This is a genomic window from Neorhizobium sp. P12A, assembly GCF_008365395.1.
GTDB lineage: Bacteria > Pseudomonadota > Alphaproteobacteria > Rhizobiales > Rhizobiaceae > Rhizobium.
Window position 1 is genome coordinate 1 of sequence record NZ_QOVX01000016.1, and the last position, 57,671, is coordinate 57,671.

The window sequence follows — 57,671 nt, forward strand, 5'->3', positions numbered from 1 at the left end:
TTGTCGATGGCTTTTTCATCGGGGCCGGAGCGCGGCAGGTAAGTACATCCCGACAACAACATCGCAGCAAAGGCAATGCAGCCGATCGGCTTCAAAATGTTTTTGTTCATATACCGCCCACTCAATGATCCCCGAAGGGCACTTGTCCCTCGGACGCAGCAATTATCAGAGTTGCCTGAAGAATTCGAGAAGGTTTTCCCAAAGCAAACTCAAGAGAATCCTCAACTGTTGCACCGCAGCAACACTAAGGGAAAAAGAATTAAATTGCAAAAGTCACAAGTATGTCGAGTTGGCAATGAATATCGCCGAAAAAATATCGTTTTTAACAGACCATTTTTGGCCCGATGCTCATTTTTCAGACCCACGCACCGTTTTTGACCACGTATTTTGTTATATTAGGGATATTTAAATTAGTTTATTCTCCCCCTTCCTGGAGAGGGCATTATTGCTGAAGTCATCTCGGTCGAGAGCAATTGATTCCGAAGTAACGCCCGAGAGAGACAAGCAAACTCAGAAAAAACGATACGACGATGTATTGCGTCGGTTGGTCACGACAGCGATCGAAAGGTCACTCGCCGGAATTCGTGACACGTGATTCAGGGTGCAATCTGCGCTGGATCGCCTAAGCTCGCTCGGCGAGCAGCTGGGGCGATGACGAGTTCTCACCGAGCCCCATGCCATCTTCAGCTGCTATCAAGGCCTATCGAATGGAGTCTATTGGACCATGGATAATCTTCTGAATATTCCCGTAAGGCGGCCCGACGGCCAGGAGACGACGCTCAGCGAATACCGTGGACGCGTCATGCTGGTCGTCAACGTGGCGTCGAAATGCGGGCTGACGGTGCAATATGAAGGGCTGGAAAAGCTCTATGAAGACAAGCGCGATCAGGGTCTGGTTATTCTTGCCTTTCCCGCCAATGACTTCAAAGGCCAGGAACCGGGCACCGACGAAGAAATCGTCGATTTCTGCACCAGCACCTATGACGTGCAGTTTCCGATCTTTTCGAAGATCTCGGTCAAGGGCAGCGACAAGCATCCGCTCTATCATGCATTGACGCAGACCATGCCCACGGCCACGGGGGAAGGCCCGATGCGGCAGCGGCTGAAAGACCACGGTATCGATACCGGCGCATCCAGCGAGATCCTTTGGAATTTCGAGAAATTCCTGATCGGCCGGGATGGCAGCGTCGCAGCACGCTTCGCCCCCGACGTGACGGCTGAAGATCCGCGGCTGATTGCCGGCATCGATGCGGAATTGGCGCGGGCCATCTGACACGATGCGGGCTCCTTGCCCGCATCGCCAAATGCTCACCTCGCTTACATACCCGGGTCGCCGAAGTATTATCGGCGGCTCATTCGCTGCCTTCGAGCCACTTCACCTGCTCCGGTGTCAGCTTGATATCCAGCGCCGACAGGCTGTCTTCCAGTTCGGCGATCGTGCGTGGGCCGATCAGCGGAATGACAGGGAACGGCTGTGCGACGACATAGGCGAGCGCGACGTGAATGGGGCTTCGGCCAAGTTTCTCGGCCAGCTCGATCGCCCTTTCCCGGCGCGCGAAATTCCGATCCGAATACCAGACGCGCACCAACTCCTCGTCATCGAGCTTGTCGCGACCGGCGCGGTCCGTGAAGAAGCCTCGACCCTGGCTCGACCATGCGAAGTTGGGCATCTGGTTGGCATTGAGCCACGCCTTCCAGCTATCGTCGGAAGCCGCAACGCAACCGGCCCAGATCGGATCGAGCATTTCTGCAAGCGCGAAATTGTTGGACAGCGCTCCCGGAGCCGCCTTTCCATTCTTCGCAGCATAGGCGATTGCCTCGTCCATGCGCTCGTGCGTCCAGTTCGATCCGCCGACAGGGCCGCGAATGCGCCCTGCCCTTACCTCCGCATCCATGGCGTCGACGAATTCGCCAACCGGGACGTCGGTGTTGTCGCGATGCATGAAATAGATGTCGACATAGTCCGTCTTCAGGCGGTTCAGCGACTGATCAAGCTGCTTTGCGATCATATCGGGATAGCAGAGCGGCGAATGAACGCCCTTGCCGATCAGCACGATTTCTTCACGCGGCACCGCGCGGCTGGTGTGCCAATCGCCGAAGATGCTCTCCGTCTTGCCGGCGCCATAGACGTAAGCAGTGTCGAAGAGATTGCCGCCGGCCTCGTAGAAGGCATCGAGCGTCAGGGACGCCGATGCGAAATTCGGGAAGAATTCGAAGCCGAGGGCGACCATCGACGCCGGCTTGGAAACGCCCGGAATCTGGCGCATCGGAACGGATTTTCCGAGCGAAACCTTCGCGCCGGCAAGATTTACCGTCCGCCGTGTCGCCTTCTCAACCTCGTATTCAAGGCCGACGGAGGCGCGCCATTGATCGAGCACACGCAGGTTGCCGATCGAATCCGCCCAGCTCATGCCGGGAGACGTGAACTCCGTCCGACCGGCCCTTATCGCATCGCCTGCCGCATCGACCTCGAAGGAATAGAGCCAGCCTTTTTCCTCGACGTCGATCGTTTGCGGCTCGCTGTTCGGCTTGATCACCTCGATCTTGCCGGTACCGCCCTTGTGGCCGGAAGCAAACCAGAAGTCCTTCACCTCCAGGCGTCCTTCCGAGCCGATGATGCGAAGCGTGTTGTCCTGGTTCGCCATGATCGAGCAGGAGACCTCGGCAATGATGCCGTTCGGAAATTTGAGGGCGGCGGACGCCCATTCGTCGACGCCCGTCTGGCCGAGATGCGCAACGCCCGAAACCTTTTCCGGCTCAAGGAACGGCTTGCCGTCGACCGCACCGGCAATCAGCCGCGCCATCGACACCGGATAGCCGCCGACATCAAGAATGCCGCCGCCGGCCGTGTCATTGGCGAAAAGCCGATGTTCCGGCCGCACGCTCCCCATGTTGAAGCCGAAGGAGGAGCGGATGATGCGCACCTGCCCGATGATGCCGCTTCGAACCAGCTCGATCAGCTTTGCGGTCTGGGGGTGGACACGATACATGAACGCCTCGCCGGCAAAGACGCCGGCTTTTTTGGCTTCGTGGTAGATCGCAGTTGCGTCGTAGGCCGAAAGCGCGATCGGCTTTTCGACCAGAATGTGCTTGCCGGCTCGCGCCGCCTTGATCGCCCATTCCGCATGGCCCGTATGGGGCGTTGCGATGTAGATCGCCTCCACTTCGCTGTCGGCGAGCAAGGCGTCGTAGCCATTGACGATACGGGCGCCTGGAAAACCCTCGGCTAGGCCAGGCTTTTGCGGATTGCGCGTTGCAATCGCAACCAGCTTGCCGGTGCGCGAATGCGCTATGCCATCAGCAAATGTCTTGGCAATCGTTCCCGGCCCGATGATGCCCCAGCGAATGGGATTGGTTGAACGCATGGGAGGTTCCTTTCATGATTCTATCGGTTCTGAAATGAAGGCGTTAGCGTAGGCGGTTGCCCGCGCTGTCGAAGAGGAAGGAGCGGCGGGCGGCGAGCGCGACGGTCAGCGTGTCCCGGTTGGAGGCGTTGCGGGATTCCTCCCGCTCGATGACGATCTGCTCGCCTCCGGCGATGTTGGCGTAAATGTAGCTGGTGCTGCCGAGATGCTCGGCGACATCGACGGCGACCGTCAGGTCGACGTCGCCCTTTCCAGCGTCGAGAAAATGCTCCGGGCGAACGCCGAGCACGACCTTGTCGCCGATCTTGGGGGCGGCTCCCTCCAGCGGTATCGTCAGGCGGACATCGCGTTGGCTTGCCAGGGCGATCACGACGCCGTTCGCGTTGACCTCGACGACGTCTGCCGCGATGAAATTCATCTTCGGCGAGCCGACGAAACCGGCAACGAACTGATTGGCCGGATTGTCATAGAGATCGAGCGGCGCGCCGATCTGCTCGATATTGCCGCTTCTGAGCACCACGATCTTGTCGGCAAGCGTCATCGCCTCCGTCTGATCGTGCGTCACGTAGATCATCGTCGTGCCGAGCGTCTTGTGCAGTTTCGATATTTCGACACGCATCTGGACGCGCAATTCGGCGTCGAGATTGGACAGTGGTTCATCGAAGAGGAAGACCTTGGGCTCGCGCACGATGGCGCGGCCGATCGCGACACGCTGGCGCTGGCCGCCCGACAGCTGTTTCGGCCGCCGGTTCATCAGTTCCTTGATCTGGAGAATATCCGAGACGTGGCGTACGCGACGATCCGTGTCCGCCTTGGGATTGCCGTTCATGCGAAGGCCGAAGCTCAGATTTTGCTCGACAGTCAGATGCGGATAGAGCGCATAGGATTGGAACACCATGGCGATGCCGCGATCAGCCGGCTCCACATCGTTGACGGTCTTGCCGTCGATCTTAATCTCGCCGCCGGAGATATCTTCGAGCCCCGCAATCATGCGCAAAAGCGTGGATTTCCCGCAGCCGGAAGGGCCGACGAAGACAACGAATTCGCCGTCCGCGACCTCCAGGCTGGCGCCATGGATGATCTCGAATGCGCCATAGCGCTTGACGACATTCTTCAGTGACAGTCCTGCCATCAGGCGTTCTCCAAATTATTTGATTGCGCCGGCCGCGATGCCGGCGATGAAGTGGCGTTGCAGGAGGACGAAAACCACGAGGATCGGGGCCGTGAGCATGACGGCACCCGCCATGATCCCGCCCCAGGAAACCTTGGTGAGCCCGATCAGTGTTCCGAGCGCCACCGGCGCCGTCATCATCCCGGGCTTCGAGTTGATCAGCAGCGGCCAGAGATAGTTGTTCCAGGACACCAGGAAGAGGATGATGGCGAGTGCTGCCATGGTCGGTCGGGCAAGCGGCAGGGCAATGCGCAGGAAGATCTGCCATTCCTTGACGCCTTCGACGCGAGCGGCATCGAAAAGCTCACCCGGCATCATCGAGAAGGCCTGGCGCATGAAGAGCACGCCGAGTGAATTGAAGAGCGGTGGGACAATGAGCGCGATCCAGGTATTGGCGAGATGGAACTGCCGCGCAACCATGATGAACTGCGGAATGACCACGACGAAATAAGGAAGCGTGATCGTTCCAAGGATGATGGCAAGGACGATGGACTGGCCATAAAAGCGATAGCGCGCTAGGGCCCAGCCCGCCATCGAGGTCAGCAACACCGAGAGCACCGTGTAGATGACCGCCACGACGATCGATATCGTCAGCGCGCCGACGAAATCGGTATCGGCTTGCAGGTTCGCCACATTCGCGAAGAAATTCGTCGATGGAACGAGCACGATGTCAGGGCTGAAGATGCCGTTGTCGGGCATGGTCGAGAAGACGAACATCATCCAGAGCGGAAACAGCCAGATGATGGCAAGCGGCGTCAGCGCCGCGTGCAGCGCGATCGAGCGCATCAGAGTGGATCGGGACTTGGATTTCATTTCGGTTCGCGCCCCAGCCAGAGATTGAGAAGAGAGATCGCGACCGCCAGCGCCGTCATCGTATAGGCGATGGCGGAGGCATAGCCGAAGTTCAGCGAATAGAAGCCCTGGCGGTAAAGCAGCAGACCCAGCGTTTCCGTGCCGCCGCCGGGACCGCCGCGATTGGTGATCAGGAAGGGCTCGGTGAAGAGCTGCATCGTGCCGATGACGGAGAGAACCACGCAGAAGAGGATGATCGGCTTCAGCAACGGCAGCGTGATGTAGAAGAACTGCTTGACCTTGCTGACGCGATCGAGTGTTGCCGCCTCGTAGACGTCTTCCGGAATGGATTGCAGGCCTGACAGGATAATGATGGCGTTATAGCCCGACCAACGCCAGGTCACCGCGATGATCAGCAGCGCCATGGCGGCAGGGGTCTCGGCAAACCAGGAGACAGGTCCGATGCCGACGCCGCCGAGCAGCTTGTTGATGATGCCGAAATCGATGTTGAACATCAGCCGGAAGACGGCGGCATAAGCCACTTCACCGACGACAACAGGCGCGAAGAATGCGAAGCGGAAAATCGCCCGCGCTTTCAGGAGCGGCGAGTTCAGAAGAACGGCCATGACGGTCGCGATCGCGATCATGACCGGGACCTGGATGACAAGGATGATCAGCGTGTTCTGCAGCGCGTTGTAGAAGGCGGGATCTTCGAAGAGACGGCCCCAATTTGCCGAGATGCTGAACTTCCACGGATTGATGCGCGTGTTCTGAAACGAGATCAAAAACGAATTGATGATCGGCCAGACCCAGAAGGTGGCGAAAATCAAAAGATAGGGCGCAAGGAACGTATAGGCGCTCCTGTTCTGCAGCCGCATGAACGTCTCCTCCTATTTCCCATGAATGCGCGGCCCGAAGGCCACCCCTTGCTCTCCCACCGGCGTCAAGGGGGAACCGGGCGCCATCACGCGCCCGGTCCATTCATTCACTGGGCGATCGGCAGGCCCGTGGCGGAAGCGATCTGCTTGGCAGCATCGTCGAGCGCGGTCTTGGCATCCGGATAGCCGCCGGCGAAGAACTTCGTCTGTGCGGTCTTCAGGATGGAATCGGCATCGGTCTGGAAGGCCGTGCCGCGGCTTGGATGGATGTTCGGCAGCGTCGAGAGAATATCGGCCCAGACCTTCTGGTTGCCCCAGTAGGGCTGCGGCTGGTCGACGAAGGGATCCTTGACGGCGCTGAGCAGCGACGGCACGAGGCCGAAGGACTTCAGCATGGCCACCTGACCCTCGTTGGTGCCGAGCGCATATTGCAGGTATTTCCAGGCGGCTTCCTTGTTCTTCGAGTTGCTGGCGATGGCGAGCGAAGAACCGCCGAGATTGGCCGCGTGCGCGCCGTCAGCCGTCATGCTGGGCATCAGGTAGACCCCCCATTTGCCGGCGAGATCAGGCGAATTCGAGCGGACCGAACCTTCGTACCAGCCGCCATACAGCTGGCTCGCAACCTTCCCTGCGGTGTTGGACTGGATCTTTTCTTCCCAGTTCGCTGCCGTCAACGTGCCGGCATCCTTCATCTCCTTCACCTTCTGAAGGGCGGCAACGCAGGCGGGCTGATTGATGGTGATGTTCTGGCCGTCGGTCGAGAAATAGCCGCAGCCCTGCTCGTTCGACAGCATGCGGAACCATTCGCTGTCGCCGTTAAAATCGGCTTGGGACATGACGACGCCGGGATTGGCAGCGGAAATCTTCTTTCCGGCCGCGATGAAATCATCCCAGGTCTTGATCGTCGCCGGATCGACGCCGGCCTTTTCATAAAAGTCGCGGCGGTAGAAAACGGCAACAGGACCGGAATCCCAAGGCATCGCATAGGCAACGTCACCGATCTCCAGCTCGGTGCGCTTGAAGTCCGGGAATTGCTTCTGGATATCGGCGTTGTAGCCGAGATCCTTCAGATTGGTGAAGCAGTCGGGGAAGCGGTTCCAGAAAATCTCGGCCTCGAAATTCTCGACCGTGACGATGTCGGGCAGGCCGTCGCCGCCGGCCGCGCATGCGGCCAGCATCTTGTCGAAGACCTGCTGGTTGCCGAGATCCTGCACGTCGACCTTGATATCAGGATATTGCTTGTTGAAGCCCTCCAGCGTCGATTTCAGCGCCGACGCAGCGACATTCCAGCTCCAGATCGTCAGATTTGCCTGCTGCGCGAACGCGGAGCCTGAGACACACAGTGCGACGAGCGTCGTCGCACCAAGAAGTTTGAAGCGCATTGAAAATCCTCCCTTTTCAATTGCCGTCCCTTAGCGAACCCGCGTAGACTATCTGCAAGGGAGCGGCTGTCTCCTAAAAAGGGAACATCGAGTTGGCGGAAAGTAAGGTCTCGCAGAGAGCTATCTATCAACCGGGCGCGAGCAGCATCGAAGGCCTTCCAACGGCGCTGCAAATGTTTCACGCCCACCCGCCGGTCATGGTCATGCCCCACTGGCACGCGCAGGTCGAGGTCAACTATCTCATCGAGGGCACGGTGCATTACCAGATGAATGGCCACGAACTGCGTCTCAACGCGGGCGACATGTGCCTTTTCTGGGGTGGCCAGCCGCATCAGATGGATGAATCCTCCGACGATTCGCTCTATGCCGGCGCCCATCTGCCACTCGTCTATTTTTTCCGCCTGCGCCTGCCCGACAGCATTTCCAGCCGGCTGATGAGAGGCGAGACGCTGGTGACCTCAGCCACCGATGCCGCGGACAATGAAAACTTTGCGCGCTGGTTTCGCTATGTCCGCTCAAACGATCCTGCCAAGGGGAAACATGCGGTCGACGAGTTGCTGCTTCGCCTGGAACGGATCGCCTTCGAGCCCTATACGATGCTGCCGGACATGAGCAACAGCAGGCTCAGGGATCAGCCGCAACCTCATGCTTCCCGCAGCATCGCGCGGATCTGCGATTTCATCGCGGCCAATTTTCTCCAGGACATCGATTCGATCGATATCGCGCGGGCAGCGGATCTGCATCCGAAGTACGCAATGAACCTCTTCAAGAAATCGACCGGAATGACGCTCAACAAATATGTCAACCTGCTCAGGCTATCCCATGCCCAGGCACTTCTCATGGGTGACGATGTGAACGTGCTGCAGGTTGCGATGGACAGCGGCTTCGGCTCGATCAGCGCCTTCAACAAATCCTTCCGTCACATCGCCGGCATGTCGCCTTCGGATTTCCGCCGTGATATCCGTATCGTCACGACCATGCCGACGATATTGTCCTGATTTCACCTTTCATCCTTGCGCGCGCCCTAGGGCACATCTTTTGACGGGAGTTGCCCCATGCGACGTTTTTCCGCCTGCATCGATTGGCTGTTTGCAGAGGATAACGATGCATTTGCCGACCGTATCCGCAAAGCACGGGAGATGGGGCTCGACGCCGTCGAATTCTGGCGCTGGACCAACAAGGATCTCGATGCGGTTGAGGCAGCAGTCGCGGAAGGCGGCATTGCCGTTACCGGTATCGTGGCGGAGCCCATGATCGCGCTGACCAACCCGGCCAATCGCGAGGCATGGCTGGAGGGGTTGCGGCAGTCGATCTCGGTCGCTCAACGCCTTGGCGCGAAGGTCCTTATTGCCCAGGCGGGGGACGATCAACCCGGCCTATCGCGCGAGGAGCAGAGAGAGGCGCTGGTTACCGCCTTGCGCGACGCAGCCGATATTCTTAAAGGCTCCGGCATCCGCCTCGGAGTCGAGCCTCTCAACACGAAGATCGATCACGTCGGCTATTTCCTGTCGTCGACGGAAGAAGGGCTCGACATCGTCGATGAGGTAGGCCGTCCGGAAATCGGCATCGTCTACGATATCTACCATTCTGCCGTCATGGACGAGCGCACCGAGGAGGTTGTTGCAGGGCGCGTCTATCGCATCGTCCACGTCCACATCGCCGATCATCCGGGTCGCCACGAGCCGGGAACCGGTAACATCGATCTCGCCGATCGACTGAACTGGCTTTTCGCCCACGGCTATGACGGCCGGATCGGCCTCGAATACCAGCCGACGAAATCCGGCTCGACGCCGATCCTCGATGTGATCGCCTCACTACAGGGCTAAAGATGCACGGCGGGACTGGATTTTGACAGTCAAAGATGGCTGTCAAAATCCACATGGCTATGCAGGACGCGCACTACGTCAAAGACGCCCTCCGTCATTGTGTAGAAAATGACGTGGGAGCCGACCTGATAACGACGGTAACCCGGACGGACCTCATCGGCTGACCGGCCTATCCTCGGATCGGCGGCGATGATCTGGATCGCCGACCAGATGCCACGAAGATAGATTTCCGCCTGCGCCAGATTCCAGCGTTCGGCCGTGTAATCCCAAAACCCCTCCAGGTCACGCTGTGCGCGAGGGGAAACGATGTCGTTCGTCACGGCTTAGGCACGCCCTCGTCGCGCTTGCGCGCGATAAAGGCCTCGAAATCAAACTCCGTCGAGGGGCCGCTATTCTCCCCTTCGATCAAGGCAGCGCGTAACGTCGCAAGTTTGGCTTCGCGCTCTTCCAGCAGGCGCAGCCCTGCGCGGACGACGTCGGTCGCCGAGCTGTAACGGCCCTGCTCCACCTGGTCGGCTACAAAGCTGGTAAAATGATCACCTAGGCTGACGGACGTGTTCTTGTTCATGGCGCACCTCTTCCGCGACTGTACCAAACTTTGGTATTTGCTTCAACGGATGATGCCCCGTCAGGTAGACTTCCACTAGCCGATAGCCCGTTCCTGTACGCGGCCTTCGGTCGTCGCATCGAAGACATGGACCTTTGCCGGATCGATCGCCAGCCCGATCACATCACCGGCGTGGATATTGCCGCGTCCGGTTTCGACGATCGTCAGTTCAGGCACTGTGTCTGCAGTAATGAAGGTCGAGGACCCCGTCGATTCGACGAATGCAACCCGGACGTCGAATGTCCCCTGCCCCGGCGCCACGATCGCCATGTGTTCGGGTCGCATGCCGGCAAGAACCGTCTGGCCGGGCTGCAGCGTCCGGGCGAGCGGCTGCACCTTGCGCTCTTTGCCGAAATCGAGGAGCAGGCTTGTCCCGCCGTCTGCGACGACTGAAGGCACGAAGTTCATGGCCGGAGAGCCGATGAAGCCTGCCACGAACTTGTTGGCCGGCCGGTCGTAGAGTTCCAGCGGCGCGCCCTGCTGCTCGATGACGCCATCGCGCATGACGACCACATGGTCGGCCATGGTCATCGCCTCGATCTGGTCGTGCGTCACATAGACCGACGTCGCATGCAGCCGTTCGTGCAGCGCACGGATTTCCTTGCGCATCGAAACGCGCAGCGCGGCATCGAGATTGGACAGCGGCTCGTCGAATAGGAAGGCCTTGGGGTTTCGAATAATGGCGCGCCCCATGGCGACGCGCTGACGCTGGCCGCCAGAGAGATGCCGGGGATAGCGATCCAGCAGGCCCGCCAAGCCGGCGATCCTGGCAACCTCCTCTGCCTTGCGCTTCGCCTCAGGCTTCGGGACCTTCCGCATCCGCAGCGAGTAGGTGAGGTTCTGCTCGACTGTCATATGCGGGTAGAGCGCGTAGGACTGGAACACCATGGCAATATCGCGCATGCGTGGAGGGACGTCGTTCATCACCTCGCCGGCAATCTTCAGCGTGCCGCCAGTAATTTTTTCCAGCCCGGCAAGAGAGCGCAGCAGAGTGGACTTGCCGCATCCGGACGGACCGACCAGCGCCACGAATGTGCCCTTGGCAATCGAAAGGTTGATATTCTTGAGGGCGTGGTAAGCACCGTAATGCTTCTCGATTCCGGAGAGTTCGATCTGGATATCCTGGTTCATGCCGAAAACCTTGCTGGTCCCAGACCGGGACCGATGAAGTGGCCATGGGTGAAAAATATCGTCACTTGACTGCTCCGGCGGCAATGCCGCGCGTCAGCGTGCGCTGGAAGATCAGGAAGAAGATCACAGTCGGTATGATGCCCAGGAAAGCCGCCGAGGCCTGCAGTACCGGGTCCGACATGTTCTGGCCGCGGGTGAGGCCCATGGCGACCGAGACCGTCTGATTGTTGTTGGAGACCAGCATGACAAGCGGAATCAGGAATTCGTTCCAGGTCCAGATGAAGAGGAACGTTCCCAAGACCATAAGCGTTGGCCGCAGGACCGGGACGACTACCAACCACAGCGTCTTCCAGTGGGTCGAGCCATCCATCTCGGCGGCTTCGAGGATTTCCTTGGGGAATGTGCTCAGCACGGTCGAGAGCAGGTAAGTCCCGAAAGCGCTTTGCAGGACCGCGAAAATAATGATGACGGAAAGCTGCGTGTCGTAGAGGCCGGTCGCTTTCGCCATGTAGTAAAGCGGGTAGATGATCGATTCCTGCGGGACCATGATACCGAGGAGGAAAACCACCAGAATCAAGCGCGAGCCCGGCACCTTGCCGATTCCAATCGCATAGGCATTGAACAGGCTGATCAATACCCCCAGCACCGAAACACCAAGGCTGATCATCACGCTGTTGATGAGCTTGCGGCTGAAATCAGATGCCGTCCAGAATTTTTCAACCGCCGTGAGATCGATCGACCGGGGCATGGAAAGCGGTCCGCCGACGGCATATTCGGCGCTCGCCTTGACGGCATTGATCAGCGCAAGAAAAAACGGAAAAAGCGTGAAGGCAAGGAGCAGGATAAGGATGGCCAACACCACCCATCGCATGGGATCGCGGCGAATGCGATGAGCTGCCGCCGTCGCCCGGACCTTGGTCGTACCGTCGCTGAGAACTGAATCGGCCATATTCTACTCCTTCGGCTCGCGCTGGCTCTGGAAGCGCAGAAAAATCATCGCCAGAACGATTGTCAGGGTCGTCTGCACGACCGCAATCGCTGCCGCATAGCCGACGCGCTGTGTGGTGAAGAAGTGATAGTAGGTCAGGTAGGAAGGCACGAGCGTGGCGTTGTCAGGCCCGCCGGCGGTGATGACAAAGATTGGCGCAAAGACCTTGAGCGCTGCGATCAGCGTGGTCAGCACAACGACAAAAATCTCAGGCGCCAGCAGCGGAATGGTGATCGTCAACAGCCGGCTCCACCAGCTTGCACCGTCAAGCTCGGCAGCCTCGTAGAGAGAAGGATCGATGCGCGAAAGACCGGCCATGAACACCACCAGACAATAGCCGACCTGTATCCAGACAATGACGAGCGAGACTGAAGCAAGCGCGTAAGTCGCATCGCCGATCCAGTTCTGGGCGAGATTGCCGAGGCCGATGGCCTTCAGGGTGATATTGACGACGCCGACGGGATTGAGAATCCACCCCCAGAGCACACCCGCGACCGTCACGGGCAGAATCTGCGGCAGATAAAAACCAGCCCTGAAAAAGCTCGAGACCCATTCCCCGAACTCGTCCCTGACATAGTCGAATAGCAGCGCGGCCAGCACCAGGCCGATGCAAACGGGTATGACCGTCATCGAGACGATGAACAGCAGCGTGTGATACATCGATCCCCAAAATTGATCGTCCGTCAACAGGCGCTGATAGTTCTGCAAGCCGACCGGTCGCGGGGTTCCAACGCCCTTCCATGCCGTGAAGCTCAGCCCCAGATTGGCAAGCTGCGGTATGAGCACGATCAGAACAAAGCCGATCACTCCTGGGATCAGATAAAGACTATAGCTTAGTGAACTGTCGCCCGATCGCTGACTGGATAATGCCATATCATTCTTCCTTCAGCCTTCCATGGGGGCTGCGCGTAGACGCGCAGCCCAGCGGCTTGAGATGGCGCTACTGATTTTCCTGCGCGTCGTCGTAGGCCTTCTTGATCTGTTCGACGAACTGCTCCGCGGTCACACTACCCTGGAAGAGGCCGGTGTCTTTCTGATTGAGCACGTCATAGTAGCCGGGGACAGGCCAGTCAGGGTAGAAACCAAGGCCGCTCTTGTCAGAGATTTGCTTGAAAACCGCAGCGGCGTTCTTGCCGATGGGATTGGTGATCGCGGAAGGATCAGCGGCGATCGGAACACCGCCGGCATTGGCGAGTGCGGCCTGGTACTTCGGCGACAGGGTCAGGCTGATCCATTCGGCGGCAAGATCAGGATTCTTGCTCGCCTTGGGAACGACCCAGAGATTGCCCGTCGAACCGACCGAATATTTCGGCGTTGGAATGACGAACTGACCCCATTTGAAGTCCTTGATGGTCGAGGCGAAGGTGCCGAGATTCCATGTGCCCGACACATACATCGGCGCCTTGCCGGAGGTGAAGAGCAGAGCCGCGTCCGGGTCCTTCATGCCCGTCGAGTCCTTGCTGATGTAGCCCTTGCTCACCCAGTCCACGAGTGTTTGAGCTGCATAGAGATAGGGCGCGCCGTCGAGCGGAGCCTTCAAACCCTGATAATTCTGGATCCACGCGTCATCGGCCTTGGTATAGGCGAGAGAGGCAAGCAAATGCTGGCCACTGGTGTCGATGGCGCCAAGCGCCAGAGGCGTGAGACCTTTCTGCTTGAAGGCTTCCATGGCCGCGACCCACTCTTCGAGCGTCGTCGGCGGCTTAAGGCCCGCTTTTTCGAACATGTCGATGTTGTAAAAGCACGACACATATTCGCCGTAGACAGGGATGCCCCAGACGGGGCCGGAGCCATAGATACCCTTTTCGTCATAGTGGCTGAGGACAAGATTGCCTTTATTCAGGATCTTGCCCCAGCCTTCCTTCTTCACATAGTCGTCCAGACTGGTCAGCAATCCCTGGCTTGCAACCAAGCCAGCCGTCGCATTGCCCTTGTTGTATTCGAGAACGTCGGGCGCCTGATCGGAATTGAGGATCATGCCGCCGGACGCCTGCAACTGCTGAAAGGTCTTCTGCTCGAAGCTGACAGTGACATCCGGATGTTTTGTTTTGAACTCGTCGAGCGCCTCTTTCCAGACAATGCCCTGGGCCGTCGTCGGCTCCTCAAACCACCAGATCTTGAAGGTTTTCTGTTGGGCATGGGCGACGGTGGACATTAGCATCGAAACGCCGACGACCAACGCGAGTCTTGATATCGCTTTCATACTTTCCTCCCAAAAAGGCGGCCGCGCCGCAAAAAGCTTTAATGTTCGCGCGCCGCGCCGAGCCTCCTCGCCCGAACGCGGCACGATAGGTCACTCAATCCGGGTCGGCAACAAAATCCCCGCCCCGGGCATGCTTCAAATGGTTGAGTGCGTGGACTTGGCCGGTCATCTCAAGCGCATCGCGATAAACCGGATCATGCCAGCCTTCGATATCGATCGAACCGGACCAGCCGGCCATGCGAAGTTCGGAAATGACATCCGTCCAGTTGGTGTCGCCGAAGCCCGGCGTGCGCATAAGAACGAACTTTTCCTTGCCGAAGATGCCGTGCTCCTTGATGACGTCCCAACGGATTGTCGCGTCCTTGCCGTGGACGTGAAAAATCTTCGATGTCCATTTGCGGATCTGCGGCAGCGGATCGATCAGGTAGACCATCTGGTGGCAGGGTTCCCATTCGAGGCCGAGATTGTCGTCAGGCGTCTCGTTGAACATCAGTTCCCAGGCATCGGGATTGTGGGCGATGTTCCAATCGCCGGTCGCCCAGTTGCCGTCCATGGCGCAGTTTTCGAAGGCGATCTTGATGCCCTTGTCGGCAGCGCGCTTGGCAAGCTCGCTCCAGATCTGCTTGTAGCGCGGCAGGCTGTCGGTCAGCGGCTTGTTGCGCACGCGGCCGGTGAAGCCGGCAACGCAGGTCGCGCCGAAATGATGGGCGTTGTCGATGCAGTCCTTCCAGCCCTGCAGCGTCTGGAGGTCCATTGCGGTTTCTTCAAGCGGATTGCCGAACATGCCGAGCGTCGAAATGGTGATGTCGCGATTGCCCATGGCATCGACGCAACGCTTGCCGAGTTCGGCAAGGTTCTGGCCGTTGGTCGTCTGCCAGAAGAAGGGCTCGAAGCTTTCGAAGCCGAGGTCTGCGATCTTGGAGATGCGCGCGGCGGCATCTTCGCTGCTCGCCTTGACCATGGTGCCGATACGGATGGCTTTTGCGGGGTTTGTCATATCGTCTAGTCCCTATGCTGAAATCTCTATGCGCTTGCGGGTCTTGGCGCTTTCGATAGCGCCGAGCACCATGGCGAGGCTGCGAATATTGTCGCGGCTCTCCGTCTCCGGCCGCTTGCCGGTCCGGATCGCGTCGATAAAGGAGGCAATGACGCTGGCATGACCATGCGTTTCCTCGTCATGCTCGGGGCCTGGAACCTCGATCGGCGTGAAACCGGGCAGCAGGCCGGGCTCGTTGCCGGCAACGGCTGCCTCGAAGGTTTCCTCGCCGTCCCAGGTCAACATGCCCTTGGATCCGGTGATGCGCCACTGGCTCTCCCAGCTCGTGCGCTTGCCTTCGGCACACCAGGAGCCGCGATAGGTGAAGACGACATCGTCGGCGAATTCGAAGATCGCGTCGGCGGAGGCACCATGCTTGTACCAGGAACCGACAGGGTTCTTTTCGACGCAATAGACGGCAAGCGGCGCCTTGTTGGCGACGAAACGGGCCGCATCAAAGGTGTGGATCGCCATGTCGAGCAGCAGGACATTGTCCATTTCCTCGCGGAAACCGCCAAAATGCGGACCAAGGAAGAAGTCGCAATGAATGCCGGTCAGCTCGCCGATAACACCACTTTCGACGAAGCGGCGCAGGCGGCGAATGCCTGAAATGAAACGGCGATTCTGGATGATGGCGTGAACCTTGCCGGCTTCCGCGGCAAGATCGATAAGGGCAGCGCCCTCGGCAAGCGAGGTCGCCATCGGCTTTTCGCTCAAGACATGGCAGCCGGCCTTCAGCGCCGTGGAGACGACATTGTAGCGGGCCGCGGGAACGACGATATCGAAGACGAGATTAGCCTTGGTCGCGGCAATGACCTCGGCAAGGTCGGAGCCGATCACGGCGCCCTCGAGACCGAACTCCTTGGCGAGGCTTTCCGCCGTCGCCCGGTTCAGGTCGACCAGACCGACAATGCTGATCGATTGAGCGAGATCGGGGTTGGACGCGATGGCTCGCAACCAACCTTTGGACATAGCTCCGCAACCGCACAGAATGGCACTAAATTTCACGATTTCCTCCTGAGGATGATGCCAACTCCTCGTGACATGCATCCCGTAAACGTTTACGATACTATGCGGAAAGAATTTCCTGTGTCAATGAGGAGAAGTAGGGAAATTGGAAAGCGGAGGAAAACGGGCGCCGATGAAGGGCATTCGCCAGCTTGCGGAGCATCTCGACATATCGATCGGCACCGTGTCGCGGGCGCTGAACGGCAAGCCTGATGTCAACGAGGAGACGCGCAGACGAGTCCTGGCGGCGGCCGAAGAATTGGGCTACGTCGCCAACCAGTCCGGCCGCAGTCTGCGGCAGGGCACGACAAACGTCATCGGCCTGATGATCGAATCCTCGAAGGAAACGGTAGAAAACAGCGACAACTTCTTTCTCGGCCTGACCGGCGGGTTGCAGAGCGTGCTTGCCCGCCATCAGCTCGACCTCATCATGCTCCCCTGCCCCAGCGACGAGGATCCGCACGAATATCTGAAACGCATGGTCGCCCGTCGGGTCGTCGACGCGATGATTATCTCGGCCACACAGCGCACCGACAAACGTATCGATCTCTTGTCGAAAGCGAAAATTCCCTTCGTCACGCTCGGGCGGAGCCTTTCCGGCAGCAACTATCCCTGGATCGACCTCGACTTTGATGGCGTCGCGAACTCCGCCGTCGATCGGCTTGTCGCTCAGGGCCATCGACGGATTGCGATTTCGGCTCCGTCAAACGACATCAACCTTGGCTTCATCTTCCTGGACGGTTACCGAAGCGCGCTTAAACGCCACGGCATTCCCTTTGACCCCTCCCTCGTGATCCGGGTCAAATCGAGCGAACAAGGCGGATACCAGGCAGGTCACGAGCTTCTGTTGCTGAAAGAGCGACCCACCGCCGTCATTCTCATCTATGAGCTTATGGCAATCGGCCTTTATCGCAGGCTGATGGAAGCCGGCGTCATTCCCGGTCGCAATCTTGCCGTCATCGGCTTTCGCGAAGAACCCCGCGCAAAATTCCTGCAGCCGGCGCTGACCTGCTTTCGCATGTCGTTGCGCGATCTTGGCATCGATCTTGCCGAAACCCTGCTCGCCGCCATGCCGGCCTACAGCCATTTCTATCCCGATGGCGCCCGTAGCAAGATTTGGCCGCTGGAACTCGTGCCTGGCGAAAGCGATGCTTTCCGCCTTTGAACGGAGATGGCAGCCTTATTCGGCGCGCAGCGGCGGCCCGAGGAATTCGACGCCCCAGCGTTTACCGAAATCATTCAACAACGCCCTGTCCGGGACGCCGTCGCGCATCACATCGCCGAGCTGCGTGAAGAATGCCGTCGCATCCAATCCGGGCAGGATCAGAATGAACTGCTGCGCCGGAGCGTCTGTCACATTGACGAAGGCGTGCGCAGCACCGCTAGGGGCCGTGACCACATCGCCTGCGTCAGCATAAAAGCGGCGCCCATCGACTTCGAACAGATAGCGTCCTGTCAGCACGCGAAACACTTCCGTCTCGGCATGACGATGCAGCGGCGGCCCAAAGCCGGGAGCATTTGTCGTCTCGATAACGGTCAGCGCCGCATCGGATGCATCTGGCGGAAGTCTGACGCGAAGATCGAGGCCGATCGCAGGAATGTGTAAGGCATCCTCCTGCTTTGAATGCCAGGGGCTGAAAGCCATTGAAATCTCCCGATGATCGCTGCCCGGCGCGCGTTTGCGCGGCGCGGGTTCCTTATGAACATATCAACACAGGGAAGGTCGCGACAAGACAGATAGGAGCTGTGCATCCGGGTCGATTGCCCATCTTCCATCAAGTGGCATATGTACAAGCTCGAAGCATTCGAAATCTCCCGCCCGCCGAACCTCTCAAGCGGACTGGAAAATACCCAAATTCCCCTGCCTCGCGCGACAGGGTTCAACAGTTGGATGAGCTGACATGATTGATTTAAGGGATGTGAAAATCGGCGTTATCGGCCTCGGCTATGTGGGTCTGCCGCTGGCCGTCTACGTGGCGCGCTATTTCCCTGTCGTGGGTTTCGACATCAACACCCAGCGAATTCTGGAATTGAGGAACGGCGACGACCGGACCCGGGAAGTGACCGGCGAGGAATTTGCCGCGGCTGAAAAGCTGACCTTCTCCGCCGATATCGAAGACCTCAGACCCTGCAATTTCTACATCGTGACGGTTCCAACCCCGATCAACAATGCCTTGCAGCCCGATCTGACGGCGCTGCACAAGGCGTCGGCGACGGTCGGAAAGGTCATCGGCCGCGGCGACATCGTCGTTTACGAATCGACTGTTTATCCGGGGGCGACAGAAGAGGTCTGCGTCCCTATCATCGAAGGCGCCTCGGGTTTGGTCTTCAACCAGGATTTCTTTGCCGGCTATTCTCCGGAGCGGATCAATCCCGGCGACGCCAACCACAGGCTCCCAAATATCATGAAGGTGACTTCAGGCTCGACGCCTGAGGCAGCCGAGCTGATAGATGCCGTCTATGCCACGGTCATATCCGCCGGAACGCATAGGGCGAGCTCCATTCGCGTTGCCGAGGCTGCGAAAGTCATCGAAAATATCCAGCGGGACGTCAATATCGCCCTCGTCAACGAGCTTGCGCAGCTCTTCAAAGAGATGGGCATCGAGAGCCGTGAAGTGCTCGCCGCCGCAGGCACGAAATGGAATTTCCATCGCTATTCGCCGGGCCTTGTCGGGGGACACTGCATTGGCGTCGATCCCTACTACCTGACGCACAAGGCCCAGACGATCGGCTTTCACCCGGAGATGATTCTCGCCGGACGTCGCATCAACGACCACATGGCACAATGGGTGGCCTTCGACATCGTCAAGCTCATGCTCTCGCGCAAGCTGGAGGTCGGGAAGTCCCGCATCCTTGTCATGGGCTTCACCTTCAAGGAGAACTGCCCTGACATCCGCAACACCAAGGTCGCCGACCTGGTGCGCGAGCTTGCGCATATGGCGAATGAAGTCGTCGTCTATGATCCGTTCGCAAACAGCCATGAAGTCGAAGCCGAATATGGCATCAGGATCGAGAACGAGTTGCCGGCGGGTGAATTTGAAGCCGTGGCACTTGCAGTTCGCCACGACGTGATCTCCGAGATGGGCGAAGAGAAAATCCGGTCCTTCCTCGTCCCTCACGGCGTCATCTACGATCTGAAGGCAATTCTTCCGGTCGAGGGCAGCGATGCGCGCCTTTAGCGCGCAAAGCCGCCGCAAGCTGCTCCGGTTACGCCGGGAGCAGAGGGCTATTGCCACGTCGTTCATCGTCTTATAATAAACTTGACTTTCTGAAGAAGGTTTAAGCCGCGATCGATGCGGCGGGACGAAGACGACATGACTTTTCAGCCGAGGATGCAAAACAAGATCGAGGGTTTTTCCGTTATTGGGGGGCTTCATCGCAGAGAGTGGAACGGGATCGTCGCGGATGTCTGGAACGTCAATTGCGCCGCCTATGCCGGCGGCTACTACGTCGCCAACGATCCGCGCCTGTTCATCCTGCTCGATTCCCGTGGCGCAGGGCGCAGCAGCGTAAAACTGTCGCCGCGCTCCAAGGGCATGATCCAGGACCGCGAACGGCAGAGGATTTCCTATATTCCGGCGGGAACGGAAGTCTGGGCGGATCTTGTCGACATCGATTTCGTCCGCCATCTCGACATTCACTTCGATGTCGAAACCATCCGTCGACGGCTGATGGACGATATTGATCCGGCCCGTCTGAGCAGCCCGAAGCTGCTGTTTTCCGATCCCCGTTTCATGGCGCTTGCCGAACTGATCGCGACCGAGTGCGAAAACCCGCAGCCGCTGCATGACCTCTATGGCGACGGTCTCTGCCTGTCGCTGCTCATCGATATTCTCGGCCTGCTGCAATCGGCGCCACGCAAGCGCAGCAAGCTTGCTTCCTGCCAATTGCGGCGCGCCACCGATTTCATCGAGGAAAACTGCATGCGCAGCATTCGCCTTGAGGAACTGGCGTCGCTGACCGGGCTCTCGCAATCGCATTTCAGCCATGCCTTCAAGGCCTCCACCGGACTGCCGCCGCATCAATGGCAGATGCGGGCGCGGCTGGAGCGAGCCAAGCAATTGCTTCTGAACGACAACACGCCGCTGACGGTCATAGCGGCGGAAACCGGATTTGCCGATCAGGCGCATTTTACGCGAGTCTTTCGCAAGAATGTCGGGATCACCCCGGCCAGCTGGAAAAAGAGCCAGATGGCATGAGTGCAACAGTTTTGGAGCAATTGCCGGGGGTCACCGACAATTGCCCAAAAACATTCAAAACGCCCTGATCGAGACAAGCCCTAATCTTAAATATGAGTTAAACGCTCACCTTATTGGATTGTTGAACGCCGCACTCCTCAGAGAAGCGTGGCGACGAGCGTTGGGGTGACTTTGGAAATGCAGAATCGAAACGGTAGAGCATCGATGCGGATCGCTCTGGAAGCGGGCGTGGCCATCGCCGCATTGATCTTCGCGGCACCTGTCACGGCGCAGGAGCAACCGACGCAATTGAAGCCGCTGATTGTTCAGGGCAGCCAGGGCGGAAAGGCAGGCCAGACAACCGATGCCACCGTCGAAAAGGACGGCACGGCGCCGGTCAGGGGCTACGTCGCCAAGAAGACCACGGCGGGATCGAAGGCGGACATCGCCGTGAAAGACCTGCCGCAATCCGTCTCCATCATCGGCCGCGACGAAATGGAAGACCGCGGCATCACCAACAAGGTCGACGAAACCCTGCGCTATACGCCGGGCGTCTTCACGCAGCCCTTCGGCGACGACGGCGACACCGACTGGTTCTACATTCGCGGCTTCGATGCAACGCAGAACGGCGTCTTTCTCGACGGCTTGACGCTTCACAGCTACGCCTTCGGCGGCTTCCAGATCGACCCCTTCGCGCTCGAGCGCGTCGAGGCTCTCAAGGGGCCTTCCTCCGTTACCTATGGCGGCTCCAACCCTGGCGGCCTGATCAACATGGTCCGCAAGCAGCCGACGGACGAGCCCTCCTACTATACCGAGATCGGCATCAACAATATTGGCAACGCCTTTGCCGGCTTCGACTTTTCCGACAAGCTCAGCGCGGACGGCGTCTATAGCTATCGCCTGACCGGCAAGATCGCCGGAGGTGACACTTACAGCGACTACACGCACGATTTGCGCGGCTTCATCATGCCGCAGCTGACGATCTCGCCGGACGATTCCACCAAGCTGACCGTCTATAGCTATATCAGCGGTCTCGACGAGATCCACAGCGGCAACGGCTTCTTCCCCTATGTCGGCACCGTTGTCGCGGCCCCGTTCGGCAAAATCGACCGCAAGGCCTTCTATGGCGAGCCGGATGACGACAAGCTCAGATACAACCAGCAGCTCTACGGCTATTCCTGCAGCCACGATTTCGACAATGGCTGGACCTTTACGTCGGATACGCGATACGGCCACCTGAACAAGAGCGAGCACGGGCCATATCTGAACGGATATACCAACGGCGATCCTCTCGACCCGTCCTATAGCGACCCCGACTTCCTGATGAACCGCATCGGCTTCTACGAGCGTTCGGTAGTCGATACGCTGTCGACCGACAACCGCCTGCAGACGGATTTCGATACAGGCCCGGTCAGCCACAACTTCATGGTCGGGGCCGACTATTCGCTCTACCGGCTGGATGAAATCCAGGCCGTTCCGCAATGGCCTGCTGCCGATACCCCGATCAGCGCGACGCATCCGGTCTACGGCCTGCCGCAGCCGCCAAACGTTCCCTATCTCAACCAGGTCATTACCCAGCAGCAGCTCGGCATCTACGCTCAGGATCAGATGCGCTTCGGCGACGGATGGCTGGTGACCCTCAACGGCCGCTACGACTTTGTCAACACCGACATGGATTCCAAGCTTAGCGGCGTCTCCGGTTACGACTACAACGACCATGCCGCCAGTGGGCGCGCCGGTCTTGCTTACGACTTCGGCAACGGCGTAACGCCCTATGTCAGCGTCAGCACCTTCTTCCTGCCGCTCGTCGGGAATTCCGAAAGCGGTGCGCCGCTCGTGCCTGAAAAGGGCCAGCAATATGAAGCCGGCATCAAGTATGAGCCGACCTTCATCGACGGCCTCTTCACCGCCTCGATCTTCCAGATCGACCGCAAGAACGTCGCCCTGACCGACCCTGCCACCTTCCTGCAGCGCCAGCTCGGAGAGGTGCGTTCGCGCGGTGTCGAGTTGGAAGGCAAGGTCAATCTCGACGACAACTGGAAGTTGCTCGGCTCCTATTCCTATACGGATCTGACGGTGACCGAGGACCAGGACTCGTCCATCGTCGGCAACTCGCCCTACCTCGTCCCCAACTCGACCGCTTCGCTATGGCTGCAATATGCGGTCAACGACGGTCCGCTCGAAGGCCTGAGCGTCGGCGGTGGCGTTCGCTATCAGGGCAAGTCGTGGGCGGACCAAGCCAATACGCTGCGCGTTCCTTCCGCCACCCTCTTCGACGCCGGCATCAAATACGAGAAGAAGGGCTGGGGCGCTTCGCTCAACGTCTCGAACATTTTCGACAAGGAATATGTCTCGGGTTGCCAGACCGCCAACGATTGCGCCTACGGCGAGGCGCGCATGATCACCTTCAAGCTCAGCACGAAGTGGTAACTTGAGAAAAATAGTATACTTTTAATTTCGACTGTGACAAAGGGTGGGAGAGGCCGCTGTCTCTCCCATCCGCAATCAAAGGCAGACTGAAGCAGTGTCTTCCAATCTTATCGAACTGACCGGCATCGGCTATCTCGCCGGCACGAAGCGCATCCTCTCCGGGATCGATCTCAAGCTCGAGGCTGGCAGGATATACGGACTGGTCGGGCCGAACGGCTCCGGCAAGAGCACGCTTCTGAAGATCATTGCCCGGCGGATCGCGCCGACGGAGGGTACGATTACGCTCGGCTCCAAGTCGCTCGCCGCCTGGGCCAACCGCGAATTTGCTAGAAACATCGCCTATATGCCGCAATTCACTCCGGCGGCGGACGGCATGACGGTTCGCGAACTGGTGGCGCTGGGGCGCTTCCCCTGGCACGGCACGCTTGGCCGCTTCAGCAGCGCCGACAGGGCGGCGGTCGCCGAGGCGATCGAACGCACGGAACTCCTCGATTTTGCCGATCGCAGCGTCGCCAACATGTCGGGCGGCGAACGGCAGCGCGCCTGGATCGCCATGATGCTGGCGCAGGATGCCCGCTGCCTGCTGCTCGACGAGCCGACCTCCGCGCTCGATCTCGCCCACCAGGCTTCGGTCTTGTCGCTCGTCCATTCGCTGAGCCAAGAGCGCGGGCTGACGGTCGTCATCGTTCTTCACGACCTCAACCTGGCGGCGCGCTACTGCGACCGCATCATCGCGCTGAACCGCGGCACGATCACGGCCGAGGGAGAGCCGGATGCGATCATGACCGCGGACAAACTTCGCGAGATCTTCGGCGTCGGCATGGGGGTCTTCCCACATCCGGTTCGCAACGAGCCAGTGAGCTACCTGCTGTGATACCTTTGATCGACAGGCCCCTCTCCCGCCGGCGATTTCTGGCTCTGGCGTCCACGCTTGCGGTATCCGGTACGTTCGAGGCGAAAGCGGCCGACGCCAATCTCCGCGTTGCGACCTTCGATTGGGCGATCCTCGAAACTTTGCTGGCACTCGGTGCCAATCTCGTTGCCGGCACCGAACTGCTGCAGTTCCGCGATGTCGCCGTCACGCCTGCCGTCCCTTCATCCGTTGCAGATCTCGGCCTGCGCGGCACGCCGAATTTCGAGGCCCTGCGCGATGCGAGGCCGGATCTGGTCTTCAATTCGAACTTTTACGCCTGGGCAGATGATCGCATCCGCCTTATCGCGCCTGTCGAGAGCCACAGCGTCTACATTGCCGGCAAGAGCCCCTATGAGCTTGCGGAACAGATGACCCTGGCGATCGGCGACAGGCTCGGTCTTGCATCCGGCCGAGCATTGGTCGACGGTCTCCGCGACAAGCTGACAGTCTATCGGAGCCGGTTCGCAAAAGGCGATCACCGCCCGATCCTGCCGATCAATCTCGGCGATGCGCGCCATTTCCGGGCCTTCGGCTCCGACAGCATGTTTGGCGAAGTGTTTGCGCGCACGGGGCTGGCCAATGCCTGGCCTGATCTCACCAGCTATTCGGCCACAGCGCCTGTCGGCATCGAGCGGCTGGCGAGCATGACTGACGCCTGGATCGTGCTCATTCCGCCGCATCCCGCCGATGCCTATGCCGAGCTGCAGGCAAGCGCCTTCTGGAACGCTCTGCCGCCTGTTCGTGACGGACGGGTGCTGGTGCTCGGCTCGATCAATCCCTATGGCGCGCTGCCGGCCGCAATGCGCTTTGCCGATCTGCTTGCGGAGGGGCTGAGCCATGCATGGAACAGTTAGCCGGCTCCGCGTCCCCGCCGGATCTTCGCTGATACGGGCGGGGCTTGCGCTTCTGACGCTATGCGTCCTTGCCCTCGGCGCCACTATCGCCCTGCGTCCGCAATTGCCCGGCGGCGGCACTGACATCGCGACACTCGACAACATTCTGCTCTGGGACAGCCTTCTGCCCCGCGGGGCAATCGCGCTGATCGCCGGCGGCGCGATTGGCCTATCAGGCGTGCTGCTACAACGGGTCTTGCGCAATCCGATCGCCGACGCCTCGACACTCGGCATTGCCGCAGGCGCGCAATTGGCGCTCACGGTTTCGATCGGTTTCTTTCCTGTTCTGCTCGGTTTCTCGCGCGAACTCGTGGCCTTTGCCGGTGGGCTGATCGTTCTCGGGCTCGTCATCGCATTGAGCTGGCGCCGCGGGCTCGAGCCGATCACGGTCGCCCTATCGGGCATGGTGATGACCCTCATCGCAGCCGCATTGAGCGTAACCATTGTCCTCGCGCGCGGCGAATACGCCATGTCGATCTACATCTGGGGCGCCGGCGCCCTCAACCAGCAGAGCTGGAGCGGCGTCATCGCGCTCGCCCCACAGCTTGCGATCGGGCTCGCTGCCGCCGGCCTGCTACTGAGGCCACTCGCTATCATGGGGCTCGACGACGGAGGCGCGAGGAGCCTGGGTGTTGCCCTGCACTCTACCCGCTTTGCGATCCTGGCGCTTGCCGTCTGGCTTGCAGCGGCGGTCACCGCCGAAGTCGGCATCATCGGCTTCCTCGGATTTGCGGCACCGACCATTGCACGACTGGCCGGCGCCCGAAGAACCGAGCAATTGTTGATAGCAGCGCCAATCACCGGCGCTGGCTTGCTGCTGTTGACGGATTGCGCCGTCCAGCTGCTATCTCCCGGCTTTGCCGATCTTGCCCCGGCCGGCGCTGCGACAGCGCTGCTCGGCGGTCCGCTGTTGATCTTCTTATTGCCGCGCTTGCATTCGGCGATGGCGGTGCAAAATTCGGCTGCACCCTCCCGGCGGCGACCTTTGCGATCCCCGGGGCGAATCCTCGTCCTCATGCTTCTCGCGGCATTTGCCCTCTTCCTCCTGTCGCTTGCAGTGGGCCGCACGTCGGCTGGGTGGCAGATCGCCATGGGGCAGCCGCTGACCGACCTCCTGCCGTTTCGCCTGCCCCGCACGGTGGTTGCGGCCGCTGCCGGCGCGATGCTGGCGGCCGCGGGCTTCCTCCTGCAGCGACTGACGGGTAATCCGCTGGCCAGCCCCGAGGTCCTGGGCGTCAGCTCAGGCGGTGGTGTTGGATTGACGGCCGCGCTGTTTCTGTTTGCCTTTCCTTCCCCGACGATCATGCTGATCGCCATGGCGCTCGGGGCGCTTGTCGCAGTTCTCGCAATCCTGGCGATCAGCGCCCGCAGCGGCTTCGGACCGGAGCGGCTGCTGATGGCGGGCGTCGCGATCGGGGCGCTGTCGATGGCCATAGTCACGATCGTACTCTCCCGGGGCGACATGCGCGGCTATATCCTGCTCACCTGGATGTCCGGCTCAACCGACCGCGTCGGCCGTTACGAGGCCTGGACCGCTGTCGTTGCAGCGCTGGTGTTGATCGCGCCGCTCCCCATCCTGAGCCGCTGGCTTTCCATCCTCCCGCTCGGGGGCTCTGCCGCCAGGGCGATCGGGCTTGGTGCCGTAAGCAGCCGCCTGGTGCTGGCCATTCTGGCTGCGCTGCTCACCGCGATCCCGTCATTCCTCATCGGGCCGCTCAGTCTGACGGGACTGATCGCGCCGCATCTGGCGCGCCTCATCGGCTTTCATCGCCCGCAGCATCAGCTGGCCGCAAGCCTGCTTCTCGGCGGCATCCTGCTTGTTATCGCCGACTGGTTGTCGCGTGTGGCGATCTACCCCTACCAAATTCCAGTCGGCCTGTTTGCCGCACTGATCGGCGGGCCGTACCTCATCTGGCACCTCACACGCAAGGAGCCGTCGCAATGACCATCGGATTTACTGCATCCGGCTTCGCAACCCACCCGAATTGCGAGCGCGTGCTGGACCATATCTGCGGCCGCCTCGGCGACCACGTGACGGTGACGAAATCGACGACCGGCGCCCAGCTGGAAACGGCGATCGGCTCCATCAACATGGCGATCTCATCCGGCCGGATCTTCGTCGATATCCGATGCCCGACCGCAGCTATGCTCTTTACCATCAGGAGCATGATGGCCGAACAGTTGTATAGCGCCGCCAACGAGGAGCCTCTCGAACTCCACTGGGCGGATGGCCCGCAGGCCTCCCGCATCCCGGATTTCCGCGAGGTCGCGGTCGTCGGCGCGCGCATGGTGACGCCGCATATGCGCCGGATCACGGTAGCGACTCACGACGCGCAGCATTTCAGCGATGGTGGCCTGCATGTTCGCCTGCTGATCCCGCCGACGGGTCGCGAACCGGTCTGGCCTCATACCGAACCGGATGGCCGCATCCACTGGCCGAAGGGCGAGGATGCGCTCACCGTTCGCGCCTATACGATCCGCAACATCGATCTTGTCCGCGGCCATCTCGATATCGATTTCGTCATCCACGAAGGCGACAATGTGCCAGGCGCGTCCTGGGCCCTGAATGCCAGGGCAGGCGACCGGGTGGGGCTCATGGGACCTGGAGGTGGCGGCGCTCCCGACGCGCAAGACATCTTCCTTGCAGGCGACGAGACGGCGCTTCCCGCCATCGCCCGCATCATGGCCACGGCCCCCTCAACCGCCAATCTCCGGATACTCCTTGAGGTCGAGGATGAGGCCGAGGAGCAGGAACTCGCCTGCAGGGCGACAAGTACCGTGACATGGGTTCACCGCAACGGCCGCCCGGCGGGCACGACGGGGGTCCTTGCGGACGCCGTCAGACAGATCGTCCGCAGCGCCGATGCGCCCGGTTATGTCTGGGTCGCCTGCGAACAATCGGAGGCGCGTTCCATCCGCAATTTCATGCGCAACGAAAGCGGCTATGACCGCAACAGCTTCAGCATTGCCGCCTATTGGCAACGTGACCCAAGCTAAAAAGGCCAGCGCTGAGAAAGCGCCGGCCGGGAACCCTTCGTCCCTTTTTAATTTCTGCCTCTGCTGCTATTCGTCTGTGACAGAGAAGGACCGGGGATCAGATCGATGAACGACAACGTCATCAAATTTCAGAAGCGAAAGCCGCCGAAGAAGCAGCGCCCGCTGATGCGCAAGATGATCATCATCGTGACAGTCATTGCCGTTTTTGCCCTCGCGTGGCTCTATTTCAAGCTGGTCGGCTGACCGGCCCTGCGCTTGGCGCGTTCGTGGAAGATCGAACCGATGAAATCCAGGCTCGTGCGGGCAGCAAGCAGCGCGGTGACGCCTGAGGGATCATAGGGCGGCGACACCTCGACAAAATCGACGCCGACGACATCGAAGCGCGTGGCAACCTCCCGAAGCAGGTCCTTGGCCTCGTAATAGGTGAAGCCGCCGTGACTGATCGTTGCGGTACCCGGCGCGATCGATGGATCGAAGCTGTCGATATCAATCGAGACATAGACGCGTTCACCATCCGGGATGTGAGCCAAGGCGGCCTTTGCGCCAATCGAGCGGAATTTGCGTAACGGTACGATGTTGGTGCCGTAGGCCTTCGCAGCCTCGTAGTCCTTCTTGCTGACGGAGGCCATATTGTGCGGCCCGAGCGTGGTGATGCCCTTCACATGCGCCATTTCGGACGCGCGGCGCATCGGGCTGCCATGACCCCAGCTGATCCCATTGCGCTCGTCGATGAAGTCGAAATGGGCATCTAGATGAACAATATGAATCGGCTTCTCGTTCGAATAGGCCGCGACCGTCGCCATTGTGATGGCGTGATCCCCACCCAGGATGTAGGGCATGACCTTGGCGTCAAGCAAGGCGCGAACGGCCTGTTCGGCATTGGCAAGGCTGCGTTTGGTATCGGCATAGATCACGTCGCTATCGCCGGCGTCGACGATCTTCACTTCGTCGGCGATGAGATAGGTGACCTCGTCCTCGAAATCGAAAACACCTTCCGGGCCGAAGCCATGAAACATCGAGACTTCGCGGATGGAGCGAGGTCCGAAGCGCGTGCCGACGCGGTAGCTGGAGGCCGTGTCGATCGGAATGCCGAGGATGGCGACGTCGGCGCCATCCAGCTTGTCCCAATCCTCGCAGGCGGGCTGGCCGGCGAAAGTGGCAAGGCCGACGAAAGGGAGATCCATGCGATCAGGCGTGTTGCGGCTTTTCAGGGAGTTCGACATCAGAGTTTCCTTTCCGGGCGCGGGGCCTTGGCCACCGGCGGATTGATCCAACTTCAGCAGATTTCGTCGGTAACGCCTTCGCGCTCATAGGCACGGCGCACGGCGGGGAGCGCCGTCATCCGGTCGAGAAGCTTGGCGACATGCGGACGGCTACGCGGCGGGTTGGCCATGGGGCGAGCCCAGCGCGCCAGCATCACGAGGTAGAAATCGACCGCGCTGAGCTTGTTCCCGAGCACGAAGGGACCGTTTGCCCCGAGATGGTCTTCAATCACATCGAGGAAATTGCTCGCGCGCGCCTCGGCGCCGCGCCGGATGACGTCTATGGCAGCGGCATCGTCACCGCTGACACGTTCCGGATACTGCCAGACCATCAACTCTTCCTGCAGGGAGTTGGTCAGGAAAATGAGCCACTGATAGAATTTGGCGCGATCCGGCGTGCCGAATTTCGGCGCAAGACCGGCCTGCGGGTGTTTGTCGACAAGATGAAGAACGATGGCAGCGGCTTCGTTGACTATAAGATCTCCATCTTCCAGAGCGGGAATGCGACCATTCGGGTTTATCTCCAGATATTCCGGCGATTTCTGCGCATTTTTTGCTCGATCGACGAACATCAATTCATATGATTCCCCAATTTCTTCGAGAATCATATGCGGTGCCGCGTTTGCATTTTCGGGGTAATAGTACAGTTTATACATGATCTACCTCTCTCTTCGTTTTCGACTTGAGAAAGAATAGATCTTTGCTACCTTGGCCACAATTTCGTTCAGCCAGCATATCTGGCCAAAGGACCGGCAGATTTGGCCGTGTTCGACCTGAGAAGGGATCTTGAACGGTGAACGCGCAGCATCGGCCAAGGCGCATCGTGATCGTCGTGCCGCCCAATGCCCAATCGCTGGATGTTTCCGGGCCGTTCGATGCCTTTCTGGAGGCCAATCGACAGTCGCCGGGCGAGGCGGCGCTCTACGATGTGCGACTGCTGTCGACGACGCCGGAGCGGGTCGTAAAGGCGGGCGGGATGTCTCTTGTCACCGATGGATCCATCTTCGATCCGGATTTTTCCGCCGACACACTTTTGGTCGCGGGCACGCCGGACTACGCACAGGCCTATTCGAGCGACCAACTGCATACATGGCTCCGGCGGCGCGTGCCGCAGACGCGCCGCCATGGATCCGTATGCACCGGCGCGTTTTTTCTTGCTGCCGCGGGGTTGCTCGATGACCTGAATGCCACGACCCACTGGCAGCATGCCGCTGAACTGGCGGAGCGGTTCCCCGCAATCAAGGTCGTGCCCGACCAGATATTCGTGGAGGACGGCGCGCTCTATACATCCGCGGGGGTCACGGCGGGTATCGACTTGGCATTGAAGCTTATCGAGGATGACCATGGGCGCGAGCTGGCGCTGATGGTGGCGCGCCGGCTGGTCGTCTTTCTGAAACGGCCGGGCGGGCAGTCACAATTCAGCGCCCATCTGGCAGCGCAGGTCGCGACCGAGGGCAGAATACAGACTGTACAGCATTGGGCGCTCGACCATCTCTCGCTTGATCTCAGCCTGAATGTGCTTGCCGAGCGGGCGGCGATGAGCGTCCGCAACTTCACGCGGGTCTTTCAAGGCGAAACCGGAACCACGCCTGCGGATTTCGTGGAACTCGCACGCGTCGATGCGGCTCGTCGGCTGCTCGAAGATACGGATACGCCTCTGCAGCGGGTTGCCTCCCGCTGCGGTTTCTCAAGTCCCGAAACAATGCGGCGCGCGTTCAGAAAACGCCTCGGCACCGGCCCGCACGAATATCGCGAGCGGTTCCGAGGGTGACGCCGGCTTAGCTATTATCTCCCTTCAACGCAGCGATGATTGCGTCGGTAACCTCAGCCGTGTTCGCGCTGCCGCCCAAATCCGGGCTCAGATGCTCACGGCGACTTGTGACGACCTCGATTGCGTTCATGAGCGTCCGGGCAGCTTGCGGTTCGCCGAGATGCTCGAGCATCAGGCTTGCCGTCCAGAACGAGCCGAGCGGATTGGCAATACCCTTCCCCATGATGTCGAAGGCCGAACCGTGGATGGGCTCGAACATCGATGGCCGGTGCCGCGAAGGATCGATATTGGCTGTCGAGCCGATGCCGAGCGAGCCGCCGAGCGCCGCTGCGAGATCCGACAGGATGTCGGCATGGAGGTTCGTTGCAAGCACGGTATCGATGCTTCCGGGCTTGTTGACCATGCGCTGCGTCATCGCATCGACCAGCATCCAGTCGACCGTGAGATCCGGATAGTCGCGGATCACTTCGCGCACCACCTCGTCCCACAGCACCATGCCATGGCGCTGCGCGTTCGATTTGGTGACCACGGTAAGCAGCTTGCGCGGGCGCCCCGATGCCAGATCGCAGGCGAAGCGTGCGATGCGCTCGATCCCGGTTCTGGTGAAGACGGCGACGTCCATGCCGACTTCGATCGGAAGACCACGATGCGCCCGCCCGCCAACGCCGGCATATTCGCCCTCGCTGTTTTCACGGACAATGACCCAGTCGATCTGCTGGCCGAGTTCCGGCCGCAGTGGACCGACAAGGCCCGGCAGCAGGCGCGTCGGGCGAACGTTGGCAAACTGATCGAAGCCCTGGCAGATCGCCAGACGCAGACCCCAAAGGGTAATGTCATCGGGCAGGTTCGGATCGCCCACCGCGCCGAAATAGATCGCGTCGGCACCGGCGATCTGGGCAAGCCCGTCTTCCGGCATCATCCGGCCATTGCGCCGATAGTAATCCGAACCCCAGTCGAAACGCTTGAACGCAAACGACAAGTCGGGCTGCACCGTCGCCAGCGCCTCCAGGACGCGAACGCCGGCTTCCACGACCTCCGTTCCGATCCCGTCCCCGCCGATGACGGCAATATTATGTGCGGACATGTTCGATTTCCTCCTGAAAGCGTGAGCGCCCTGTCTCTTTAGCCCGATCTCAGCCGATCTTTGCAACAAGGCCCATAAGCCGCTCGATGGATGGCTGCCGCTCGAGTTCATGAACGAGCGTGATCACCTCTTCCGCGGCATCGCGCTTCAACCCGGCATGGCCGGCATTCTCGCGAAACTTCTCGGCGACTTCATCGTAGCTCATCGGGTTTGCCGGGCTTCCCTTGCCGAAATCGGCTTCGCCATGGATGACGCGGCCATCGTTCAGAGTGATGTCGATGATCGTGGTCATCTTGTGGTAGCCGGCCTTTTCAGCCTTCTCGTCGACGACGAAATCGACCTTTTCGATCATCGCCTTGACGTCGGGGCGCTGTGTGGTGGCGTCGGTAAATTCACCGAGGCCGGCGCGACCGTCCAGCAGCAGGATCGCCATGCAGAATTCCATCGAGAATTTCGCCTGCAGTTCATCCTGCGGGCGATGATGGATCAGCGCGTTCGGCATATTGGAATTCGTTCCGACGCGAACATGCTTCACGTCAGCGGCCTTGATTCCATATTCGCGAATGAGGCGCGCCATCTCGGTCATGCCGGGATGCGTCAGCGAGCCCGACGGATGCGGCTTGATCGAAATGCCGGGGTTCGAGAAGGTCCAGGGACTCCCGAGGCGATGGTAGATGGCGTCGATATCGTAGCCGCCGCCGGCGGCATTGAAGAAGCCGCGCGGCGCCTCGAGGATCTTGTCCGTCGCCGTCCAGCCATGCGAGGCGAACTGCGCTGCGGCAACGCCGCTTTCGGAGGAGCGGCCGGCATGGAACGGCTTCGTCATCGTGCCGAAATTCTCGCGAAGGCCAGCGGACTGGCTGCCGGCGATGGACAGGGCGCGCGCAGTTGCTTCGGCGTCGAGCTTCATCAGCGCGGAGGCAGCAGCCGCTGCGGCGAAGGTTCCGCAGGTTGCCGTCGCATGGAAACCGGTCTGGTAGTGGCGCGGAGCTATCGCTTCGGCAATCTTGCACTCCACCTCGACGCCGAGATGGTAGGCGAGCATGACGTCTGCGCCCGACGCCTTGGCCATTTCGCCCATTGCCAGTGCCGCCGGCAGCGCCGGGGCAGTCGGATGGGTCAAGAGACCATAGACGCGGTCCGCTGCCACGGCGAGCTGGGTGTCGTCGTAGTCGTCGGCGTGAATTCCGACGCCGTTGGCAAAGGCGGCGAAGCGCGGTGCGACCTTGCGGTTCATCCCGATCACGGTCGCGACACCGCTTTGAAGGCCCAGTTCATCGAGATGGCGAAGGACGATCGCGCCGCTATGGGCCACCGCACCCGAAAGCGCGAGCCCGATACCATCGAGGATGTGCTTCTTCCCAAGCTCAACGACATCCTCTGGCAGATCCTTGACCTTGGCATCGGCAACGAAGGCAGCAACGTATTTCGTAAGGCCCTTATCCACCGTCTTGTCCATGAGCTTATTCCTCCATCATTGCGCGGCCGCCGGTTCATCGGCTCTCGACAGGAATAAAGAAGGAGCAACGGTTAACTGTCAACAATTTTTTGTCGACAAAAGACAATGCTCGTTCGTCCCGACATGTCGATTTCGATTTTGGGGCTGATGGAGCTGTAAGCGATGGGCGCCGCGCCGGCACCGGCTTACCAGAATCACTGCGCCGGAGCCATGAAAAGCTCCGGCGTGCGTCGTGCGTGCGGTACCTGTCCGATGTTGAGGATCAGCTCGCCATATAAAGCGAAATGATCGTCGCGATCTGATCCTGGCTCAAGGACTTCATCTGCGTATCCATCAGGGTATCCAGCTGGTCCCGCGACAGATGCGTAATGTCGCCAGTGGACAGGCCCGTCAGACCGGCCGAACTGAAGGATGCGATATCCTGAGTGGAGAAGCCCGCCAGCTGATCTGTGGTCAGCGCCGCCACCTGCGTTGACGATAGGCCGCCGACCTGGTCTGACGTCAGAGCCTGGGCCTGCGCCGTCGTCAGCGATGCGATGGCCGCCGTGCTCAGACCCGAGATGGCACCCGTGCCCATGGCAGCGATATCTGACGTAGTGAACTGCGCAAGGTCGTCCGTGCTGAGAGCCAAAAGCTGCACAGTGGTCAGGGCGCCGATCTGCGTCGTTGACAGTGCTGCGATCTGACCCGTGCTCATATGGATAACCTGACCGAAGCTCAATCCGCTGATCTGGCCCGTCGACAGAGCCGCAATCTCGTCGTCAGAAAGGGACTCGATAACCGCATCGGACAGCCCTCTTATGGATGACGGGTTGATCGACTGGAGTTCCTTGGTCGAGAATCCCTTCACATCATCCGTCGATAGACCCGCCAGGCCCGCCGCGCTCAGGGCGGCGATCTGACTGGTGGAAAGCGCATTGATCTGATCTGCGCTCAACGCTGCGACCTGATCGCTGCTCAGGCCGGCAATGACCGACGTGCCCAAGCCGGCGATCTGGGAGGCGGAAAGTGACGTGATGAATTCCGTAGGCAGCCCCGTTATGGCATTGGAGTTGAGTGCTGCAAGTCTTGTGCTGGAGAAGCTGTTCAAGTCCTGCGCCGACAGTCCCTCCACGCCAAGCGAAGTCAGCGCGTTAAGCTGCTTGGTGGAAAACGATCCGATCTGATCGACACTCAAGGCCGCGACCTGATCGCTGCCCAGGCCGCCGATGCCGTTTGTGCTCAAGGCAGCGATCTGACTGTTCGACAGAGCTTCGATATCCGCCGTATTCAGTGCCGCGACCTGGGCGCCGCCGAGAGCGGCGATCTGGGCTGTCGTCAGGGCGCCCACCTGATCCGTACTCAAAGCGGCGATCTGCACACTCGTCAGGCCGGAAATGCCCGCCGTGCCAAGACCGGCGATCTGGTCAGGCGAAAGTGCGGCAAGCGTGTCCGTGGACAGGCCCGATATCGCTTTGGAACTGATCGCGGCGATATCGGCAGCGGAGAAGGCCGCGAGATCGTCGGTTCCCAGCGCCGCGATCTGACCAGAGTTGAGCGCGGCGACCTGGGCTGTCGTCAGGGCTTCGACCTGATCGGTGCTCAAGACGGCGATCTGATTGGTTGTGAGGCCGGAAATGCCTGATGTGCCGAGGGCGGCGATCTGCGCTTGCGAAAGAGCCGCAATCGTGTCCGTGGACAGGCCGGAGATCGCATTGGAGTTGATGGCTGCGATATCGCTCGGCGAGAAAACCCCGAGATCATCGGTTCCCAGAGCAGCGATCTGCGTGGAGTTCAACGCGCCGACCTGGGCGTTCGTCAGGGCTTCGACCTGTTCGGTGGTCAGCGCACCAACCTGGTCCGTCGTCAGGCCTGCTATGCCATTCGTGCCCATGGCGGCGATCTGGCTGGCCGAAAGAGCCGCTATTTCGTCTGTTCCAAGTGCTGCAACCTGCTTGGAGCCGAATGCGCCGACCTGAGCGTTCGTCAAATCTCCGATCTGCGCGGTGCCCAATGCGGCGACCTGATCGGTGGAAAGGCCGGCGATGGCGGCTGTCGACAAGGCGCCGATCTCATCATCGGTCAAGGAGGCTATGCTATCGGTGGACAGGCCCGATATCGCGCTTGAGTTGATCGCCGCGATATCCTGCAACGAGAAGGCCGCGATGTCGTCCGAGCCCAAGGCGGAAATCTGCGTCGAGGTGAGAGCGGCGACCTGCGCCGTCGTCAGCGCTGCGATCTGGTCGGAGTTCAACTCGGCCATCTGGTCGGTGGAAAGCCCGGCAATGGCACCCGTGCTGAAGGCGGCAATCTGATCGGTCGAAAGCGCCGCGATGTCGACCGCTCCCAAGCCCGAAACCTGTTTGGAGGTCAGCGTGTGAACCTGGGCCGTCGACAAGGCTTCGATCTGAGCCGGCTTCAAGGCGGCAATCTGCGCGCTCGACAGGCCGGCAATGCCAGCTGCGCTGAGTGCGGCGATCTGATCCGTCGTGAAGGCGGCCAGCGCATCCGTCGACAAGCCTGCTACGGCGCTTGAGCTGAGCGCGGCAATATCCTTTGTCGAAAGGGCTGCGACGCCCTCCGGGCTGAGGGATGCAAGCTGCTTGGACGTCAACGCGGCAAGCTGGGCTGGCGTCAAGGCTCCGGTCTGTTGCGTGCTCATGGCAGCAACCTGCGCAGCCGTCAGGCCCGACGCAGCGTTCACGCTCAAGGCGGCAATCTGCGCTGTCGAGAGGGCCGCGACGTCGTTCGTGCTCAGGGCGCCGATCTGCGCCGAATTCATCGCCGCGACCTGCTTGGTAGACAAGGCGCCGATCTGATTGCTGCTCAATACCGCCGCCTGCTTGGCGGAAAGGCCCGAGATGGCGGCTGCGCTAAGGGCCCCGATCTGAGCCGACGAGAGGCCCGCTATGATATCCGTGGAGAGCCCGGATATGGCGTTCGAACCGATAGCCGCGAGGTCCTGCGTCGAGAACATTGCCACATCGTCCGCACCCAAGGCCGCAAGCTGCGTAGAGCTCAGGGCGCCCACCTCGGCAGACGTCAGCGCCTGGATCTGGCTGGCGCTGAAGGCCGCAATCTGTTTGGTCGAAAGACCCGCAATGGCCGATGTGCTGAAGGCGGCAATCTGGTTCGTCGACAGGACAGCGACCGCGTCCGTCGACAGACCCGAAACGGCGTTCGGATTAAGCGCTGCAATATCGGCCGTTGAGAGCGCGGCAACGTCGTCTGTGCTGAGGGCCGAAAGCTGTTTGGAACCGAGTGCGCCGAGCTGGGCTGCAGTCAAGGCCCCGACCTGGTCAGTGCTCAGGGCCGCGATCTGGGTGGTTGTCAGGCCAGCTATCCCGGCTGTGCTGAGAGCGGCGATCTGTGCCGTCGTGAGAGCGGCGATCGTATCCGTAGACAAGCCCGCTACGGCGCTTGCGTTGAGTGCCGCAATATCCTTCGTCGAAAGCGCTGCGATGACATCCGTTCCGAGCACCGCAAGCTGCTTCGAGTTAAGTGCGCCGAGCTGGGCTGCCGTCAGGGCGTCCGCCTGCTGAGTGCTTAGAGCACCAACCTGCGCTGTCGTCATGCCCGAAACGGCACCCGCGCTCAGGGCGGCAATCTGCGCCGTCGACAGGGCCGCGACGTCGTCCGTGCTCAAGGCGGCGATCTGTGCCGAACTCAGCGCCGCAACCTGCTTGGTCGACAGCATGTCGATCTGACCGGTGCTCAGGACAGCAGCCTGCTTCGTGGACAGGCCCGAGATGGCGGCCGCGCTAAGGGCGGCGATCTGGTCCGACGAGAGGCCTGCTATGATATCAGTGGAAAGCCCGGATATGGCGTTGGACCCGATCGCCGCGAGATCCTGCGTCGAGAGCAGTGCCACATCGTCCGCATCCAAGGCGGAGAGCTGTGTCGAACTGAGGGCGCCCACCTCGGCAGGCGTGAGCGCCTGAATCTGGCTGCTATCGAGGGCGGCAATCTGTTTGGTCGAGAAGCCCACGATGGCGGACGTGCTGAAGGCGACGATCTGGCCAGTCGACAGGACCGCGATCGCGTCCGGGCTCAAGGCAGCCGCCTGTGTCGAACTCAACGCCGCAATCTGCTTGGTGGACAAGGCTGCCACCTCGTCAGTGCTCAATGCATTGATCTGGTCCGTCGTCAGGCCTGCGATCGCAGTGGTGCTGAGGGCCGAAAGCTGGTCCGCAGAAAGTGCTGCAATAACGCCTGTGCTCAGGCCCGATATCGCCTTTGAGTTGATTGCAGCGATATCGGCTGTCGAGAACGTCGCTATGTCGTCCGCGCCCAACGATCCCAGCTGCGCGGAACTCAACGCAGAAACCTGGGACGGGGTCAGCGCTTCAACCTGCGCAGCGGACAAGGCGCCGATTTGATCAGTCGTGAGGGCCGTAATGGCGCTTGCACTCAAAGCTGCGATCTGATCGGAAGAAAGCGCCGCAATGGCGCCTGTTCCCAGACCCGGCACAGCCTTGGCGCTGATCGCAGCAATATCGGCGGTCGAGAACGTCGCCAAATCGACCGCACTCAAGGCGGCGATCTGATTGGAAGAAAGTGCTGCGATCTGCTTTGTCGATAGCGCTGCGGCCTGGTCGGTGCGCAGAGCGGCGATCTGATCGGATGACAGGCCTGCAATTGCGCTCGAGCCCAAAGCGGCGATCTGGTCAGGCGAGAGAGCCGCAATGTCATCGAGCCCCAAGGCTGCTGCCTGCGCAGAACTCAGCGCCGCGAGCTCGCCGGTAGACAATGAGGCAACCTGGTCGGTGCGCAGGGCGGCGATCTGGCTGGGTGTCAGGCCCGCGATTGCGCTGGTGCTCAAGGCGGCGATCTGGGCAGCGGAAAGGGCCGCGATGGCCGCTGAACTGAGGCCCGCAGCTGCCTTGGTGGTGATCGCCGCCATATCGTCAGTCGAGAACGTCGCTATGTCGTCGGCTCCCAGTGCCGCAAGCTGGGTGGAACTGAGCGACTTCACCTGCGCGGCGGATAGCGCCCCCACCTGCGCGGTGGACATGGCATCGATCTGATCGGTCCTCAGAGCAACGATCGCCCCGGTCGCCAAAGCCGTAATCTGTGCGACCGAAAGAGCCGCGATGGCCGCCGAGCTAAGGCCCGCCACTCCGTTGGAGCTGAGTGCAGCCATTGCCGTCGTCGAGAGGGCATGAATATCGTCCATATTCAGGGGCGCGACCTGCGCCGAGCTGAGTACCGCAACCTGCTTGGTGGACAGGGCCGCGACCTGGCTCGTTTTCAGAGCGGCGATCTGGTCGGACGTCAGGCCGCTGATGCCGGAGGCGCTGAGGGCAGCGATCTGGTCCGTTGAAAGACCGGCAATGTCAGCGGTGGTCAGAACGGCGACCTGTGCCGCGCTAAGCGCGCCGAGCTGCGCGCTGGACAAGGCGTTGATCTGATTAAAGCTCAGGGCTACGACCTGAGTGGTCGACAGGCCGCCGATCGTGGAATTGCTCAGGGCGGCGAGCTGAGCCGCGGAAAGGGCTGCGATCGCGTCCGTGCTCAGGCCCGATACGGCTTTCGCAGCGATTGCCGCTATGTCGGAAGTCGAGAAGGCCGCTAGGTCGGCCGGACTGAGGGCGGCGAGCTGCGACGAGTTCAGCGTGGCAACCTGCGTGGACGTCAGCGCCGCTACCTGGGCCGGGGACAACCCGGCCAGCTGATCGGACCGCAGGCCCGTGATCGCGCTTGTGTTCAGGGCGGCAATCTGCGCTGCGGAGAACGCGGCAATTTCGTCCACCGTCATGAACGCGATCTGATTTGGCTTAAGCACACCGACCTGGGCTGTCGTGAGGGAGGCGACCTGTGCGGCGGAAAACGAGGCGACCTGTGCCGTCGTCAGGGCAGCAACTCCCGCCGTGCTCAAAGCCGCGACCTGCGCGCCTGAGAGTGCGCCGAGTTGGTCTGTCGTTAGCCGCCCGACCGTGCTCGCATTCAGCGCGGCGACCTGCGCCGTCGACAACGCTGCAATATCGCTCGTGGACAATCCGGCTGCTGCCGCAAAACCGATCATTGCCATGTCGGCGGTCGAGAAAGTGGCGATGTCTTCCGTCCCCAGCGCCGCAAGCTGCGTGGAGCTCAACGCCTTTACCTGGGTGCTCGTCAACGCCTCCACCTGAGCGGTGGACATGGCGCCGAGCTGGTCAGTCGTCAGGCTCGCGATCGCTCCGGTGCTCAAGGCGGCAACCTGCGCCGTCGACAGCGCGGAAATATCATCTGCTCCCATGACCGCGAGCTGCGGTGCCTTGAGGGCGGCAACCTGGGACGTGGTCAGGGCCCCAATCTGTTTGGTGGACAGGGCCGTGACCTGGTCGGTCGTCAGGCCCACAATCGCCGTCGCGCTCATAGCCGCAACCTGCGCAGTCGTCAGGGCCGCAATGATGTCAGTGCTCAGGCCCGTTATGGCCCTGACATTGATGGCCGCCATATCGGCCGTCGAGAAAGTCGCGATATCGTCGGCTCCAAACGCCGCAATCTGAGTGGAGCTCAGCGCCTTCACCTGGCTGCTCGTCAATGCGCCAACCTGCGCGGTGGACATGGCACCCAGCTGGTCGGGCGTCAGGCTTGCAACCGCTGCCGTGCTTAGGGCAGCAACCTGCGCTGTCGTCAGGGCGGAAATATCATCCGCTCCCATGACCGCAATCTGCGTCACCTTGAGGGCGCCGATCTGAGCCGTCGTCAGAGCTGAAACCTGTTGGGTCGACATGGCCGCAAGCTGGCCAGACGTCATACCGGCAAGGGTACTCGTGTTCAGGGCAGCGATCTGCGCAGTAGACAGCGCCGCGATAGCGTCGGTGCCCAGACCCAATACGGCCCTGGCGGTGATCGCCGCCATATCGGCGGTCGAGAAAGTGGCGACGTCTTCCACGCCCAGTGCCGCAATCTGCGTGGAGCTCAGCGACTTCACCTGCAAGGACGACAAGGCCTGGACCTGGTCGGTGGACATGGCATCGAGCTGGCGGGACGTCAGACCTGCAACCGTTGCCGTATTCAGGGCCGCAACCTGTGCAGTCGACAGTGCGGCAATATCGTCCGTGCTCACACCGGCAAGCTGCGCCGCCTTGAGGCTGCCGATCTGAGCCGTCGTCAGGGCTGCGAATTGGTCGGTAGAGAGGCTGGCAATCTGATTGGTCGTCAGGCCGAAGAATGCGCTTGTGCTGAGAGCCGCCATTTGCTGGGGCGTCAGCACCGCGATGGCGCTCGTCGACAGGCCCGGTATGGCTCTGTAGCTGATCGCCGCCATATCGGCGGCCGAGAAGCCGGCGAGATCGTCCGTGCTCAGAGCAGCGAGTTGCGAGCAGCTGAGGGCAGCCACCTGAGCGGGCGTCAGGGCGTCCGCCTGGTTTGCTGAAAGCGCGCCCACTTGCCCTGTCGTAAGCCCGGTAATCTGGCTCGTACTCAAGCTCCCGATTGCGAATTTGCTCAGGACGGCCAGTTGATTGAAGGTGAGACCGTCGATCGCGTTTCGCGAGATGGCGCCCAGCTGCTGGGAATTGAGGACCGCGACATCGTCCGTGCTCAACGCTGCGACCTGGTCGGCCGTCAGCGCATTGATCTGATTCGTGAACAACGAGGCCACATCATCGGTCGTCCACTTGGCAATATCGGCCGTCGAAAGAAGCCTGATCTGACTAGGAGTCTGGGAAGAAACGATCGTGGTCATGCATCAAAACCCTTACGTTCATCAAAACAGCAGCGGCCAGCGCGGCTGTCCAATCGGGCTCTGAAGAAGCCATCAACTATCCAGACCCGACGTCTAATAACGCAGGCGTACCCATACTGGCTTGCCCGAAGCTGGAGGTTGACAAGGTTGCAGGCGCTCCTCTCACGCTTGTAGAAATCGGAAGTTCTCGCCACCTTGTTTGGGCGACTTTCCTGTAGGATTAGGGACGCGTTATCGCTTGGGTTTTGTTCAGATTTTAAGCCGTACCTGAAATCGTCGACGCACTGGATTGAACCCAGCGGCTTGGCTCAATGCCGCGCCGCATCCTCAATTTCCCGACGCGGGAATCGCGTGAGGTTTCCAAGCGTTCTTCGAAAACCCTGGATGAGAACGACCGTCTCAGCCACAACAACTACCTGCGATGAAAGACCGGCTGGCGCTTTTCCCTAAAGGCAAGCCTCCCCTCCGCAGCATCAGCCGTTGCAAAGCAGATCGTCTGCAGATCGCGTTCGTATTCGATCGCCTTTTCGATTGGCATGGAGACCGCTGCCTTGAGATTGAGCTTCGCCGTTTCGGCCGCGATCGGCGCACGCGACGCAATAACGGAGGCCAGGGCGCGGGCACGGGGCAACAGGCCGGCCAGAGGCACAACCTCGCTGACGAGATTCCATTGCAGCGCCCTTTCGGCAGAGATCGGATCACCGGTCATCAGCATCATGGCGGCATTGGAGGCGCCGATCGAGTGGGACAGATGCGCAGCCATGCCGCCGCCGCCGATCCAGCCGAGTTTTATCTCTGGCGCGGCGAACTGCGCGTTTTCGCACGCGATGCGGATATCGCAGGACATCGCCGTCTCAAGACCGCCGCCGAAGGCATATCCGTTGACCGCGCGGGGCTGAGTAATTGACGTAGCCGTAGATCAGCGGGCAGAGGATGACGTCGTCATGGGTGGCCATATGGCCAAGGATGCCGATGGGGTTGTTCTCTCGCACAGACGATGGGCTGCGGCCAGCAAGATCGACCATGAGATCGTAGACGGCGCGGCCGGTCCCGGCAGAGACCAGGATATCCGGATCGGCCTCTGCAGGCGGCTCGCCAAAGGCGGAGGCAATCGACAGAAAGGAGAGAATGGCATGGGGGCCGGCAAGCGATAGCGCCACCTTGCCGGTAGATGCAGAAAGGCTGGCAACCTCATCCCAGATAGCCGGAACGGCACCTTCTATCAGGTCGTTGCGGCAGGCCATGACTTGCGTGGCCGCATCGAGCGGTAGTGCCCAATGCGCGCCGGCAAATCGGTAGCTCGCGAGCGACGGGCCGATACCGTTCTTCTCCAACTGCGCAATGACGTCGGCACCAAACACGTCTTCCAGGGGCAGCAGACAATCACCCGCAACGGCCTCGCCGACATGCGGATGGTCGAGAACAACAAGGTCGTAGCGGCTGCAAAGATCAGCAATCGGATGGGATTCGAAGCCCTCCAAGGGCTGCTTGTCCCATGTGATCGACAATCCGTTTTCCGCCAGCGCCGGAAGACGGGAGGCCGCCGCCAATGCATTGTAGCCGCGGGGATGGTCCCGGGTCAGGGCCTTGAGATGCTGCATGTCACAGCTCTCCCGAGGCAATCGCGCCGGCGCGCTCCAGTGCCTCGATCTTTTCCGCATCATAGCCGGCTTCCGCTAGAATTTCGCGGGTATGCTGGCCGGTGATCGGCGCGCCGCGTTCAACGGTCGATGGCGTCTTCGAGAAGCGGATGGGGAAGCCCGGCGTCTTCACCAGCCCTTCCGTCGGATGCTGATACTCGACGAAAGTGCCGTTGTGCTTGATCTGCTCGTCCTCGACGAGATCGGCATAGCCATAGACCGGGCCGCACCAGATATCGGCGGCGCGCATCAGCTCCAGCCATTCGGCCGAGGTCTTCGTCTTCAGCCGTTCGCGGGTCTTCGCAAAGATTTCGTCCCGCCGACCCCAGGTGTCGATCTCGTCGACCATGGTGAGGAAACTGTCCTCGCCGATCACCTCCCCAAGCGTCTTCAGCTTCGGGAAGGCGACGATGATGAAGCCGTCGCTGGTTGAAAAGGCACCGTAGGGCGAGCGGATATAGACATGCGCATGCGGCTCGGCCGAGCGCTTCTGCGGCTTGTGGCCGACGGTAAAGACCGAAAGCTCCTGCATCTGGATCGTACTGATCGCATCGAGCATATTGACCTGCACGAGCTGACCTTCGCCGGTGCGCTCGCGGTGGAAAAGCGCCGCCAGAGCGCCCTCGAAGGCGGTATAGGCGGTTATCGCGTCGACGAGATATTGGCCGGCCGCCGTGGGCGCCTCACCTTCCCGGCCGGCCGAAAGCATGGCGCCGGACATGCCCTGCAGCACGAGATCCTGTCCCGGCCGGTTCACATAGGGCCCGTCCTCGCCGTAGCCGGACATGGAGACATAGACCAGCCTTGGATTGATCGCCGACAACGACTCGTAGTCGACGCCGAGACGCTTGGCGACGCCAGGGCGGTAGTTCTGCAGGAAGACGTCGGCGGTCTTGACGAGATCGAGCAGCACCTGCTTGCCATCAGGCGACTTCAGGTCGATGGCGAGCGACCGCTTGTTGCGGTTGAGCGAGAGGAAGGAGACATTGACCTTGTTGCCTTCGGCGCCACCGGCCGCGACATGCCTCTGCCACTCGCCGGTCACAGGCTCGACCTTCACCACATCGGCGCCGAGATCGCCCAGTCTCTGCGCGGCGAAGGGACCCGCCATCGCGATCGAACAATCCAGCACGCGTATGCCCGACAGAATGGCCATGACAATCACTCCTCCACAAGAGTTCCCATTTTTATTGTCGCCAACTTACGCTTTTCAATGAGAATGTACAGAGTGAGCGCTAACATTTTAATGCAAATCTTGATGACTCGCTGCGGCGTGAATCACGCTCTGCGCTTGTCGAAGAGAGAAGTTTTGGAGGAGGCTCAGCCGCTCTCGCGGATCATCAGCTTGAAGCCGACGTCGACGGATTTTTGTTCGGAAACAACGCCCTGCATACCCTCAAGTAACAGCCTGCCGGCCTGCCGGCCGATTTCGTCGGAGGGAACGAAGACCGTCGTCAGGGATGGATTGAGCTGCTTGGACAACTCAAAATCGCCAAAGCCAGTGATCGCGAGCGTCCGTGGCACCGCAATTCCAAGCCGCGCGCTTTCCAGCAACGCGCCGGAAGCAAGCACGTCGCTTGAAAACATGATGGCATCGGCATCGGGATAGCGTTCACGCGTCTGCTGCAGAAGAACCGCGCCGGACGCCATTTCCAGCGGAAGCTCTGTCGAGACGTGCAACCGTATCTCCTCGTCCGGATATCGTTCTGTCATGGCAGCCACGAACCCGTCTCGGCGTTCGGTCGCACGGCTGTCGCCTTTTCGCAGGACACCGCTGAAAACGATTTGGCGGCGGCCGCTTCTCGCGAGATGATCGACCATTTCAGCGATGGCCGCCTTGTTGGAGAAACCAACGAGCCTGTCGAGCGGCTTCGGTGTCAAATCCCAGCCTTCGACGATCGGGATACGCGCACGTTTCAGCAGCGCAACGCTGTTGCGGCTGTGGTGGGTGCCGATGATGAAAATGCCGTCCGGGCGACGGCCGAGAAGGCTGCGGATAACCTCTTCCTCGCGATCCGCCCGATAGTCGGTGTAGCCGAGAAAGATCTGGTAGCCTGCGCTGTGCAGGACCTCGGAAAAATGCTGGATCGTCTCGGCGAAGATCGATGCCGACAGCGTCGGGATGATCGCGGCAACCATATTGCTGCGCGCGGAGGCGAGATGGCTGGCGGCGAGATTGTGCACGTAATGCGTCTTTTCGATCGCTTCCTGGATCTGCTGGCCGGTGTCGGCGGCTACCGTTTCAGGAAAACGCAGATAGCGCGAAACGGTCTGCATCGATACGCCCGCGGTAGCCGCCACCTCGGCCATGGTGACGCCCGTACCCTTTCGTCTGGTCTTTCGGGCGCGAACCGGTATCTCCGTCACGCGATCTCCTCATAAAGCTATGACTTTCTTTAAGTAGAAGGCAGCGCCCAACAGTGTCAAAGCAAAATCAAAGCCGATACGTCTGTTTCCAGTAACCGATCAGCGAAGAGCAAAGGGCGCGCAGCCGGAGTAGAGCGAGGCATTGATGGGATGGGCGAGCGAAACGACATTGCGTTCGACGATCGACGGAGTTGCCGCGCCGATCAGCACCGAAGCGACAACGGGGCTTTGCAGCGGAAACCGCATGGCGACTGCGGGCAGATCGACGCCTGCCCCATTGACCAGGGACTGAATTTTGCCGACGCGATCGCGAATATCGGCCGAGGCCTCGACGTAATCGAAATACGCACTGGGCGCCGGGCCTGTCGCAAGGATGCCGGAATTGAAGACACCGCCAGCCACCAGTGTCAACGGCGGAATAATTTCCGGCCACGGGGCGGAGCAAAAGTCGGCCACTGTTGCGCCGGCCTGAGACCGCCGGGAGGGCGTAGCCCGAGCGGGGGTCTCAGGCCGGCGCGGCGATTTTTTGAGGGGTGTTTTAGCCGGCCTTTCGGGCGCGGCTTTGAGCGAGACGATAGCTGTCGCCGTTCATCTCGAGGATGCCGACGTGGTGGGTGATGCGATCGAGCAGCGCGCCGGTGAGACGTTCGGACCCCAGTGTTTCCGTCCATTCGTCGAAAGGCAGATTGCTGGTGATCAAGGTGGCGCCGCGCTCGTAACGCTGGGAGATCAGCTCGAACAGCAGTTCGGCGCCGGTCTTTGATAGTGGCACAAATCCCAGCTCGTCGATGATCAGCAGCTTGTAGGCGGCCATCTGCTTCTGGAACCCGAGCAGACGCCGCTCGTCGCGCGCCTCCATCATCTCGCTGACCAGGGCCGCCGCCGTCGTGAAGCCGACGGACAGGCCCTTTTGGCAGGCGGCCAGGCCGAGACCGAGCGCGACATGCGTCTTTCCCGTGCCGCTCGGGCCCAGCACAATGACGTTCTCGCGGCGCTCGATCCATTCGCAACGGGAAAGCTCTAGCACCTGCATCTTGTTCAGCTTGGGGATGGCTGTGAAGTCGAAGCTGTCGAGGCTTTTGACGACCGGGAATTTGGCCGCCTTGATCCGACGTTCGACCTTGCGGCGGTCCCGTTCGATCATCTCCCGTTCGGCAAGCCGGAACAGGTAGCCGACATGATCGACGCCTTCGGTGGCGCATAGCCGGGCCAGCTTCTGGTGCTCGCGCTGGAAGGTCGGCAGCTTGAGGGTTTTGAGATAGTGGCCAAGCAGGATCTCTGGCGCGTCGCTACTCATGCCGCTTCTCCCGCATCAGATGACAGGAGGCGCATATACGCCTTTGCTGACGTCTTCTCGACAGTCGCCCTCGGCAGGTAGGGATAGATCGCCAGGTCCAACCGCGGCGGCCGGCGCTCGACCCGGCACAGGATCAAATGCTTGACCGCATCGAAGCCGATCGCGCCGAGCTGTATCGCCTGCTTCACCGCTGCATGTAGATCGGCAAGGTCGAAGCTTTCCAGCAGGCGCAGAACCTGCACGTATTCTCGCCGCCCATGCTTGGCCATGCGGCCTTCCATCAGCAGGCGCAGCGTCGCGAACTCGTCTGGCAGATCCCAGCCCTGCAATGGAGCCGCCTGATCCAGAGAATTGATCTTCCGCTCGATCAGCGGCAGGTAATGGACGGGATCGAAGACGACGTCTTCCCGTTCCCAGCACCGCGGATGACGGGCGATGACCTCGCCACGGCAGCCGATCACCACCTGATCGACATAGCCCCGGACCCAGACGTCCTGATGGCCGTAGGCGACCGGTACGGAATAGTCGTTCGTCTTGTAGCGCACCAGCGATTGGGCCGTCACAACAGCGCTGGCCTGGTCGCAGGCATCAAACGGCGACGCCGGCAAGGGACGCATGGCCGCAAGATCGCGCTGCAGCCGTTCGCCAATCGCCTCGCTCTCGCCCCGCAGCTTGTCGCGCTGGCGTTTGCGGCACTGATCTTCCAGAAAAGCATTGAACGCATCCCATGTCGGGAACTGTGGGATCGGTACCATGAAGTTGCGACGGGCATAGCCCACGAGACCCTCGACATTACCTTTATCGTTGCCCTTTCCCGGACGGCCATAGCGATCCCGGATCAGGTAGTGGGACAGGTAGCCGCTGAACAGCGCTGCCCGCTTGCGTGTGCCGTCGGGCAGGATCTTTGCCACCAGGCAACGGTCGTTGTCATAGACGATCGACTGCGGCACGGCCCCGAAAAACGCAAAGGCGTGGACATGACCATCCACCCAGGCTTCGGCCACTGCCGCCGGATAGGCACGCACATAGCATCCGTCGCTATGAGGAAGATCCAGCACAAAGAAGCGAGCTTTCTGCTCGACGCCGCCGATGACCACCATCGCCTCGCCAAAGTCGGCCTGCGCACGGCCCGGCGGATGTGACAGCGGCACGAACACCTCCTGTCGGCGCTGATCCCGCTCTCGCATATAATCCTTGATGATCGTGTAGCCGCCGGTGAACCCGCATTCCTCACGCAGGCGGTCGAATACCCGCTTGGCCGTATGGCGCTGCTTGCGCGGCACCTTCAGGTCTTCATCGAGCCACTGCTCGATCGTCGAAACGAATCCATCCAGCTTCGGACGCCGGATCGGCGAACGTCGCTGATAGCCGGGCGGTGTCGAATACGACAGCATCTTGGCCACGCTGTCGCGCGATACGTTGAAATGCTTTGCTGCCTGACGCTGCGTCATCCCTTCGGAAACAGCCAGGCGAACCATCAAATAAAGTTCCACGGTGTAGATCCCCTGTCCCTCCTGCGATCATTGCAGAAAGGAAATAGGTGGCCGGATTTTACTCCGCCCGCGGCTGGACTATTCCGCCGCTACCGTGGCCGACTTTTCCACCGCCGATCTCACACGGGCCTATTCGGCAACGCGCAGACCGCATTCACCAAGCGCATCTGTTCGATGGTTTCACATTTTGCCTCGCGTAAATACCTTGATAGTACGATGCTTACTTCCGGCGGAAATGCCGAAAACGATCTTTCCATCGCCCAGAGATTTTGTGCGGCGAAGGCCCCAAGCGGATCGCCCCTGCTCTCCGACAACCCCGCTCGATCGACCGGTCATTGTTGCGCCCGTAGCGATGACGGCAGATCACGTAAGAATAGGACTTCGGTCTGAGATGACCGTTGAAACCTCTTTTGCCATTGTCATCGGCGTCGGCTCGCAGGTAGGTTTCGTCGGCAAAATTGAGGACTTCGACATATGAATGATGCGAAAGTGATCCAACAGACTGACGCCGAAGTGGGTGCTCGGATTAGAATGCGACGGAGAGTCCTCGGTATGAGCCAGCACGAGCTTGCTGGAAAAATCGGCGTCACATTCCAGCAAGTGCAAAAGTACGAAAAAGGGTCAAACCGGGTTGGGTCCAGTCGCCTTCAGTCGATCGCCTCGGCGTTGCGCGTCTCGCCAGCAACACTATTCGGAGAAGGAGAGCAGCAAAGCTCCAACTCTCAGACGTTCAATTTTGATGAACTCGATGATCTTCTTATGACCGACGCTCTGGCGCTCAACCGTGCCTTTCGCAAAATTGGGAAACCCGAAATCCGTTCCGCGGTTATTGAATTCGTAGAAAGTCTGGGGAGCGTCAAGCCAAGTGAATAGCTATCGGCTGCGGTCGCTCATGGTCTTACTGGCGAATTCGAGAAACAAATCTCTGAGCATCAACCGAAATTCTAGGGCCGGAATATTCGCAACCACTTCAAAAGCTAACGTCGCGCATCTCCATCGACCTAAGCAGGCTCACTTCTTTATCCTTCCTGGTAAACACAGGGCGTCACCATGCCGGAGACGCCCCAAAGAATCAGTCGACGCTGGTTAAATTTCAACAGTTATCGTTTCACATATTAAGGCCAAAGAAGCGCCATAAGAGGAATAAAGCCTAATGAAGAAATTGGCTTCGTAAGCCTTTTGCGCTTGCTCAATCTCAGCCCTACGTCGGTCTGTGTCGGTGTTTGGAACGACAGGCTTGAGGATGTCCCAAAAGCCGGGCTCACCATTCTGCTCGGCCGGCAGATTCTTTTCACGGTTTACTTCGATGTCGTAAACAATCGCGGAAGGCCAGAACTGCGCAATATTAAGCATTTTTACGCGCTCAAACCTTATCGAAACAATTTGATCCAGGGTATTCAATACACCTATCAGCAACGTTCTTTCCACGCTTGCATTTGATTCGTCGGTCTCCCGATAGGCAAACTCCACAATCCGCCCATCGTGATAGGGGAAGCCTCCGAGTAAGAAGCCATTCTCTAGCTCCCAAGGAATTGTTTGTTTGGTCATCGGTCTACACCTTTATGGTATGTCAAAAATAAACGGGATTTCCGGCAGTTCGGGTATTTCAGGGATTTCAGGACTTGTCGGTGCTGTTTCCGGATAACCAAGTGGTGGCGGCGGGTCGTCCGGTAGTGGCTCCCTACTCAGACACCTGTTTTCACTAGCAGGTGGGCTACCGTCAGGAGGCCTGGTCCAGTCGTGGCTGTGGTCACCAGCTCCAATCCCTGATTCGTTGGGATGGGGAAGGTCTCGGTCTGTTTGAGGATAGCCATCCGGACCATAGAAACGACTCTGCTTTCGCCCGACAATAGTCGATCCGGGTGGTCCCTGGAACGGCGGACTATGTACTTGTGATGCCAGCCCATATGGATCCGAAAGGCTAATTGGATTTCCTTGACTATAGGCAAACAGATTACTCGATTCGTCTGTTTGCTCCCCAATGGGATCTCGGCTGAGCCAGCGGCCTATCGGACCAGAATAACCTCTGTAAACGGCCAACATAACCCCGCTTTCTTTAATACCAACGAGGCCCGAATAGCCAAAATCTGTGAGCCTAGGAGCGGCGTTTGAGGCAACGCCCCAAGCATCGTAGTCGTATGCGGGTGCATCTGTGGTGTTTTCAAAAACGCGCCGAATTGATCGAGATTGATCCACGCCGTAGAATAACGACGGGTTTACAGCTCCAATGACAAACTCCCCCTCGCCAAGATAGACTCTCGCAGGGTTGTAGGATGCGTCACGCTTCTGACAAAGATCCTTTCCGCACCAGACATATTTTGACGCGACAAGGTTGTCCGTTGTGGAAGCCTCGTCTATTTCAACACGCCGTCCGAGACCATCATAGGCAAAGCGTTCTATGTCGCCAGGTTGGGCCGTGGAGCTGATACTAATGAGGCGATTGTCTGCGTCCCACGAGTAACTCCTAGCGCCATCAGAGATTAGATTGCCATTGAGGTCGTAGCTGTAAATTTGGCCGGACGCACTTGTGACCTCATTGAGATTATTGAATGCTGCTGTCTGAAGGGTGGGGCTTGGCTCGATGATCGCGGCATCGCTTGTCTGCGTAATGCCAGTGATAAAGTTTTCCGGTGTCGTGTCGAACGTGAAATTCGTGAACTGCCCGCTCGTCAGCCCTGTATTGGCGATGCCAGCCAGACGCCGATCATGCGTGTTATCGAGATAGCTCCAGACTGTTTTGAGCGTCGATGTCGTCGGCAACAACTGCCGGACGGTCAACTGCTGGGTTTGGCCAAGGTAACTGAGTTCAAATGCGCCGAGGTCGCTTGAATGATTGATAACGCGCCCGATGGCATCATAGGCCCAAGTCTCCGCTCCGCTGCCGGAGATCTGACGGCTCGCTGATCGCCCGAGCGCATCATAGCCATACGTGATCGTATGTGAACAAGTGGCAGCGCCTGCGCCGCGAAAGCATTCCTGAGCAAGTTTCTGTGCTCCATCGACGAAGGAGGGATTGTAACTGTAGGTCGTCGTTCCCACGCCATCCGTCATAGACGCGATCCGCTGGAAATAGGGATCGTATGTAAAGGAGACATTGGGCGTCGGATTAACAGCGTTTAAATAGGTCAAGCCGGATAAATTATTGTCGATCGTATAGGTGTATTGCTTGGTCTGGCCGAGCGCATCGAGCACGCTTTTCAAGCGGCTTGTGGTGTTTTCGTAGGTGTAGGCGACGACGCTGTGGTCGGCATAAGTTTTGGATATCTGCCTATCCTGGACGTCATAACCCCAAGCTGTAACGTTTTCCTTCGGATCGGTGAGCGAAGTGAGGTTTCCGGAGGGATCATAACCGCGTTTCGTCATTTGCCGCATAGGGTCGACGATTGCGGTTAGTCGTCTGTTGGCATTGTATTGATATTGCCAAAGCCGCCCTTCACGATCCTTGTAGGAGATAAGGTCTAGCCGTTGATAACCATATCGTTTGGAGGTTCCGTCCGGATAGGTGATCTTAGTAACCCGGTCGGCCGCATCGTAGTCGAAAGTGACCGTCCAGCCCTCCGAGTCCGTATAGGATCGGATACGGTCGAACGCGTCGTAGGTATAGGTCGCGGCAGTGGCATTGTTCGCGTTGGTGATTGACGCGAGATTTGCGGCACCATCATAGTGAAAGGACGTCTTTTCTCCGAGCGTGTCAGAGAAGGACGCCATCTGTCCTGCTGAATTGTACTCAAAGGTGCTCGCACGACCAGCCGCGTCCGCAAAGTAAACGGGCCTATGCCGGTCATTGTAGACGAATTGCGCCAGGGTGGAACGGGCCCCAAATTGATCGGCTTGGCTGACGGCAGCTATATCAATACCATCCGTGTAAGAATAATAGATGGTGCGGCCGTAGGGGTCGGTTGCCTGTGTAATATTCCCATTGCTGTCGTAAGCGTATGAACTGATCTGGGTGGTGCCATCATCAAGGACTCGCCCGATTGCGATTGGCCTGTTGTAAGAGCCGCCATATACAGAACCCGTGGAATCCGTTTGCCCGGGGTAGTTATACCAGACGCGATTTTCGAGAGGATATTTTTCGCTTTCGATCGCCGTGCCCTTTATGGTCGAGCCCGGCATATGGACGAAATGACGAATTCGAGCCTTCGTGTAGTCGCAGCCACCGCTATCGCCGCAGTTCGCCGTGACATAGGCACTTTTGTCCCAGTGAAAGCTGTTGCGGTAGACCAAATATCCGTTCGTGGGTGCAACGGGCATCCCGACTGGGACGGTAGCAACGGGATCACTGCCAGGGATGGGCGCCGGTTCTAGCCACTCTTCCCGCTCCTTGTTTCCAAGAGGATCGGTAATCTGAACGAACCGAGGCGGTGCTGACGTCCCAGGGGCCGTATAGCTAAAATTGCTCGTTCCATACGGCGTGGTCAGACTATTGATCAGCGAGTTGGCATCATAAGTGAAGCTCGACGTCAGACCGAGAATGTCGGTGATGGAGATCAAACGACCTAGCTCGTCATAAGTCAGCTTTGCTCGGCGGCCGAATGGGTCGGTGATGCTGCTCACAAGAAGGGGACGCCCGTCAATCTCATAACTGAAGGTCGTATTGCGGCCAACGGCGTCGGTGACCGAAGTCAGGCGCTTCAACCGGTCGTAGTGCAACGTTGCCGCATTGCCTTGCGGGTCGATCACCTTCGTCAAAAAGATCTTGCGCGGATAAGCGACGCTTCCGTCGGATTGTTCATAAACCTCGACGCTGCCATCGCGGAGCTGGCGATGGTAGCTGATCGCCGTCTGCGATGTGAACGAGAGGATCGATCCGTCGTCATCCTGCGCAGCAAATGAGTGATGGACGGCGTCATATCCGAGATAATAGAAAGCGCCTCCCGATCCCAGAACGCGCGACACGTTGGCGCCAGGGTTGGTGGGATCGTCGATGACGTAGCTCTGCCAGTTCAGCGTCCATTTTTGGCTGATATTATAGTAGTCAAAGTTTGCGGGCTGGCTGTCCTCGCGCTGATTATAGCTTAGACTGACCTTCATCGACGGACCGATGGGCGGTACATAACCGACCGGCATATCGGACAGCGTGACGCTCACGCTCGATTCCTTGATGTTAACGACGCAGAGAGGACAACCCGCAGAGGGATCATTGTTGTCGTTCTGGCCGGAGGAGTTCCAGTGCGACTGATTGGGATTATTACCGGCTGTCGGCGGGACCACGGGCGATTTTGGATCGGCCGGAGTCGACCCAGGGCCATTGGCCAGCGGATCACCTGCGTCACCCTTACGGGTCTGGTAGGTCTCGCCCCGTCCGTGGACGGACGCCGCTTCCGCGATGGTAATCGATTTCCACCTGTCGTCGAACACCGCCGCAGCCGGGACCAGGAAATCGCCGCTTGCCTCCGCGTCAAGGGCCTCAGGCGTCATCCAGATATCTGCGTTTGGGAAGACGGCGTCCCGGATGTGATACCGACCGTTTTCCTTGCTGGTGATTGTCGCGAAGTGCCCGACTTTCCAATGAACAATTGCAGGCACAGGTACGGCGTCGCCAGGCAAACGATGCACAAGGCGATAAGCGAGCTTTAAGCCGTCCGCTAGCCCGGCGACCTCAGCGAGCGTCGTCCCGTTCGGACCGGGATTGTAGAATTGCAGAAAATTCACAGTGCTGGGGTTGGCCTCGAGAGCGAGCATCAGGGCGCGGAGCGCCAATGGCCCGCAGTTGAAAAGATGTGCCTGTTCGTTGCCGGCGAGAGCCAATGTTTCCCGTGCGGTCTGAATCAACTCCGTCGCAGAGCCTGAAACCTTCCGATTGCCCAGCCGCTCAAAGAGAGCTCTTAAATCCTCTGTCTTTCCAAGGCTCGCCTCCAGGTTCGCCAACTCGCCGATCGATCGATCGACTAGTGCGTGCCCCTCAGGTGAGGTGGCGTCATCTCCTTCCGACCAAGCATTGTCCAAAGCGACGATTGCATTGGAAAAATATCCGTCATGCAGATCGGCAAGACCGACGTTTGTCCAAAGTGCGGAAGACCAGCCGCTGTTGGGGTGAGCCGCAAGAAAGGTCGTAAGACTGGAAAGATCCGACGGTGTGGATCGATGTCTAAACGCTTCAAGCGCAAAGGAAAGATCCTGATCTTCTGCGGGAGAGGTTCCGTGCGTTGGAATCAACGGCTCATAAAGACCGGGTACCGTCGCAGACATCGTGGAATCTCTGATCGGTTCGGCTAAAGCCCCCGATGTCAGGGAAATGAATCCGGACAAATAAAAACCTAGGACAGCCCAACGATTGAGAGACATCTCTGATTTCTCTTTCCGATTTAGATTACCGTTCACATCAGCAAGATTAAGAACACTGGTTACGGTGCGGTCCAGGAAAAGCAGCCCCAGGTCCCCGAACCCCAGATCGGTTGGGTGGACGACGATGTTTTCTGGGTGTCACCTCGTCCAGCCTGGTTCGAAATCGTCACGGTTGGGTCGGCGGTGATCGTCTCCTGGGAGACGCGATTGCCGCTTGCATCGTAGGCGTAGAGAACGCATTTGCCGTCGCTGTAGAGGTTTGTCGTCAAACGCCCGTCGGAATCATAGCCATGCGCCGACGATTTTGTATCGGCTGTTGCCGGAAAAGCACTCGCAAAAAGTGCAATTAAAACAAGAGCCTCTTGGAAAAACCGTACAATCATGGGGGGCATTTCCTTCAGTTTGTTCGTCGCCTTTGCGCCAGATCGGATTGTTAAATTACCAATTTCGATTCAGAGTTGAGCCGAACCGGGCTCACCTCCGGAAACCACATCGTTCGAACCTCGATGCTTTTTATAAAAAGAAACTTCATATAGATTGCATGATACGGAGTACTATACAACGCAAAACAGTTAATCACTTTAAAAATTTCGGAGCAGCGCTGCGCGCAGTTTAATAATTGTGCGGCTTGTATTTCATTGTCAATCTTCATAATAATTGGATTGGCAATTATTACTTTAGTTTTTATTGACGGCACCTCTTCGCAGTGTCATTGTTATTGCAGATTTCAAATGTATGGTCGTTCACAATGGCATTATTGGTTGCAGCTTTCATCAGGAGTTTTCGCAACCTGTCAATGCATTTCGACGCAAGCATTATATTGTCAACCGGCTTGCGGTTAAGGCCGCGAGCTCAGGGTCTTCAGGGGGAACACCGTGCGACAGCAGCTTGGTAAATCCGTAACATTCGCGGCGTTTATTGCCGCTCTCAGCCTCGCTGGCGGCGCCTATGCCCAATGCAGTGTTCCTTACCAACTGAACAACGGGCAGGTCGCAGATGCGACGCAAGTTATGGGTGATATGAACGCGCTTGCGGATTGCGTCGATGATGGTGCGCCAGCCGGAGCCGCCAATAGCGTACAGGTGAATGGCGGCGGGACGCTCGCTGGCGTCGGCCCCTTGACGGATGGCCAACTCCTCATTGGTTCCAGCGGGAACGCACCACAGGCCTCAACGTTGACTGCCGGACCTGGCGTCACAATCACCAACGGACCCGCAAGCATAACGATTTCGTCACAAGGTGGGCCGGCTGGCCCGTCCGGCACGGTGCAGGTTAACAACGCAGGATCATTTGCCGGGTTGCAGCTAAGTGACGGGATGATCATCACTGGCGTCGGCGCGAGCTTCAGCGCGACCGCGAAGTCCTCAAATTTGACGCTTTCGGATGGAAACCTGGTCGCCACTTCGACAAATGCGTCGTACGCTGCGGTCCTGGGCTCTAATTCGCAATCGAGCGGGAAATTTTACTTCGAGTTTCAGAACGTCAGAATCACGGACAGCAATAGCGGAATCGGGCTCGGGACCGCAGGAACCAATTTCGCCAGCTATCTCGGAGCGAATGCACAAAGTGTCGGTCTGGAGCCCAACGGGGGCGTTTGGTTTAATGGACACCAGGTTGGCACAGCCTCGGCCGTGCCCGTCGGGGCCACCGTTTCTATTGCCTTGGACGTTACGAATAAACTCATCTGGTTTCGAACAAACTCTGGACTATGGAATAATTCGAGCGCCGCAAATCCTGTTACAGCTGTCGGCGGGTTCCCTTTCAGCACGATCGGCAGCTCGGTCCTTTATCCGGCAGCGATCTGGCGTGAAGCGCTCGGCACGACGCAAATCGCAATGACATCAGCCTCTTGGATTTCTGTCGCGCCAAGCGGGTTTGGCCCGTGGGCGCCTCCCTCGACGCCGACGGCGGTTAACGTTTCTGGAGCCGCAACGTTATCTAACGACGGCACGCTAACCTCGAATGCCAGAGCGGCGCAGTCGACGCCAAACAATCCGACAGGCACCACGAGTGTTGGTACCCAAACCATGCAAGGTCTTGCAGGTTCAATCACACCTGGAGCTTCAGGACGAGTTTTGTTCATGGCGTCTGGCGATGGCTTCAATACCGCTGCCATCGGTCAAGGCTTCATCGTGCAGCTTCGCTACGGGACTGGCGCGACGCCTGCCAACGGTTCCGCTATGGCCGGAACTCCTATCGGCGGGGCAGTGAAGGGTGTGACAGCGGTCGTCTCGTCCGCGCAACAAATCCCATTTGCTGTTCAAGCTTTGGTACCCAATCTGACGCCTGGAACGGCCTATTGGTTTGACCTTGGTCTTGCTGCCATTGGTGGTGGGACTGCGGCCATCGAAAACGTGAGCTTGACGGCCGTTGAGATGTGAATGTCGAAAATTAGATTTCGTGTCGACCTCGGATCGGCATGTCTCAGCATCTTAAATGATTGAAGCTACGGCTATGCGTGTTGGTTTCCACGCGGAACTGAGCCGGTTTTTCCACCGAGAAGTGAGCCACCTCTGAGTATGGTTTTCTGATCAGGATTTGGTCAAGGGATTAGCTTTTTCTCCTCTCTTCTGGGCCCGCGGCGGCCGAGCTGGCTTTGAAGCGAAAGCTATCGTTGCCGGTTTCGAGGATATGACAACGATGGGTGAGACGGTCGAGGAGAGCGGTCGTCATTTTGGCATCACCGAAGACGGTCGTCCATTCGCTGAAGCTGAGATTGGTCGTGATGATGACGCTGGTGCGCTCATAGAGCTTGCTCAGCAGATGGAAGAGCAGCGCTCCGCCTGAGGCACTGAACGGAAGGTATCCGAGTTCATCGAGGATCAGTAGATCGAGGCGCACCGATGTCTCAGCAATCTGTCCTGCCTTGCCCTTGGCCTTTCCTGCTCAAGGGCGTTGACCAGTTCGATGGTCGAGAAGAAGCGGACTTTCCGGCGATGGTGCTCGATCGCCTGAACGCCGAGAGCGGTTGCTATGTGGCTTTTGCCTGTGCCCGGTCCGCCGACGAGCACGATACGGCCATCAGGACGTCTGGGTCCGGGGCTATGTCGATCAGGTGGTGATCGGCTGCCGTGGCGAGGTCATCGCCCGTCATCCGCTTGCCGCCAATGAAAAGATCGCCCGAGGATATTTCCTCCAATCCGGCGATGCTTCGAAGCAAGGTCGACTTGCCGCAGCCGGACGGGCCGACGAAGACGGTAAATTCGCCGCGCTCGATGGTCAGCGAGACATCGTGGATGACGTCGACGGCGCCGAACTTCTTGTGAACATGGTCCAGTACGATTTGCGACATGAAGACTTCCGTTTCAGCCTTTGACAGCGCCGACGGCGATGCCGTTGACGATCTGCCTCTGGAAAATCACGTAAATGACGACGATGGGTGCTGCCGCGAGCACGATGCCGGCGGTGACGTCGCCGAGTTCGACGGACGCCTGATAGCTGCGGTTGCCGTTCATGGTTCCCCTGATCCAGGGGTCAAGCGACATCCAGTGGCTTTCAACGAGGAATTCGCCATCGGCTAATTCCGGGACATCCACCGATTGAAGCTCGAACAAATCC

45 protein-coding genes and 2 pseudogenes (1 of these 47 running past the window's edge) are annotated in these 57,671 nt (G+C 59.6%); 15 read left to right on the top strand and 32 right to left on the bottom strand.

Translation table 11 applies throughout. The features are described 5' to 3' along the window. Nucleotides 1–724 precede the first annotated feature (724 nt). Nucleotides 725–1,273, top strand: coding sequence for a glutathione peroxidase (locus DTW90_RS28295; protein WP_149342687.1), 549 nt, complete (start codon nucleotides 725–727; stop codon nucleotides 1,271–1,273). A 79-nt stretch (nucleotides 1,274–1,352) separates the two neighbouring features. Here DTW90_RS28295 and DTW90_RS28300 read toward each other — a convergent pair whose 3' ends face one another. The 5 genes from DTW90_RS28300 to DTW90_RS28320 all read right to left on the bottom strand — a co-directional run bounded on the left by DTW90_RS28300 (nucleotide 1,353) and on the right by DTW90_RS28320 (nucleotide 7,588). After that, a complete protein-coding gene (locus DTW90_RS28300) occupies nucleotides 1,353–3,365 on the bottom strand; it encodes an aldo/keto reductase (RefSeq protein ID WP_149342689.1) in 2,013 nt (670 codons plus the stop codon). 43 nt (nucleotides 3,366–3,408) lie between these two features. Beyond that, nucleotides 3,409–4,497 carry a sn-glycerol-3-phosphate ABC transporter ATP-binding protein UgpC gene (gene ugpC, locus DTW90_RS28305; protein ID WP_149342691.1) on the bottom strand — a complete coding sequence of 363 codons (1,089 nt, stop codon included), beginning with the start codon at nucleotides 4,495–4,497 and terminating at the stop codon, nucleotides 3,409–3,411. 15 nt (nucleotides 4,498–4,512) lie between these two features. Then, nucleotides 4,513–5,349: a carbohydrate ABC transporter permease gene (locus DTW90_RS28310; protein ID WP_149342693.1), complete on the bottom strand. Its 837-nt coding sequence runs from the start codon at nucleotides 5,347–5,349 to the stop codon at nucleotides 4,513–4,515. Beyond that, nucleotides 5,346–6,206, bottom strand: a complete 861-nt coding sequence (locus DTW90_RS28315) for a sugar ABC transporter permease (RefSeq protein WP_149342695.1) — start codon at nucleotides 6,204–6,206, stop codon at nucleotides 5,346–5,348. Before DTW90_RS28315 ends, DTW90_RS28310 begins: the two co-directional genes overlap by 4 nt. A 107-nt stretch (nucleotides 6,207–6,313) precedes the next feature. Then, complete coding sequence (locus DTW90_RS28320) at nucleotides 6,314–7,588, bottom strand: ABC transporter substrate-binding protein (RefSeq protein ID WP_149342697.1); 1,275 nt, start codon at nucleotides 7,586–7,588, stop codon at nucleotides 6,314–6,316. Nucleotides 7,589–7,674: 86 nt separating this feature from the next. On the opposite strand from DTW90_RS28320, the gene DTW90_RS28325 reads away from it, so the two are divergent. Continuing rightward, the gene (locus DTW90_RS28325; protein ID WP_149342698.1) at nucleotides 7,675–8,586 is read left to right on the top strand and encodes a helix-turn-helix domain-containing protein; all 912 of its coding nucleotides are present in this window, start codon (nucleotides 7,675–7,677) and stop codon (nucleotides 8,584–8,586) included. A 57-nt stretch (nucleotides 8,587–8,643) separates the two neighbouring features. After that, nucleotides 8,644–9,414 (top strand): TIM barrel protein, encoded by a 771-nt coding sequence (locus DTW90_RS28330; protein WP_149342700.1) that lies wholly within the window; start codon nucleotides 8,644–8,646, stop codon nucleotides 9,412–9,414. 29 nt (nucleotides 9,415–9,443) lie between these two features. Here DTW90_RS28330 and DTW90_RS28335 read toward each other — a convergent pair whose 3' ends face one another. From DTW90_RS28335 to DTW90_RS28370, 8 genes are all read right to left on the bottom strand, one after another. Continuing rightward, entirely contained in the window at nucleotides 9,444–9,734 is a 291-nt protein-coding gene (locus tag DTW90_RS28335) for a type II toxin-antitoxin system RelE/ParE family toxin (protein WP_149342702.1), read from the bottom strand. Further along, nucleotides 9,731–9,982 carry a type II toxin-antitoxin system ParD family antitoxin gene (locus tag DTW90_RS28340; RefSeq protein WP_149342704.1) on the bottom strand — a complete coding sequence of 84 codons (252 nt, stop codon included), beginning with the start codon at nucleotides 9,980–9,982 and terminating at the stop codon, nucleotides 9,731–9,733. The genes DTW90_RS28335 and DTW90_RS28340 overlap by 4 nt, the downstream gene beginning before the upstream one ends. A gap of 75 nt (nucleotides 9,983–10,057) precedes the next feature. After that, entirely contained in the window at nucleotides 10,058–11,152 is a 1,095-nt protein-coding gene (locus DTW90_RS28345) for an ABC transporter ATP-binding protein (protein ID WP_149342706.1), read from the bottom strand. 61 nt (nucleotides 11,153–11,213) lie between these two features. Further along, entirely contained in the window at nucleotides 11,214–12,101 is an 888-nt protein-coding gene (locus tag DTW90_RS28350; RefSeq protein ID WP_149342708.1) for a carbohydrate ABC transporter permease, read from the bottom strand. 3 nt (nucleotides 12,102–12,104) lie between these two features. Continuing rightward, nucleotides 12,105–13,013 (bottom strand): sugar ABC transporter permease, encoded by a 909-nt coding sequence (locus DTW90_RS28355; protein ID WP_132527964.1) that lies wholly within the window; start codon nucleotides 13,011–13,013, stop codon nucleotides 12,105–12,107. Between the two features lie 67 nt (nucleotides 13,014–13,080). Continuing rightward, nucleotides 13,081–14,343 (bottom strand): extracellular solute-binding protein, encoded by a 1,263-nt coding sequence (locus DTW90_RS28360; protein WP_149342710.1) that lies wholly within the window; start codon nucleotides 14,341–14,343, stop codon nucleotides 13,081–13,083. Between the two features lie 94 nt (nucleotides 14,344–14,437). Then, nucleotides 14,438–15,340: a sugar phosphate isomerase/epimerase gene (locus DTW90_RS28365; protein ID WP_149342712.1), complete on the bottom strand. Its 903-nt coding sequence runs from the start codon at nucleotides 15,338–15,340 to the stop codon at nucleotides 14,438–14,440. Between the two features lie 12 nt (nucleotides 15,341–15,352). After that, on the bottom strand, nucleotides 15,353–16,387 hold the full coding sequence (locus DTW90_RS28370) for a Gfo/Idh/MocA family oxidoreductase (protein WP_149342714.1): 1,035 nt from the start codon (nucleotides 16,385–16,387) through the stop codon (nucleotides 15,353–15,355). A gap of 133 nt (nucleotides 16,388–16,520) precedes the next feature. On the opposite strand from DTW90_RS28370, the gene DTW90_RS28375 reads away from it, so the two are divergent. Beyond that, the gene (locus tag DTW90_RS28375) at nucleotides 16,521–17,552 is read left to right on the top strand and encodes a LacI family DNA-binding transcriptional regulator (RefSeq protein WP_149342716.1); all 1,032 of its coding nucleotides are present in this window, start codon (nucleotides 16,521–16,523) and stop codon (nucleotides 17,550–17,552) included. 15 nt (nucleotides 17,553–17,567) lie between these two features. Here the strand turns inward: DTW90_RS28375 and DTW90_RS28380 are convergent, their stop codons facing one another. Next, entirely contained in the window at nucleotides 17,568–18,032 is a 465-nt protein-coding gene (locus DTW90_RS28380; protein ID WP_149342718.1) for a cupin domain-containing protein, read from the bottom strand. Nucleotides 18,033–18,288: 256 nt separating this feature from the next. Between DTW90_RS28380 and DTW90_RS28385 the strand changes: the two genes are divergently transcribed. From DTW90_RS28385 to DTW90_RS37290, 8 genes are all read left to right on the top strand, one after another. Continuing rightward, a complete protein-coding gene (locus DTW90_RS28385; RefSeq protein ID WP_149342720.1) occupies nucleotides 18,289–19,566 on the top strand; it encodes a nucleotide sugar dehydrogenase in 1,278 nt (425 codons plus the stop codon). 135 nt (nucleotides 19,567–19,701) lie between these two features. Continuing rightward, nucleotides 19,702–20,586: an AraC family transcriptional regulator gene (locus DTW90_RS28390; RefSeq protein ID WP_149342722.1), complete on the top strand. Its 885-nt coding sequence runs from the start codon at nucleotides 19,702–19,704 to the stop codon at nucleotides 20,584–20,586. A gap of 177 nt (nucleotides 20,587–20,763) precedes the next feature. Further along, complete coding sequence (locus tag DTW90_RS28395; RefSeq protein WP_149342724.1) at nucleotides 20,764–22,995, top strand: TonB-dependent siderophore receptor; 2,232 nt, start codon at nucleotides 20,764–20,766, stop codon at nucleotides 22,993–22,995. A gap of 94 nt (nucleotides 22,996–23,089) precedes the next feature. Continuing rightward, the gene (locus DTW90_RS28400; RefSeq protein WP_149342725.1) at nucleotides 23,090–23,869 is read left to right on the top strand and encodes an ATP-binding cassette domain-containing protein; all 780 of its coding nucleotides are present in this window, start codon (nucleotides 23,090–23,092) and stop codon (nucleotides 23,867–23,869) included. Between the two features lie 5 nt (nucleotides 23,870–23,874). Then, entirely contained in the window at nucleotides 23,875–24,762 is an 888-nt protein-coding gene (locus DTW90_RS28405; RefSeq protein ID WP_149342727.1) for an ABC transporter substrate-binding protein, read from the top strand. Then, entirely contained in the window at nucleotides 24,746–26,746 is a 2,001-nt protein-coding gene (fhuB, locus tag DTW90_RS28410) for a Fe(3+)-hydroxamate ABC transporter permease FhuB (protein WP_149342729.1), read from the top strand. Before DTW90_RS28405 ends, fhuB begins: the two co-directional genes overlap by 17 nt. After that, on the top strand, nucleotides 26,743–27,798 hold the full coding sequence (locus DTW90_RS28415; protein ID WP_149342731.1) for a siderophore-interacting protein: 1,056 nt from the start codon (nucleotides 26,743–26,745) through the stop codon (nucleotides 27,796–27,798). Before fhuB ends, DTW90_RS28415 begins: the two co-directional genes overlap by 4 nt. 105 nt (nucleotides 27,799–27,903) lie before the next feature. Then, nucleotides 27,904–28,041, top strand: coding sequence for a hypothetical protein (locus DTW90_RS37290; protein ID WP_188080087.1), 138 nt, complete (start codon nucleotides 27,904–27,906; stop codon nucleotides 28,039–28,041). On the opposite strand, the gene DTW90_RS28420 is transcribed toward DTW90_RS37290, so the two are convergent. Both DTW90_RS28420 and DTW90_RS28425 read right to left on the bottom strand, forming a co-directional pair. Then, the gene (locus tag DTW90_RS28420) at nucleotides 28,020–29,021 is read right to left on the bottom strand and encodes an agmatinase (protein WP_149342733.1); all 1,002 of its coding nucleotides are present in this window, start codon (nucleotides 29,019–29,021) and stop codon (nucleotides 28,020–28,022) included. The genes DTW90_RS37290 and DTW90_RS28420 overlap by 22 nt on opposite strands. Nucleotides 29,022–29,074: 53 nt before the next feature. Continuing rightward, complete coding sequence (locus tag DTW90_RS28425; RefSeq protein WP_149342735.1) at nucleotides 29,075–29,716, bottom strand: glutathione S-transferase family protein; 642 nt, start codon at nucleotides 29,714–29,716, stop codon at nucleotides 29,075–29,077. 137 nt (nucleotides 29,717–29,853) lie between these two features. On the opposite strand from DTW90_RS28425, the gene DTW90_RS28430 reads away from it, so the two are divergent. Then, the gene (locus tag DTW90_RS28430; RefSeq protein ID WP_149342736.1) at nucleotides 29,854–30,831 is read left to right on the top strand and encodes a GlxA family transcriptional regulator; all 978 of its coding nucleotides are present in this window, start codon (nucleotides 29,854–29,856) and stop codon (nucleotides 30,829–30,831) included. Between the two features lie 7 nt (nucleotides 30,832–30,838). On the opposite strand, the gene DTW90_RS28435 is transcribed toward DTW90_RS28430, so the two are convergent. The 10 genes from DTW90_RS28435 to istA form a co-directional block, all read right to left on the bottom strand. Beyond that, complete coding sequence (locus tag DTW90_RS28435; protein WP_149342738.1) at nucleotides 30,839–31,915, bottom strand: tartrate dehydrogenase; 1,077 nt, start codon at nucleotides 31,913–31,915, stop codon at nucleotides 30,839–30,841. A 49-nt stretch (nucleotides 31,916–31,964) separates the two neighbouring features. Beyond that, nucleotides 31,965–33,374: an MmgE/PrpD family protein gene (locus tag DTW90_RS28440; RefSeq protein ID WP_149342740.1), complete on the bottom strand. Its 1,410-nt coding sequence runs from the start codon at nucleotides 33,372–33,374 to the stop codon at nucleotides 31,965–31,967. A gap of 262 nt (nucleotides 33,375–33,636) precedes the next feature. After that, nucleotides 33,637–41,028 carry a hypothetical protein gene (locus tag DTW90_RS28445; protein WP_149342742.1) on the bottom strand — a complete coding sequence of 2,464 codons (7,392 nt, stop codon included), beginning with the start codon at nucleotides 41,026–41,028 and terminating at the stop codon, nucleotides 33,637–33,639. Nucleotides 41,029–41,440: 412 nt separating this feature from the next. Next, complete coding sequence (locus tag DTW90_RS28450; RefSeq protein WP_246665085.1) at nucleotides 41,441–41,875, bottom strand: enoyl-CoA hydratase-related protein; 435 nt, start codon at nucleotides 41,873–41,875, stop codon at nucleotides 41,441–41,443. A 7-nt stretch (nucleotides 41,876–41,882) separates the two neighbouring features. Then, entirely contained in the window at nucleotides 41,883–42,629 is a 747-nt protein-coding gene (locus DTW90_RS28455) for a hypothetical protein (protein WP_246665086.1), read from the bottom strand. Between the two features lies 1 nt (nucleotide 42,630). After that, on the bottom strand, nucleotides 42,631–43,824 hold the full coding sequence (locus DTW90_RS28460; protein WP_149342744.1) for a CoA transferase: 1,194 nt from the start codon (nucleotides 43,822–43,824) through the stop codon (nucleotides 42,631–42,633). A gap of 164 nt (nucleotides 43,825–43,988) precedes the next feature. Continuing rightward, complete coding sequence (locus DTW90_RS28465; RefSeq protein WP_246665087.1) at nucleotides 43,989–45,035, bottom strand: LacI family DNA-binding transcriptional regulator; 1,047 nt, start codon at nucleotides 45,033–45,035, stop codon at nucleotides 43,989–43,991. Between the two features lie 99 nt (nucleotides 45,036–45,134). Next, nucleotides 45,135–45,446 carry an aldo/keto reductase gene (locus DTW90_RS28470; protein ID WP_188080088.1) on the bottom strand — a complete coding sequence of 104 codons (312 nt, stop codon included), beginning with the start codon at nucleotides 45,444–45,446 and terminating at the stop codon, nucleotides 45,135–45,137. 127 nt (nucleotides 45,447–45,573) lie between these two features. After that, a complete protein-coding gene (gene istB / locus DTW90_RS28475; RefSeq protein ID WP_149342747.1) occupies nucleotides 45,574–46,332 on the bottom strand; it encodes an IS21-like element helper ATPase IstB in 759 nt (252 codons plus the stop codon). Next, a complete protein-coding gene (gene istA, locus DTW90_RS28480) occupies nucleotides 46,329–47,810 on the bottom strand; it encodes an IS21 family transposase (protein ID WP_188080095.1) in 1,482 nt (493 codons plus the stop codon). Before istA ends, istB begins: the two co-directional genes overlap by 4 nt. A gap of 489 nt (nucleotides 47,811–48,299) precedes the next feature. On the opposite strand from istA, the gene DTW90_RS28485 reads away from it, so the two are divergent. Continuing rightward, a complete protein-coding gene (locus DTW90_RS28485) occupies nucleotides 48,300–48,698 on the top strand; it encodes a helix-turn-helix transcriptional regulator (RefSeq protein WP_149342751.1) in 399 nt (132 codons plus the stop codon). Nucleotides 48,699–48,911: 213 nt separating this feature from the next. Here the strand turns inward: DTW90_RS28485 and DTW90_RS28490 are convergent, their stop codons facing one another. The 3 genes from DTW90_RS28490 to DTW90_RS28500 form a co-directional block, all read right to left on the bottom strand. Beyond that, the gene (locus DTW90_RS28490; RefSeq protein ID WP_149342753.1) at nucleotides 48,912–49,373 is read right to left on the bottom strand and encodes a hypothetical protein; all 462 of its coding nucleotides are present in this window, start codon (nucleotides 49,371–49,373) and stop codon (nucleotides 48,912–48,914) included. 12 nt (nucleotides 49,374–49,385) lie between these two features. Then, nucleotides 49,386–54,017, bottom strand: a complete 4,632-nt coding sequence (locus DTW90_RS28495) for an RHS repeat-associated core domain-containing protein (RefSeq protein WP_246665089.1) — start codon at nucleotides 54,015–54,017, stop codon at nucleotides 49,386–49,388. 155 nt (nucleotides 54,018–54,172) lie between these two features. Continuing rightward, a complete protein-coding gene (locus DTW90_RS28500; protein WP_188080089.1) occupies nucleotides 54,173–54,496 on the bottom strand; it encodes an RHS repeat domain-containing protein in 324 nt (107 codons plus the stop codon). A 492-nt stretch (nucleotides 54,497–54,988) separates the two neighbouring features. Between DTW90_RS28500 and DTW90_RS28505 the strand changes: the two genes are divergently transcribed. Further along, on the top strand, nucleotides 54,989–56,494 hold the full coding sequence (locus DTW90_RS28505; protein ID WP_149342758.1) for a hypothetical protein: 1,506 nt from the start codon (nucleotides 54,989–54,991) through the stop codon (nucleotides 56,492–56,494). A 169-nt stretch (nucleotides 56,495–56,663) separates the two neighbouring features. Here DTW90_RS28505 and DTW90_RS28510 read toward each other — a convergent pair. From DTW90_RS28510 to DTW90_RS28520, 3 genes and pseudogenes are all read right to left on the bottom strand, one after another. Further along, nucleotides 56,664–57,127: pseudogene (locus tag DTW90_RS28510) on the bottom strand (ATP-binding protein); the annotation flags it as partial. 77 nt (nucleotides 57,128–57,204) lie between these two features. Further along, nucleotides 57,205–57,405, bottom strand: a pseudogene (locus DTW90_RS38090) (ATP-binding cassette domain-containing protein); the annotation flags it as partial. Between the two features lie 13 nt (nucleotides 57,406–57,418). Further along, nucleotides 57,419–57,671, bottom strand: the final stretch of a protein-coding gene (locus DTW90_RS28520) for a hypothetical protein (RefSeq protein WP_149342760.1). 299 nt of this gene lie beyond the right edge of the window; the window shows 253 of its 552 coding nt (coding positions 300–552); its start codon lies off the right edge, out of view; the stop codon is at nucleotides 57,419–57,421.

Bases quoted from the DNA above. Each gene is read 5' to 3' on its own strand.
- DTW90_RS28385 (WP_149342720.1), top strand. From the start codon at position 18,289: ATGATTGATTTAAGGGATGTGAAAATCGGCGTTATCGGCCTCGGCTAT.
- DTW90_RS28390 (WP_149342722.1), top strand. From the start codon at position 19,702: ATGACTTTTCAGCCGAGGATGCAAAACAAGATCGAGGGTTTTTCCGTT.
- DTW90_RS28415 (WP_149342731.1), top strand. From the start codon at position 26,743: ATGACCATCGGATTTACTGCATCCGGCTTCGCAACCCACCCGAATTGC.
- DTW90_RS28360 (WP_149342710.1), bottom strand. From the start codon at position 14,343: ATGAAAGCGATATCAAGACTCGCGTTGGTCGTCGGCGTTTCGATGCTA.
- DTW90_RS28425 (WP_149342735.1), bottom strand. From the start codon at position 29,716: ATGTATAAACTGTACTATTACCCCGAAAATGCAAACGCGGCACCGCAT.
- DTW90_RS28320 (WP_149342697.1), bottom strand. From the start codon at position 7,588: ATGCGCTTCAAACTTCTTGGTGCGACGACGCTCGTCGCACTGTGTGTC.
- DTW90_RS28355 (WP_132527964.1), bottom strand. From the start codon at position 13,013: ATGGCATTATCCAGTCAGCGATCGGGCGACAGTTCACTAAGCTATAGT.
- DTW90_RS28450 (WP_246665085.1), bottom strand. From the start codon at position 41,875: ATGTCCTGCGATATCCGCATCGCGTGCGAAAACGCGCAGTTCGCCGCG.
- DTW90_RS28485 (WP_149342751.1), top strand. From the start codon at position 48,300: ATGAATGATGCGAAAGTGATCCAACAGACTGACGCCGAAGTGGGTGCT.
- DTW90_RS28315 (WP_149342695.1), bottom strand. From the start codon at position 6,206: ATGCGGCTGCAGAACAGGAGCGCCTATACGTTCCTTGCGCCCTATCTT.
- DTW90_RS28340 (WP_149342704.1), bottom strand. From the start codon at position 9,982: ATGAACAAGAACACGTCCGTCAGCCTAGGTGATCATTTTACCAGCTTT.
- DTW90_RS28395 (WP_149342724.1), top strand. From the start codon at position 20,764: ATGCAGAATCGAAACGGTAGAGCATCGATGCGGATCGCTCTGGAAGCG.
- DTW90_RS28345 (WP_149342706.1), bottom strand. From the start codon at position 11,152: ATGAACCAGGATATCCAGATCGAACTCTCCGGAATCGAGAAGCATTAC.
- DTW90_RS28330 (WP_149342700.1), top strand. From the start codon at position 8,644: ATGCGACGTTTTTCCGCCTGCATCGATTGGCTGTTTGCAGAGGATAAC.
- DTW90_RS37290 (WP_188080087.1), top strand. From the start codon at position 27,904: ATGAACGACAACGTCATCAAATTTCAGAAGCGAAAGCCGCCGAAGAAG.
- DTW90_RS28490 (WP_149342753.1), bottom strand. From the start codon at position 49,373: ATGACCAAACAAACAATTCCTTGGGAGCTAGAGAATGGCTTCTTACTC.
- DTW90_RS28445 (WP_149342742.1), bottom strand. From the start codon at position 41,028: ATGACCACGATCGTTTCTTCCCAGACTCCTAGTCAGATCAGGCTTCTT.
- DTW90_RS28310 (WP_149342693.1), bottom strand. From the start codon at position 5,349: ATGAAATCCAAGTCCCGATCCACTCTGATGCGCTCGATCGCGCTGCAC.
- DTW90_RS28295 (WP_149342687.1), top strand. From the start codon at position 725: ATGGATAATCTTCTGAATATTCCCGTAAGGCGGCCCGACGGCCAGGAG.
- istA (WP_188080095.1), bottom strand. From the start codon at position 47,810: ATGGTTCGCCTGGCTGTTTCCGAAGGGATGACGCAGCGTCAGGCAGCA.
- ugpC (WP_149342691.1), bottom strand. From the start codon at position 4,497: ATGGCAGGACTGTCACTGAAGAATGTCGTCAAGCGCTATGGCGCATTC.
- DTW90_RS28500 (WP_188080089.1), bottom strand. From the start codon at position 54,496: ATGATTGTACGGTTTTTCCAAGAGGCTCTTGTTTTAATTGCACTTTTT.
- DTW90_RS28420 (WP_149342733.1), bottom strand. From the start codon at position 29,021: ATGTCGAACTCCCTGAAAAGCCGCAACACGCCTGATCGCATGGATCTC.
- istB (WP_149342747.1), bottom strand. From the start codon at position 46,332: ATGAGTAGCGACGCGCCAGAGATCCTGCTTGGCCACTATCTCAAAACC.
- DTW90_RS28455 (WP_246665086.1), bottom strand. From the start codon at position 42,629: ATGCAGCATCTCAAGGCCCTGACCCGGGACCATCCCCGCGGCTACAAT.
- DTW90_RS28460 (WP_149342744.1), bottom strand. From the start codon at position 43,824: ATGGCCATTCTGTCGGGCATACGCGTGCTGGATTGTTCGATCGCGATG.
- DTW90_RS28350 (WP_149342708.1), bottom strand. From the start codon at position 12,101: ATGGCCGATTCAGTTCTCAGCGACGGTACGACCAAGGTCCGGGCGACG.
- fhuB (WP_149342729.1), top strand. From the start codon at position 24,746: ATGCATGGAACAGTTAGCCGGCTCCGCGTCCCCGCCGGATCTTCGCTG.
- DTW90_RS28365 (WP_149342712.1), bottom strand. From the start codon at position 15,340: ATGACAAACCCCGCAAAAGCCATCCGTATCGGCACCATGGTCAAGGCG.
- DTW90_RS28495 (WP_246665089.1), bottom strand. From the start codon at position 54,017: ATGTCTGCGACGGTACCCGGTCTTTATGAGCCGTTGATTCCAACGCAC.
- DTW90_RS28380 (WP_149342718.1), bottom strand. From the start codon at position 18,032: ATGGCTTTCAGCCCCTGGCATTCAAAGCAGGAGGATGCCTTACACATT.
- DTW90_RS28300 (WP_149342689.1), bottom strand. From the start codon at position 3,365: ATGCGTTCAACCAATCCCATTCGCTGGGGCATCATCGGGCCGGGAACG.
- DTW90_RS28375 (WP_149342716.1), top strand. From the start codon at position 16,521: ATGAAGGGCATTCGCCAGCTTGCGGAGCATCTCGACATATCGATCGGC.
- DTW90_RS28435 (WP_149342738.1), bottom strand. From the start codon at position 31,915: ATGTCCGCACATAATATTGCCGTCATCGGCGGGGACGGGATCGGAACG.
- DTW90_RS28440 (WP_149342740.1), bottom strand. From the start codon at position 33,374: ATGGACAAGACGGTGGATAAGGGCCTTACGAAATACGTTGCTGCCTTC.